The 56,288-nt window shown below is 66.4% G+C and carries 52 protein-coding genes (1 of these 52 running past the window's edge); 39 read left to right on the forward strand and 13 right to left on the reverse strand.

Annotation, left to right across the window (positions count from 1 at the left end; translation table 11 throughout):
* Window positions 1-272: 272 nt before the first annotated feature.
* From QZH52_RS14045 to QZH52_RS14100, 12 genes are all read left to right on the forward strand, one after another.
* Entirely contained in the window at window positions 273-1,331 is a 1,059-nt protein-coding gene (locus QZH52_RS14045) for a TRAP transporter substrate-binding protein (protein WP_301809976.1), read from the forward strand.
* 11 nt (window positions 1,332-1,342) lie between these two features.
* Window positions 1,343-1,990, forward strand: a complete 648-nt coding sequence (locus QZH52_RS14050) for a TRAP transporter small permease subunit (protein ID WP_301809979.1) — start codon at window positions 1,343-1,345, stop codon at window positions 1,988-1,990.
* Window positions 1,987-3,279 carry a TRAP transporter large permease gene (locus QZH52_RS14055; RefSeq protein ID WP_301809981.1) on the forward strand — a complete coding sequence of 431 codons (1,293 nt, stop codon included), beginning with the start codon at window positions 1,987-1,989 and terminating at the stop codon, window positions 3,277-3,279. Before QZH52_RS14050 ends, QZH52_RS14055 begins: the two co-directional genes overlap by 4 nt.
* Window positions 3,280-3,286: 7 nt before the next feature.
* On the forward strand, window positions 3,287-4,663 hold the full coding sequence (locus tag QZH52_RS14060) for an amidase (RefSeq protein WP_301809984.1): 1,377 nt from the start codon (window positions 3,287-3,289) through the stop codon (window positions 4,661-4,663).
* Entirely contained in the window at window positions 4,639-5,433 is a 795-nt protein-coding gene (locus QZH52_RS14065) for a 2-keto-4-pentenoate hydratase (RefSeq protein ID WP_301809986.1), read from the forward strand. Before QZH52_RS14060 ends, QZH52_RS14065 begins: the two co-directional genes overlap by 25 nt.
* 29 nt (window positions 5,434-5,462) lie before the next feature.
* Window positions 5,463-6,233, forward strand: coding sequence for a fumarylacetoacetate hydrolase family protein (locus tag QZH52_RS14070; RefSeq protein WP_301809989.1), 771 nt, complete (start codon window positions 5,463-5,465; stop codon window positions 6,231-6,233).
* A gap of 31 nt (window positions 6,234-6,264) precedes the next feature.
* Complete coding sequence (locus QZH52_RS14075) at window positions 6,265-7,506, forward strand: pyridoxal-phosphate-dependent aminotransferase family protein (RefSeq protein WP_301809992.1); 1,242 nt, start codon at window positions 6,265-6,267, stop codon at window positions 7,504-7,506.
* A gap of 202 nt (window positions 7,507-7,708) precedes the next feature.
* Entirely contained in the window at window positions 7,709-9,022 is a 1,314-nt protein-coding gene (locus QZH52_RS14080; protein WP_301810529.1) for an MFS transporter, read from the forward strand.
* Between the two features lie 22 nt (window positions 9,023-9,044).
* Window positions 9,045-9,764: a maleate cis-trans isomerase family protein gene (locus QZH52_RS14085; RefSeq protein WP_301809994.1), complete on the forward strand. Its 720-nt coding sequence runs from the start codon at window positions 9,045-9,047 to the stop codon at window positions 9,762-9,764.
* Window positions 9,761-11,197, forward strand: coding sequence for a dihydropyrimidinase (hydA, locus tag QZH52_RS14090; protein WP_301809997.1), 1,437 nt, complete (start codon window positions 9,761-9,763; stop codon window positions 11,195-11,197). The genes QZH52_RS14085 and hydA overlap by 4 nt, the downstream gene beginning before the upstream one ends.
* The gene (locus QZH52_RS14095; protein ID WP_301810001.1) at window positions 11,194-11,949 is read left to right on the forward strand and encodes an aspartate/glutamate racemase family protein; all 756 of its coding nucleotides are present in this window, start codon (window positions 11,194-11,196) and stop codon (window positions 11,947-11,949) included. Before hydA ends, QZH52_RS14095 begins: the two co-directional genes overlap by 4 nt.
* A gap of 58 nt (window positions 11,950-12,007) precedes the next feature.
* The gene (locus QZH52_RS14100; RefSeq protein WP_301810003.1) at window positions 12,008-12,718 is read left to right on the forward strand and encodes a GntR family transcriptional regulator; all 711 of its coding nucleotides are present in this window, start codon (window positions 12,008-12,010) and stop codon (window positions 12,716-12,718) included.
* Window positions 12,719-12,736: 18 nt separating this feature from the next.
* Here the strand turns inward: QZH52_RS14100 and QZH52_RS14105 are convergent, their stop codons facing one another.
* From QZH52_RS14105 to QZH52_RS14140, 8 genes are all read right to left on the reverse strand, one after another.
* A complete protein-coding gene (locus QZH52_RS14105; RefSeq protein ID WP_301810005.1) occupies window positions 12,737-13,558 on the reverse strand; it encodes a MipA/OmpV family protein in 822 nt (273 codons plus the stop codon).
* Between the two features lie 111 nt (window positions 13,559-13,669).
* Window positions 13,670-17,842 (reverse strand): PilC/PilY family type IV pilus protein, encoded by a 4,173-nt coding sequence (locus QZH52_RS14110; RefSeq protein ID WP_301810007.1) that lies wholly within the window; start codon window positions 17,840-17,842, stop codon window positions 13,670-13,672.
* A 19-nt stretch (window positions 17,843-17,861) separates the two neighbouring features.
* Window positions 17,862-18,473 carry a pilus assembly PilX family protein gene (locus QZH52_RS14115; protein WP_301810008.1) on the reverse strand — a complete coding sequence of 204 codons (612 nt, stop codon included), beginning with the start codon at window positions 18,471-18,473 and terminating at the stop codon, window positions 17,862-17,864.
* On the reverse strand, window positions 18,470-19,678 hold the full coding sequence (locus QZH52_RS14120) for a PilW family protein (RefSeq protein WP_366919297.1): 1,209 nt from the start codon (window positions 19,676-19,678) through the stop codon (window positions 18,470-18,472). The genes QZH52_RS14115 and QZH52_RS14120 overlap by 4 nt, the downstream gene beginning before the upstream one ends.
* The gene (pilV, locus tag QZH52_RS14125) at window positions 19,675-20,088 is read right to left on the reverse strand and encodes a type IV pilus modification protein PilV (RefSeq protein WP_301810013.1); all 414 of its coding nucleotides are present in this window, start codon (window positions 20,086-20,088) and stop codon (window positions 19,675-19,677) included. The genes QZH52_RS14120 and pilV overlap by 4 nt, the downstream gene beginning before the upstream one ends.
* Window positions 20,085-20,705 (reverse strand): pilus assembly FimT family protein, encoded by a 621-nt coding sequence (locus QZH52_RS14130; RefSeq protein WP_301810014.1) that lies wholly within the window; start codon window positions 20,703-20,705, stop codon window positions 20,085-20,087. The genes pilV and QZH52_RS14130 overlap by 4 nt, the downstream gene beginning before the upstream one ends.
* Window positions 20,699-21,157, reverse strand: a complete 459-nt coding sequence (locus QZH52_RS14135) for a type IV pilin protein (RefSeq protein ID WP_301810018.1) — start codon at window positions 21,155-21,157, stop codon at window positions 20,699-20,701. Before QZH52_RS14135 ends, QZH52_RS14130 begins: the two co-directional genes overlap by 7 nt.
* A gap of 399 nt (window positions 21,158-21,556) precedes the next feature.
* On the reverse strand, window positions 21,557-22,468 hold the full coding sequence (locus QZH52_RS14140; RefSeq protein WP_301810020.1) for a LysR family transcriptional regulator: 912 nt from the start codon (window positions 22,466-22,468) through the stop codon (window positions 21,557-21,559).
* 84 nt (window positions 22,469-22,552) lie between these two features.
* Between QZH52_RS14140 and QZH52_RS14145 the strand changes: the two genes are divergently transcribed.
* Window positions 22,553-23,536 carry a tripartite tricarboxylate transporter substrate binding protein gene (locus tag QZH52_RS14145; protein ID WP_301810023.1) on the forward strand — a complete coding sequence of 328 codons (984 nt, stop codon included), beginning with the start codon at window positions 22,553-22,555 and terminating at the stop codon, window positions 23,534-23,536.
* Window positions 23,537-23,538: 2 nt separating this feature from the next.
* Window positions 23,539-25,197 (forward strand): FAD-dependent oxidoreductase, encoded by a 1,659-nt coding sequence (locus QZH52_RS14150; protein WP_301810026.1) that lies wholly within the window; start codon window positions 23,539-23,541, stop codon window positions 25,195-25,197.
* 51 nt (window positions 25,198-25,248) lie between these two features.
* Here the strand turns inward: QZH52_RS14150 and QZH52_RS14155 are convergent, their stop codons facing one another.
* Window positions 25,249-26,487 carry an ROK family transcriptional regulator gene (locus QZH52_RS14155; RefSeq protein ID WP_301810028.1) on the reverse strand — a complete coding sequence of 413 codons (1,239 nt, stop codon included), beginning with the start codon at window positions 26,485-26,487 and terminating at the stop codon, window positions 25,249-25,251.
* Between the two features lie 226 nt (window positions 26,488-26,713).
* On the opposite strand from QZH52_RS14155, the gene QZH52_RS14160 reads away from it, so the two are divergent.
* The 17 genes from QZH52_RS14160 (at window position 26,714) to QZH52_RS14240 (ending at window position 44,880) form a co-directional block, all read left to right on the forward strand.
* Window positions 26,714-27,994: an ABC transporter substrate-binding protein gene (locus tag QZH52_RS14160; protein ID WP_301810030.1), complete on the forward strand. Its 1,281-nt coding sequence runs from the start codon at window positions 26,714-26,716 to the stop codon at window positions 27,992-27,994.
* Window positions 27,995-28,058: 64 nt separating this feature from the next.
* Window positions 28,059-29,006 (forward strand): carbohydrate ABC transporter permease, encoded by a 948-nt coding sequence (locus QZH52_RS14165; RefSeq protein WP_301810033.1) that lies wholly within the window; start codon window positions 28,059-28,061, stop codon window positions 29,004-29,006.
* 31 nt (window positions 29,007-29,037) lie between these two features.
* Complete coding sequence (locus QZH52_RS14170) at window positions 29,038-29,850, forward strand: carbohydrate ABC transporter permease (protein WP_301810036.1); 813 nt, start codon at window positions 29,038-29,040, stop codon at window positions 29,848-29,850.
* A gap of 13 nt (window positions 29,851-29,863) precedes the next feature.
* Window positions 29,864-30,925 carry an ABC transporter ATP-binding protein gene (locus QZH52_RS14175; protein WP_301810039.1) on the forward strand — a complete coding sequence of 354 codons (1,062 nt, stop codon included), beginning with the start codon at window positions 29,864-29,866 and terminating at the stop codon, window positions 30,923-30,925.
* A gap of 19 nt (window positions 30,926-30,944) precedes the next feature.
* Window positions 30,945-32,423: a glycoside hydrolase family 5 protein gene (locus tag QZH52_RS14180; RefSeq protein ID WP_301810042.1), complete on the forward strand. Its 1,479-nt coding sequence runs from the start codon at window positions 30,945-30,947 to the stop codon at window positions 32,421-32,423.
* Entirely contained in the window at window positions 32,423-33,520 is a 1,098-nt protein-coding gene (locus QZH52_RS14185) for a Gfo/Idh/MocA family protein (protein WP_301810045.1), read from the forward strand. Before QZH52_RS14180 ends, QZH52_RS14185 begins: the two co-directional genes overlap by 1 nt.
* A gap of 31 nt (window positions 33,521-33,551) precedes the next feature.
* On the forward strand, window positions 33,552-34,193 hold the full coding sequence (locus QZH52_RS14190; protein ID WP_301810046.1) for a ThuA domain-containing protein: 642 nt from the start codon (window positions 33,552-33,554) through the stop codon (window positions 34,191-34,193).
* A gap of 23 nt (window positions 34,194-34,216) precedes the next feature.
* On the forward strand, window positions 34,217-36,631 hold the full coding sequence (locus QZH52_RS14195; protein ID WP_301810049.1) for a beta-glucosidase family protein: 2,415 nt from the start codon (window positions 34,217-34,219) through the stop codon (window positions 36,629-36,631).
* An 8-nt stretch (window positions 36,632-36,639) separates the two neighbouring features.
* Window positions 36,640-37,824, forward strand: coding sequence for a fumarylacetoacetate hydrolase family protein (locus QZH52_RS14200; RefSeq protein WP_301810050.1), 1,185 nt, complete (start codon window positions 36,640-36,642; stop codon window positions 37,822-37,824).
* 30 nt (window positions 37,825-37,854) lie between these two features.
* Window positions 37,855-38,619, forward strand: coding sequence for a D-xylose 1-dehydrogenase (gene xylB, locus QZH52_RS14205; RefSeq protein ID WP_301810052.1), 765 nt, complete (start codon window positions 37,855-37,857; stop codon window positions 38,617-38,619).
* Entirely contained in the window at window positions 38,604-40,400 is a 1,797-nt protein-coding gene (locus QZH52_RS14210; RefSeq protein ID WP_436411582.1) for an IlvD/Edd family dehydratase, read from the forward strand. Before xylB ends, QZH52_RS14210 begins: the two co-directional genes overlap by 16 nt.
* 604 nt (window positions 40,401-41,004) lie before the next feature.
* Window positions 41,005-41,343: a hypothetical protein gene (locus QZH52_RS14215; RefSeq protein ID WP_301810056.1), complete on the forward strand. Its 339-nt coding sequence runs from the start codon at window positions 41,005-41,007 to the stop codon at window positions 41,341-41,343.
* Window positions 41,344-41,422: 79 nt separating this feature from the next.
* On the forward strand, window positions 41,423-41,737 hold the full coding sequence (locus tag QZH52_RS14220; protein WP_301810058.1) for an ArsR/SmtB family transcription factor: 315 nt from the start codon (window positions 41,423-41,425) through the stop codon (window positions 41,735-41,737).
* A 2-nt stretch (window positions 41,738-41,739) separates the two neighbouring features.
* Window positions 41,740-42,204: an SRPBCC family protein gene (locus QZH52_RS14225; protein ID WP_301810060.1), complete on the forward strand. Its 465-nt coding sequence runs from the start codon at window positions 41,740-41,742 to the stop codon at window positions 42,202-42,204.
* Between the two features lie 14 nt (window positions 42,205-42,218).
* On the forward strand, window positions 42,219-42,635 hold the full coding sequence (locus QZH52_RS14230; RefSeq protein WP_301810063.1) for a GFA family protein: 417 nt from the start codon (window positions 42,219-42,221) through the stop codon (window positions 42,633-42,635).
* 57 nt (window positions 42,636-42,692) lie between these two features.
* Entirely contained in the window at window positions 42,693-43,328 is a 636-nt protein-coding gene (locus QZH52_RS14235; RefSeq protein WP_301810066.1) for an FABP family protein, read from the forward strand.
* Between the two features lie 91 nt (window positions 43,329-43,419).
* Window positions 43,420-44,880: a flavin-containing monooxygenase gene (locus QZH52_RS14240; RefSeq protein ID WP_301810069.1), complete on the forward strand. Its 1,461-nt coding sequence runs from the start codon at window positions 43,420-43,422 to the stop codon at window positions 44,878-44,880.
* A gap of 13 nt (window positions 44,881-44,893) precedes the next feature.
* Here the strand turns inward: QZH52_RS14240 and QZH52_RS14245 are convergent, their stop codons facing one another.
* Window positions 44,894-45,157 carry a hypothetical protein gene (locus QZH52_RS14245; RefSeq protein WP_301810072.1) on the reverse strand — a complete coding sequence of 88 codons (264 nt, stop codon included), beginning with the start codon at window positions 45,155-45,157 and terminating at the stop codon, window positions 44,894-44,896.
* A 149-nt stretch (window positions 45,158-45,306) separates the two neighbouring features.
* On the opposite strand from QZH52_RS14245, the gene QZH52_RS14250 reads away from it, so the two are divergent.
* On the forward strand, window positions 45,307-46,626 hold the full coding sequence (locus QZH52_RS14250; protein ID WP_301810074.1) for a lytic murein transglycosylase: 1,320 nt from the start codon (window positions 45,307-45,309) through the stop codon (window positions 46,624-46,626).
* Window positions 46,627-46,633: 7 nt separating this feature from the next.
* On the opposite strand, the gene QZH52_RS14255 is transcribed toward QZH52_RS14250, so the two are convergent.
* A complete protein-coding gene (locus QZH52_RS14255) occupies window positions 46,634-48,133 on the reverse strand; it encodes a trypsin-like peptidase domain-containing protein (protein WP_301810076.1) in 1,500 nt (499 codons plus the stop codon).
* A 490-nt stretch (window positions 48,134-48,623) separates the two neighbouring features.
* On the opposite strand from QZH52_RS14255, the gene QZH52_RS14260 reads away from it, so the two are divergent.
* Window positions 48,624-49,391 carry an IclR family transcriptional regulator gene (locus QZH52_RS14260; protein WP_301810078.1) on the forward strand — a complete coding sequence of 256 codons (768 nt, stop codon included), beginning with the start codon at window positions 48,624-48,626 and terminating at the stop codon, window positions 49,389-49,391.
* Between the two features lie 98 nt (window positions 49,392-49,489).
* A complete protein-coding gene (locus tag QZH52_RS14265) occupies window positions 49,490-49,690 on the forward strand; it encodes a hypothetical protein (RefSeq protein ID WP_286520456.1) in 201 nt (66 codons plus the stop codon).
* Between the two features lie 215 nt (window positions 49,691-49,905).
* On the opposite strand, the gene QZH52_RS14270 is transcribed toward QZH52_RS14265, so the two are convergent.
* Window positions 49,906-50,550 carry a hypothetical protein gene (locus QZH52_RS14270; protein WP_301810085.1) on the reverse strand — a complete coding sequence of 215 codons (645 nt, stop codon included), beginning with the start codon at window positions 50,548-50,550 and terminating at the stop codon, window positions 49,906-49,908.
* A 133-nt stretch (window positions 50,551-50,683) separates the two neighbouring features.
* On the opposite strand from QZH52_RS14270, the gene QZH52_RS14275 reads away from it, so the two are divergent.
* Both QZH52_RS14275 and QZH52_RS14280 read left to right on the forward strand, forming a co-directional pair.
* On the forward strand, window positions 50,684-51,436 hold the full coding sequence (locus tag QZH52_RS14275; protein WP_286530977.1) for a tRNA-uridine aminocarboxypropyltransferase: 753 nt from the start codon (window positions 50,684-50,686) through the stop codon (window positions 51,434-51,436).
* A complete protein-coding gene (locus QZH52_RS14280; protein ID WP_286530978.1) occupies window positions 51,433-51,912 on the forward strand; it encodes an ASCH domain-containing protein in 480 nt (159 codons plus the stop codon). The genes QZH52_RS14275 and QZH52_RS14280 overlap by 4 nt, the downstream gene beginning before the upstream one ends.
* On the opposite strand, the gene QZH52_RS14285 is transcribed toward QZH52_RS14280, so the two are convergent.
* On the reverse strand, window positions 51,894-53,561 hold the full coding sequence (locus QZH52_RS14285) for a phosphoethanolamine transferase (protein ID WP_301810090.1): 1,668 nt from the start codon (window positions 53,559-53,561) through the stop codon (window positions 51,894-51,896). The two genes, QZH52_RS14280 and QZH52_RS14285, sit on opposite strands and share 19 nt — an antisense overlap.
* 220 nt (window positions 53,562-53,781) lie before the next feature.
* Between QZH52_RS14285 and QZH52_RS14290 the strand changes: the two genes are divergently transcribed.
* The 3 genes in view from QZH52_RS14290 to QZH52_RS14300 are tightly spaced (at most 28 nt apart) and all read left to right on the forward strand, a layout consistent with a single transcriptional unit that may run on beyond the window.
* Window positions 53,782-54,426 carry a thermostable hemolysin gene (locus QZH52_RS14290; RefSeq protein WP_436411583.1) on the forward strand — a complete coding sequence of 215 codons (645 nt, stop codon included), beginning with the start codon at window positions 53,782-53,784 and terminating at the stop codon, window positions 54,424-54,426.
* Window positions 54,423-55,871: an AMP-binding protein gene (locus QZH52_RS14295; protein ID WP_301810092.1), complete on the forward strand. Its 1,449-nt coding sequence runs from the start codon at window positions 54,423-54,425 to the stop codon at window positions 55,869-55,871. Before QZH52_RS14290 ends, QZH52_RS14295 begins: the two co-directional genes overlap by 4 nt.
* A 28-nt stretch (window positions 55,872-55,899) precedes the next feature.
* A protein-coding gene (locus QZH52_RS14300) for an iron-containing redox enzyme family protein (RefSeq protein ID WP_301810095.1) crosses the window boundary here: on the forward strand, window positions 55,900-56,288 show its 5' portion. The gene runs 316 nt beyond the window's last position; the window shows 389 of its 705 coding nt (coding positions 1-389); the start codon lies at window positions 55,900-55,902; the stop codon falls past the right edge of the window.

Raw genomic sequence — 56,288 nt, forward strand, 5'->3', positions numbered from 1 at the left:
ACGCACCCGGCTCCGTCGCGTTCCCTATCCGGCATTCGCGAAAGATTCTGAAATCCGGCCCCCGGAGAGAGCGGCTCGCCCTCTTGACAGGATCAAGCCATATCAGCCCCCGCCTTCCATCGGCGCGCAGCGCCAAGTCCTTGATCCGCAAGGAATTTCGCTGGAGTTCCCACGCAGCGGAATAGTCCGCAGCCACAGGCTTCGGCGCGATTCAATGGCGCATCGCTTCTGAAATGCCGCCTTCCCACCCTCTCACCCCTGCAGGAGCCTTCATGCTGTCTCGTCCTCGCCTCCAGTCCTTCGCCGCGGCCGCCGCCATGGTCGTGATGCTCGCCTTGCCCGCAGCGCATGCGCAAGAGAGGATCAAGCTCAAGGCCATCGGCCAGCCGCTGGCCACCGGCCTGATCCAGAAGAACAAGGAGCAACCCTTCTTCGAGAACTTCGCCGCCAGGACCGGGCTGCCGATCGATGTCGACTACAAGCCGATCGACACGCTTGGCATCAAGGACACCGAGCAGCTTCGCGTGATGAAGGCGGGACTGTTCGACATCGTGTCCCTGCGCGTTTCGCAGAACTCCCGCGACGAACCTACCATCCTGGGCCTGGACCTGGTCGGCGCGGCGCCGGACTACGCCACCGGCCGCAAGGTGGCCAAGGCCTACTTCGATACGGCGGATGCGCGACTGCAGTCGCAGTTCGGCGTCAAGCTGCTGGGTGTCTGGCCCTTCGGCCCGCAGATCCTCTTCTGCAAGAAGCCGGTCGCCAAGCTGGCCGACATCAAGGGCATGAAGGTGCGCGTGTACGACCAGAACCTGGCCAAGTTCATCGAGATGGTGGGCGGCACGCCGGTGCCAGTGTCGTTCGCCGATACGCACCAGTCGCTGTCGCTGGGCGTGGTCGACTGCGCGATCACCGGGCCGAGCTCGGCCAACTCCGCGGGTTGGCCGGAAGTGACGACGCACCAGATGGCGATCGGCTTCCAGATGGCGCTCAATGGCTACGGCATGACCATGAAGTCCTGGAACGCGCTCGCGCCCGACCAGCAGGCCAAGCTGAAGAAGTCCTTCGATGCACTGAGCGACGATGTGTGGAAGTACTCCGAAGAGCTCTTCCAGGACGCCCTGAACTGCAATGCCGGCAAGGACCCGTGCACGACCGGCAAGAAGTTCAACCTCGTCAACGTGCCGGTCACGTCGGCGGACATCGACCTGGTGCGCAGCGCGGTGACCAAGGTGTCACTGCCGGTGTGGGCCGAGGTCTGCGACAAGTCCAACGCCGCCTGCTCGAAGACCTGGCAGGCGACGGTTGCACCGGTGCTGGGGCTGAAGTGAACGGCGGCGCCATGAGCAGCGACCGGCCATCCGTTGCCGTGTCCGCCGACCGGGTCACGCCCGCCGGGCGCGTCGACTTCAAGACCCGCCTGGAAACGGTGCTGGCCACCGTCTTCGGCGTGATCTTCCTCGGCCTGGCCGTCATCGTCACCATCGAGACGCTGTCGCGAAAGCTGTTCAACATATCGCTGCAGGGCGCCGATGAACTGGGCGGCTACGCCTTGGCGGTGGGCTCGACCATCGCCTTCAGCCTGGCCCTGATCGGGCGCAACCACATCCGGGTCGACGTGTTCCACGAGAAGTTCTCGCCGCGCGTGCAGGCGCTGCTGAACTGGATCTCGATGCTCTCGCTGGCCGTGTTCGCGCTGTTCATCGCCTGGGTGGCGTTCAAGGTGATCCAGGACACGACGGCCTACCGCAGCACGGCGCAGACGCCCTGGGCGACGCCGCTGATCATTCCGCAGAGCGTCTGGTACGGCGGCCTCGTGATCTTCGCGCTGGTGGCTTGCGGACTGGCATGGCGGGCGACGCGGCTGCTCCTGCGCGGCGACATCGCGAGGCTCAACAGCGATTTCCATCCCAAGAGCGCGAAGGAAGAACTGAAGGAAGAACTGGACGACCTCAAGGTGCGCCAGGCTTCCGAAGGAGCGCCATCATGAACGTTGCACTGATCGGACTCGCATTCTTCTCCATGCTCGCCCTCATGCTGGTGGGCATGCCGATCGCCGTCTCGATGGCGGCGGTCGGGATCATCGGCGGCATCGCGGCCTACGGCGTGCCGTTCATGGACTCCATCGCTCCGGTGGTGTGGGGCGTGCAGAACGAGAGCCTGCTGACCTCCGTGCCGCTGTTCGTGCTGCTCGGCGAGCTGCTGCTGCGGTCCGGGATCGCGGACCGCATGTACATCGCGCTGTCGGCCTGGCTCGGCCGCCTGCCGGGCGGGCTGCTGCACACCAACATCGGAAGCTGCGCGCTGTTCGCCGCGACCTCCGGGTCGTCGGTCGCCACCGCGGCCACGGTGGGCACGGTGGCGCTGCCTTCGCTGCAGAAGCGAGGCTATCCGATGCGGGCATCGCTGGGCAGCCTGGCGGCCGGCGGAACCCTGGGCATCCTGATTCCGCCGAGCGTGAACATGATCGTGTACGGGTCGCTCACCAACAACTCGATCGGCAAGCTGTTCATCGCCGGCATCATCCCCGGCCTCCTTCTGACGCTGTGCTTCATGCTCTGGATCGCGGTCTCGAGCCTGGCCAGTGGCAAGGTGATGCGCGAGCCGAAGGTGCCGCTGGCCGACAGGCTGCGCTCGCTGGTGCACCTGATCCCGCCGGCGGTGGTGTTCGGCATCGTGATGGGCAGCCTCTATTTCGGGATCGCCACCGCGGCCGAGAGCGCTGCGCTCGGCGTGATCGCCGCGCTGGGCTTCGTCTGGCAGTCGGGCAAGCTGAACCGCGAGCTGCTGCGCAACTGCTTCGTCTCGACGGCCCGCGTGAGCGGCATGATCCTGCTGATCGTCGCAGCGGCCTTCATCCTGAACCTGACGGTGAGCCTGACCGGCGTGGCCGAGGCGATGACCAAGTGGGTGGCGGGCCTGGGCCTGTCGGCCACCGGCCTGATCCTCGCGCTGATCGTGTTCTACCTGATCCTGGGCATGTTCATGGACGTGCTGTCGATGCAGGTCGCGACCATCCCGATCACCTATCCGATCGCGACCGCGATCGGGGTCGACCCGATCTGGTTCGGCATCTTCATCGTGCTGATGTGCGAACTGGGCCTGATCACGCCGCCCGTGGGCATGAACCTGTTCGTCGTCCACGGCATCCGCCCGGACAAGGGCGGCATCGAGGACGCGATCTACGGCGCATTGCCGTATGCGGTGATCATGATCCTGTTCACGCTGCTGCTGATGGCCGTCCCGCAGCTGGTGACCTGGTTGCCGGCGCACATGTGAGCCGCCGATGAACAAACCGCTCTGGCAACTCACGGCGATGCAGCTCGCGGCCGGATTCCGCGACGCATCGTTCACGCCGACCGAGGCGCTGCAGGCATGCATGGCGCGCAGCGAAGAGGTCAATCCGCGTCTGAACGCGATCGTCGCGCTCGACCTCGAAGGCGCGACGCACGCGGCCGGACAAAGCACCGCGCGCTGGCGCACGGGCCGCGCGCTCGGCGCGCTGGACGGGGTGCCCGTGACCATCAAGGACAACCTGCAGGTGCGCGGCCTGCCGACCCATTGGGGCAGCCGCGCGCTGGCCGGCTTCGTCGCGGAGCGAGACGAGATCCCGGTGGCACGCTTGCGCGACGCCGGCGCAGTGATCTTCGGCAAGACCAACGTGCCCGAGTTCACGATGCAGGGCTACACCGACAACCCGGTGTTCGGCCCCACGGGCAACCCGTGGAACCCGTCGCTCACGCCGGGCGGCTCGTCGGGCGGCTCGGTGGCGCTGGTGGCCGCGGGCGGTTGCCCGATCGCGCTGGGCACCGACGGCGGCGGCTCGATCCGCAGGCCGGCATCGCACACCAACCTGGTCGGCTTCAAGCCTTCGCGCGGGCGCGTGCCGCGCGGCGACGGGCTGCCGCCGATCTTCCTCGACTTCGAGGTGGCGGGTCCGATCGCGCGCAGCGTGGCCGATGCGGCCGCGGTCATGCGGGTGATCGGGCGCGGCTCGGTCGAGGAGGGGAGCGCGCCCCGTGCGCGCATCCTCTTCATTCCGCGCTTCGGGCTACACCCGGTCGATCCGCAGATCGCTGCGCTGACCGAAGCGGCCGCGCGCCAGTTGGCGGGGATGGGGCACGACGTCACGACGGCCCAGGACTTCGACATGGCCGAGGCGGTGAACGAGCGCTGGCCGCTGCTCGCGCAGGTGGGCCTGGCGTGGCTCGTTGCGCATCCACGGGAGCTGTCGGAGCGGCCCTTCGATGCGTCGTCGTTCGGCCCGGCGATGCAGGCCAATGCCGAAACCGGCCGCAGGGCGTCCGCGGCGGACCTGTTCGACCTGCTGTTCGAGGCCGAGCGGCTGCGCAGCGGGCTGTCGCGCCTGTTCGACCGGTACGACTTCCTGCTGACGCCGGCGGCGGCGGCACTGCCATGGCCGGCGAACCAGTCGCACCCGCCGCGCATCGACGGACACGATGTCGGACCGCGAGGCCATGCGGTTTTCGCGGGCTTCGCCAACGCCGTCGGCCTGCCTGCCATCGCGCTGCCTTGCGGCTTCGCCGGTGGGATTCCGGTCGGCATGCAGCTGGTCGCGCGCGAGGGCGCGGACGACGCGCTGCTGGCGCTGGCCCACTCGATCGAGCAAGCCCATCCATGGCAGCGCTTCCCCGACCTGTGACGCCTGCCGCGGCCGCGGTGGCGCAGGTCACGCCGGAGGCGGCCGCGCAGGCCTTGGGTCGTGCGCGGCGCGACGGGCGGCGTGTGCCTTCGACGCTGCTGCAGGCGCGCGGCCGCGACGAGGCCTACGCGATCCAGGACGCGACCCTGGCTGCGATCGGCCCGATCGGCGGCTGGAAGGTCGGTGCGACCAGCCCTGGCCGGGAGCCGGTCTGCGCGCCGCTGCCGGCCGCGGGGCTGGTGCGCGGCGGATCGACGCTCGACGGCGGCGCATGGCACTTGCGCGGCGCCGAAGTCGAGGTCGCATTCCGGCTCGGGTCCGACCTGCCGCCGCGCGCCTGGCCGTACACGCGCGACGAGGTGGCGCTGGCGGTGGAGTCGGTGCTGCCGGTGATCGAGGTGGCCGAGACCCGGCTGGCCGACTGGCTCGAGGCCGAGCCCGTGGCGCACCTGGCCGACCTGCTGAGCCATGGCGGGCTGGTGGTAGGCGAGCCCGCGGCGTTCGACATCGCCTGGTTCGACCTGAAGCGGACCGAGGCCGTGATGCGCTTCGACGACCAGGTCGTCGCGCACACCATCGGCGAGCATGCGCACCCCGATGTCGGCGCGCTCCTGGCATGGCTTGCCAACCATTGCATTGCGCGAGGCGCGGGCCTCCAGGCCGGCCAGATCGTCACCACCGGCTCGTGCACCGGCATGCTGTTCGCCTCCCAAGGGACGGCGGTGCGCGCGGAAGTGCCGGGCCTCACGCCGCTGAGCATCTTCTTCTGAGCTTTTCGAAGCCGTCACAGGAAATCCATATGTCCCCATCGAAGATCGAGGTCGTCGCCCAGGCACTGACCCGCGCCCGCCGCGACAACACCCTGGCGCTCGCCGCGTCGCTGGCCGACGCGCTGTGCGACGCTGGCGATGCCTATGCGGTGCAGCAGCGGGTGGCCGAAGAACTCGGCTGGTTCGCGACCTCGCCGCCGCGTCACTGGAAGGCCGGCGGCGCATCTCGCGACGCTGAACTGACCTGCGCTCCACTTCCGCCCGAAGGCGTGTGGCCGAGTCCGGCCCGGGCCGGCGGGCGGCCGTTCCATCTTCGCGGCATCGAGGCCGAAATCGCCCTGCGGCTCGGGCGCGAGGTCGACCAGGCACTGGCATCGATGCTGGATGCGCGAAGCGCGCCGGCCCTGGTCGACGCGATGGCCGTCTCGATAGAAATCGTCGATTCGCGTTGGCGGGAGGCCCTCGATGCGCCGGCGCTTTTCAAGCTGGCCGACCTGCAGTCGCACGGTGCGCTGGTGCTCGGCGACTGGGTCCCGTTCGTTGCGCGCGACTGGGCTGCCCAGGCCTGCACAGTCCGCATCGGCTCGCAAGCGACGGTCGAGCGCCGCGGGACCCACTCGCTCGGCGACCCCGCGCACCTGCTGCCCGCGTGGCTGCGCCACGCCACCCGCAACGGTGGCCGCGTGGCGGCCGGCACGGTGGTCACCACCGGCACCTGGGTCGGCATCCTGGACGCGGCCGAGGGCGACCTCGTCAGCGCTGAATTCCCGGGCATCGGCCGTGCGTCGGTGCAGTTGTAGACCCCTGAAGAAGTCAAAGGACAGAGACACCATGATCGCTCTAGACGACCATGCCAGCGGCCGGCATTTCCTGCAGATTCCCGGGCCCAGCCCGGTGCCGGATCGCATCCTGCGCGCCATCAGCCTGCCGACCATCGACCATCGGGGGCCCGAGTTCGCGACCCTCGGCAAGAAGGTGATCGGCGGGCTGCAGCAGGTCTTCCAGACCGAGCACCCGGTGGTGATCTATCCGGCGTCGGGCACCGGCGCCTGGGAGGCCGCACTGGTCAACGTGGCCAGTCCCGGCGACAGCCTGCTGATGTACGAGACCGGCCACTTCGCCAGCCTGTGGCAGAAGATGGCGCAGCGGCTGGGCCTGGAGCCCGAGTTCCTCGCGCTGCCGGGCATCGACGAGACCGGGCTGCCGCGCAGCTGGCGCCATGGCGTGCAGGCCGACCTGATCGAGGAGCGCCTGCGCAAGGACGGCGCGCACCGCATCAAGGCCGTGTGCGTGGTGCACAACGAGACGTCCACCGGCGTCACTTCAGATATCGCCGCGGTTCGCCGTGCGATCGACGCGGCGGGCCATCCGGCCCTGTTGATGGTCGACACCATCTCCGGTCTCGCGAGTGCCGACTACCGCCATGACGCCTGGGGCGTCGATGTCACCGTCAGCGGCTCGCAGAAGGGGCTGATGCTGCCGCCGGGCATCAGCTTCAATGCGTTGTCGCCCAAGGCCATCGAGGCCGCCAGGACCGCGCGGCTGCCCAAGGCCTTCTGGGCCTGGGACGAGATCGTCGAGATGAACAAGGGCGGCTACTGGCCCTGTACGCCGAGCACGAATCTTCTCTACGGACTCAGCGAGGCGCTCGACATGGTGCTCGAGCAGGGCCTGCCCGCGGTGTTCGCGCGCCACCAGCGCTGGGGCGAAGGCGTTCGCACCGCCGTGCGCGCCTGGGGCTTGCCGACGCAATGCGCGGACGAGCGCGTGCATTCGCCGGTTCTGACCGGCGTCATCACGCCGCAGGGCGTCGACGCCGATGCGCTGCGCAGGCTGATCCACGAGCGCTTCGATCTGTCGCTCGGCGCCGGGCTGGGCAAGCTCAGGGGCCGCATGTTCCGCATCGGCCACCTGGGCGACTGCAACGACCTGACACTGATGGCGGCGCTGACCGGCGTCGAGATGGGGCTCAAGCTGGCCGGCGTTCCGCTGGCCGGCAGCGGCGTGCTGGCCGCCATGGCGTTCTTTGCTGGAACACCGCTCGTCGATGTCGCGAGTCGGCCGATCGAGTAGGTGTTTTCACTAGAGTCGACATTCATTGTCAACAACGATGTTGACATCATTTCCGGCCGGTTCTAAAGTCCGCCCCACAGCCTCGGTGGTGCATGGGACCGACCCGCCCCGACTCGCGGCTGCAAGCTCGCCAGCTTGCCGGGTGCTTCCCTGCAGGCTGGCATCCGTGCCACGCAAGGAGACAAAACCGATGCCACCCACCATGACGGCCGGCGCCACGGCGACCGCCGCAGCACCCGACACCGCCCTCCAGCCCTCCAAGGTCCGCTGGAAGATCTTCCTGATGATGTTGTTCCTCATCTCGATCAACTACATCGACCGGGCTTCGCTGTCCGTGGCCATGCCGCTGATCGCGAAGGAGTTCGACATCGGGCCGGCCGTGCAAGGCCTGCTGCTCAGTTCCTTCTTCTGGACCTATGCGCTGATGCAGATCCCGGGCGGCATGCTGGCCGACCGCTTCGGTCCGCGCGTCGTCATTGCCGGCGCGACGCTCGGCTGGGGCTTCTTCCAGGCCATCGCCGCCTTCTGCACCGGCTGGATTCCGCTGCTGCTGACGCGCCTGGGCCTGGGCGCGGCGGAAGCCCCGATCTATCCGGCGGGCGGCAAGCTCAACGGCATCTGGATGACGCAGAACGAGCGCGGCCGCGGCGCGACCCTGCTCGACGGCGGCGCGCCGCTCGGTGCCGCGCTCGGTGCGATCCTGATCTCGGGCCTGATCGCGGTGCTCGGCTCGTGGCGGCTGGCCTTCGTGATCGCCGGTGTCGGCACCGTCGTCGCCGGCCTGTTCGCCTGGAGCTACATCCGCAACCACCCGCGCGAGCATCCCGGCGTCAACGAGGCGGAAGCCAGGTACATCGAGGCCAGCCACGCCCAGGACGCCGCCAGCGAGCCGCCAGGCGCCAGCGGCCGACTGCTCGACTTCCTGCGCTTCCGTTCGGTCTGGGGCATGTTCTTCGGCTGGATGTGCTTCAACGCGCTCTTCTACGGCCTGCTCACCTGGATGCCGAACTACCTCTCCAAGGTCCACGGCTTCGACATCAAGCAGATGGGCGGGGCGGTGTTCATCATGTTCTTCTCGGGCTTCGTCGGCGAGATGTTCGGCGGCTGGCTGGCCGACAAATGGAAGGCGGCCGGCGCCTCGAATGCGAAGGTCCTGCGCACGCTGTTCGGTATCTCCTCGGTCATCGCGACCCTCGCGATCTACATGGTCTCGCAGATCACGGACCCGGTGGTGGTCGTCATCCTGCTGTCGGTCACGCTGTTCTTCCTGCGCTGGTGCGGTCTCTTCTGGTGCGTGCCGTCGATCCTCGGCCGCCGGGCGCATGTCGGCTTCCTCGGCGGCACGATGAACCTGGGCGGCAACGTCGCGGGCATCGGCGTGCCGATCGTGGTCGGCCTGATCGTGCAGGCGACCGGCTCGTACTTCATGGCGCTGATGCTCTTCGCCGCGGCCGGCGCAGGCTTGTTCGTCTGCTCCACGCTGCTGATCGACTACAGCAAGAAGCTGCCCGTCTAGTTCACTTTTCGAGATCCGCGAGATGTCCCAGCAAAAACGAATCGGCGTGTTGACGCCGTCCTCCAACACGGCGCTCGAGCCGCTGACCAGCGCGATGGTCGCCGGCGTGCCGGGCGTCTCGGCCCACTTCTCGCGCTTCCGGGTGACCGAGATCTCGATGGGCGACAAGTCGCAGAACCAGTTCGACGAGCGCACCATCCTCGACGCCGCGCAGCTGCTGGCCGATGCCAAGGTCGACGTGATCTGCTGGAGCGGCACCTCCGCCAGCTGGCTCGGCTTCGACCGCGACCGTGCGCTGTGCGCCCGCATCACCGAGCTGACCGGCATCCCGGCGACGACGTCGGTGCTGGCGCTCAACGAGCTGCTCGCGGCGCAGGGGGCGCGCACGCTCGGCCTGGTTTCGCCCTACGTCGAGGACGTGCAGCGGCGCATCGTTGCCAACTACGCGGCGCTCGACATCGAATGCGTCGCCGAACGCCACCTGGACCTGACGGTGAACTTCTCGTTCGCCGAGGTCGCGCCAGATACCTTGCGCACGATGATCCGCGAGGTCGCGCAGCGCAGGCCCGACGCCATCACGGTGATGTGCACCAACCTCCACGGCGCGCCCCTGGCCGCCGAGATGGAGCATGAGCTCGGCATCCCGATCTACGACTCGGTGGCGACCGTGGTCTGGAAGGCACTGAAGCTCGCCGACGTCGATCCGCGCGCGGTCAAGGGCTGGGGAGGGCTGTTCGCATGAGCACAAGCCAATTCGACCTGGTCGTGCGCAACGCGCGCGTGGCCACCGCCAGCGACACCTTCGACGCCGACATCGGCATCGCGGCCGGCCGTATCGTGCAGTTGGGACTGGGCTTGCCGCCGGGGCGCCGCGAGATCGACGCCGCCGGGGCCTTCGTCACGCCCGGCGGCGTCGATGCCCACTGCCATCTCGACCAGCCCATGGAAGCGCCCGTGCGCATGGCGGACGACTTCGACACCGGCACCCGCGCGGCCGCCTGCGGCGGCACGACCACGGTGATCCCGTTCGCCGCGCAGCAAAAAGGCCAGTCGTTGCGCGCCGCGGTGCGCGACTACCACGAGCGGGCCGAAGGCCGCGCGCACGTCGACCATGCCTTCCACCTGATCGTCAGCGACCCCACAGAGGAGGTGCTGAAGAACGAGCTGCCGCAGCTGATCGCCGAGGGCTACACCTCGTTCAAGATCTACATGACCTACGACGACCTCAAGCTGAACGACGGCCAGATCCTGGACGTGCTGGACGTCGCCCGCAGCCACGACGCGATGGCGATGATCCACGCCGAGAACGCCGACTGCATCGAGTGGCTGACCCGGCGGCTGGAGGCCAGCGGCCGGACCGCGCCGCGCTTTCATGCACATTCGCGGCCGATGCTGGTCGAACGCGAGGCGACCCATCGCGCGATCGCGCTGTCGGAACTCGTCGACGTGCCGATCATGATCGTCCACGTCTCGGGCAAGGAGGCTGTCGAGCAGATCCGCTGGGCGCGCTCGCACGGCCTGCACGTGTTCGCCGAGACCTGCCCGCAGTACCTCTTCCTCACGGCCGAGGACCTCGGCATCGACGACAGCTACGGTGGCGCGCGCTGCGTCTGCAGCCCGCCGCCGCGCAACAAGGACAACCAGCAGGTCATCTGGAACGGCCTGGCCGACGGCTTGTTCACGATCTTCTCGTCCGACCACGCGCCGTTCCGCTACGACGCGCCCGAAGGCAAGAAGCCGGGCGGCAAGGAGGTCGAGTTCCGTCACATCCCCAACGGCATTCCGGGCATCGAGACGCGCCTGCCGCTCTTGTTCTCGCACGGCGTGCTCGATGGGCGGATCACGATCAACCGCTTCGTCGAACTCACGTCGACGAATCCCGCCAAGGCCTACGGCCTGCACCCGCGCAAGGGCACCATCGCGATCGGCGCCGATGCCGACCTGGTGGTCTGGGGCGCGACGCCCCGGCAGGTCCGCAACGCCGACCTGCACCATGCGGTCGACTACACGCCCTACGAAGGCATCGACGTGAAGGCGTGGCCCGCCCTCACGCTGGCGCGCGGCGAGGTCGTGTGGGACGGACAGACATTCCATCCGCGCGCCGGCCGCGGAGAGTTCCTGCGCCGCGGCCGGCCCACGCTGCTGCCGCAGGCGCCACAGCGAGGCACGCCATGAAGATCCTGCTGATCAACCCCAACACCTCCCAGAGCGTCTCCGACCTGATCGAGGCCGAGGCCCGCCGCGCCGCCGCGCCGGGCACGCAGGTGAGCGTGCTCACGGCGCCCTTCGGCGTCGCCTACATCGAGACCCGCTTCGAGTCGCTGATCGGCGCCTACGCGGCCGCCACGCTGGCGGCCGAACATTGCGACCGGCACGATGCGATCGTGGTCGCGGCCTTCGGCGACCCTGGCATCGACGGCCTGCGCGAAGTGCTGGACATCCCCGTGGTCGGCCTCACCGAGGCGGCGCTGATGAGCGCCTGCCTGCTCGGCAAGCGCTTCTCGATCGTGGCGATCTCGCACCGCATCACCGCGTGGTACCGCGAATGCGTCGCCGCCAACGGCCTGAGCGACCGGTTGGCCAGCATCCGGAACCTGGACGACCCGCTGAAGGACATCGGCCGCGTGCAGGAAGACCACACCGCGCGCCTGGAGGCCCTGTGCCTGTCGGCCGTGCAGGACGACGGCGCCGACGTGATCATCATCGCCGGTGCGCCGCTGGCGGGCCTGGCGCGATCCATCCGGGAGCGCATTCCCGTGCCCGTGGTCGATGGCGTGTCGAGCGCCGTGTGCCATGCGCAGACCCTGGTTTCGCTGGGCACGCTGCCGGCGCGGCAGGGCAGCTTCGCGCCGCCGCCGATCAAGCCGAACCACGGCCTGCCGGAGGGCATCGCGCGCCTGCTCGCCCGCGACCGCACGCAGCGATGAGGCCTCGCCGATGCGGCGCTGGCACGCGGTCCGTGCGTCGTCGCTAAGATCGAAAGCCATGCCAAAGAAACTGAGTCCACCCAAGGAAGCCGGCGGCGCCGCCCGCGAGCAGAGCGTCGACGCCATTGCCGAGAAGATCTCCACGGCGATCCTCGAGCACCGGCTCGCGCCGGGTACCAAGCTCGGCGAAGACCGGCTGGCCAACATCTTCGGCACCAGCCGCGCCAAGGTGCGCGAGGTGCTGGCCCGCCTGGCGCACGAACAGATCGTCGAGCTGGTGCCGCAGCGCGGCGCGCATGTCGCCAAGCCCACCATCGAGCAGGCGCGCGATGTCTTCGAGGCGCGCCGCCTGATCGAGCCCGGCGTGCTGCGCCGGCTGGTCGGCACCATCGACGACTTCAAGATGCAGCGGCTGCGCCGGCACCTCGAGCTGGAAGCCGACGCGCGCCAGCGCAACGACGCGCGCGCGGTGGTCCGGTTGTCGGGCGAGTTCCATTTGCTGCTGGCCGAGCTCGCCGGCAATTCGGCGCTGGCACGCACGATGCGCGAGCTGTCGACGCTGACCTGCCTGATCATCTCGCTGTACGACGCGCCCACCGCGACCAGCTGCCGCGCCGACGAGCACGAGGAGATCGTGGAAGCGATCAAGCGCAACGATGCGAAGCGGGCCGAAACACTGATGCTTCATCACCTGGATCACATCCAGGAAAGCCTCAAGCTCGATGCGGGCAGCGACGAGGCCGATCTGGAGAGCATCCTCGGCACATAGCGCCCACTCGGCCTGCCGTCAAAACCTGTAGGAAGCGAAGACGCCGTAGGTCGTTTGCGTTCTGTCTTCGGTGATCGGGCTGTTTTCGGCGTCGCCTTGCAGCCAGGCGACGGAGACGCTCGCGCCAAGGCCCCACTGGGCGGTCAATTGGTACTGGGCGCCGACCGAGAAGCGCACCGTATTGAGGCCGCCTCCCGCCCGGTACGGCGCCACGCCGGCGATCAGGCTCTGCGGGGCGCTGATGCCGTAGAAGGTCTGGGTGTACTTGCCGTTGGCCCAGGTGACACCGGGCCCGGCCGTCAGGACCAGCCTGTCGTTGACCAGGTACCTGCCTTCGAGGTCGAGGGCGATCCGGGTGCCTTGGTCGTTGCCCCCGATGTCGGAAAGCAGGAAGCCCCGGACCGTCAGCCAGTCGTAGGTATAGGAGGCGAACACGCTGCCGAGTGCGGTCTCGGGGATGTCGCCCCAGCCGCGGAGGATCGGCGCGTCGGACTCCTTGCGCGGCTTGGTCAGTTCGCCGCCCAAGGCGATCCCGAAGCGCCAGGCGTCATCCTGGATGATGTTGAAGCCGACACCGAATGGAAAGCCCGCCCCCGGCGTGCCGCCGATGAAGTAGCGTCCATAGTTTGCGGTGACCAGCGGCACAGCCACCGTCTGCGTGTCGCCGCTGCCGGGATACCTGGGGCGGTTGAAGACGCCGAGCCCCGCCGAAAACCGCCAGCTGTCATCGGCCGCCTGATCCAGCCGGGCCTGGGCCATCGCGTCGTGCGCAGTCAGCAAGGCGGCGACCGTTGTACTCAGAAAAATGAAGTGAGCGCCAATTTTTTGGCCGTGAAGCATCGAGCGTTTCTGAAGCATGACGAAGAAGTGTGAACCCTACCGGGGCAAAGCGTAGGGCGCATTTCGGTTTTTGTCACGCAGCGCGAAGAACGATCGGCGGGCCTGCCCTTTTCAATCCACCGCCGGCACTTCCCGCCAGTTCAACAACCTCACCGCGGTTCCCGCCCCCGTCTGCACCCCGACCCGGCGAAGCTCTCCTTGAACGTCACCCGATATCAGTCTCACGCGCCCATCGACGCCGAGGAACTTCAAGTCGGTGATGGCCGCCGAATTGCTCACGTAGGAAAGCGTTCCTTCCGGCGTCAACGCCGACTTGCCCGAGCCGAAGTTGACTGCGTAGATCCGGCTCTGCCCCGACGGGCTGCAGGCGTTGCCGGTCGTCAGCAGCGACGAGAACGCCACGATGCCGCTGTAGGCCGTCGGATTCGACACCGCGCGCCAGGCGACGCTGTTGGTGGTGCCGAGGTCGACGTACCAACCGACCTTGTTGTTGAAATCCAGCGCCGTCGCGCTGATCAGGTCCTCGACGCCGATGCCGGTCAGGTTCGCGCGGGTCAGCGGATATGACGCGCCGGCAGGCAACCCGCTCGTGGTGCCGAAGGTCGTGGCGGTACCGTCGATGATGGCGTAGAAGGTCTGGCTTCCGCTGGTGTTGATATCGATCGTGTCCAGCAGCTGTCCAGTCCCGAACATCACATAGCGCTTGCGCGATTTCGGGTCGACTTCGACCAGCGGCTGCGACGTGATGGGCTGGGCGTTGCCGCCGCTCGCCGCGTCGGTCACCGTCGCCAGCATCAGCGGCGCCGGGTAGCCGCCGGTTGCGGCGCTGACATCGAAGCGCCACAACTGACCGTTCAGGTCGCCGGCATAGATCGCGTCGGCCGTGCCGTCGGTGAAATCCTTGATGTACGCCGTGGCCTGGGCCAGGCCTGGGGCGGCAGTTGCCGTCGCCACCTTCTCGAGCAGCGTGCCGTTGCGCGGGTCGACGAAATAGATGTAGCCGGCCGTGCTGGCGTTGCCGTCGACATAACCTGAAGTGAACACCACCACCCAGCCATATTTCGGCGTCTTGATCACCAGCGGTGCGCCGAAGCTGTAGCCCATGGTGCTGTTGTCGGTGAACTCCCAAAGCACCTTGTCCTTGACGATGGCCTCGGTCGTCATGCCCGCGGGATTGGTCACGTCGATGGCATAGAAGCTCTTGCCGCCCTTGCCCAGGCCGCCGATGACCACCGTGCGCCAGTCTGAGTTCGTTGCGTTGGTGGTCGACTTGACGCCGGCCGCATAGTTGAAGTCGATGTCGAAGGCCAGCGGCGTCGCGTCGACGTAGTAGCGATGCTCGTAGTTCGGGTTGCCGATCTGGGCCAGTCCGTCGACCGTGGGCGTCGCCGGATTGCTGGGCCCGTTGAACAGTGCGCTCGGTACATAGGCGAACTGTTCCTTGCCCGCTTCCGAGCCACTCAGTGCGCCGTTGAAGGCGTGCATCATCCCGTCGTTGGCACCCACGTAGACCATGGTCGGGCGGGTCGCCCAGGTCGTCTTGAAGGTCGTGTATCCAGGGTTGATCGATTCGGAGTACCGCATGGAGGGAGGTGCCACAGGCGTGACCTTTGCATTCACGATATCGCCGAGCAGCGCGAGGCGCTGCCGATAGGGCCGCGACGTGGCGGCCGCCGTCTTCTCGTTGCTCCGATCGCCGCGCAGGTAGTTGAGGTAGTTGGCGCTGTCGTCGGTTGCCGCAGGTGTGTCCCACGGCGTGTTCAGTGCCGCCTTCAGTCCGGCCGGAAGGCTCCCCGCCCGGAATGGAACGCCGACCCCGGCAGCGCTGTCCCAGGTGGCGATGCGGCGGCCGGTATCCCATCCGATTCCGGCCAGCTGCGATTCATAGGTCGTGGCGCTGCTCCAGACCGTGGTCGACGACGGCGTGCCGTCGCTGGCAAAGGTGATGTTGCTGGCCGTCAGCACGCCGCTCCAGCCGTTGGAGTCGTATTGCGAGGCGTACGACGCCGCGCCCGACGACGACACCTGGACGGCGGAGAGCGAGAAGGACGTGGTGTAGGCCTTGATGGCATTGGCAATGCTGGCGAACGCTCGGGTCAGGCCGTCGAGCATCTGGTCGGGCCGTCCAGCGGTGAAGTAGTTGTCGGGCCGATTCTGGACGGTGTTGTTTCGCACGTCGGTGAGCGTCTCGCCGCTCGTGGACCACCAGGTCAGGGGAATGTTGTCGACGAAGTTGTAGGGGTCGAAGTCGCCCGGGACCTTGAGGCCGCCGAACTTCGCTGCCAGGTAGAACTGGTTGTTGGCCTGGAACGACTGCTCCAGCACGTCGACCCAGTAGGTCTGGACCGTCTGCTTGCCGACGGTCTTTGCGACCCCGGCAACGTCGGGTCGGATGTCGGTCGTGTTCGCGTCGTAGGCGAGACCGGCGATATAGGCGGAATTGTTGCGTCCGCTGTAGTCGTCGGTGCTGCCGATGCTGCCCAGTCCCTGGAGCGCCCCGACCTTGTTGGTGGCAGTCACAGCATTCACCGGGTCGGTTGCGAATTCGGCGGGGATGGCCGGCTCGCGCGTCCTGTAGTCGGTATTGCCAGGCACGTTCTTGTCGACGTGGGTGTAGATGTCACCGATGCCAAGCACGAAGTTGCGCTGGCACGAGTACTGGATCGGATCGTCCCAGTTGGTGATCACCGGGAAGCCGTCGAGCATCCGGGCCTTGGAGCCCGTGTCGTTCGTTCCAAGATTGCTCCACAGTGGCACGTTGCCCAGGTTCTTGTAGTAGCGAAGCACCGAGTAGTACATCTCGCTGACCGGGTCATAGTCCTTGTAGTCGCCGGGAATCAGCTGCCCGAACTTGTTCAGGTAGTTGATGACGCCGCTGTCCTGGATCGTGATGCCGGTCGCGGCGGTCGTGTTGCTCGCATCCGTCGGGTTGGGATTGCGCACGAACTGGCCCGTGGTCGAGCTCCACTCCTTGGCACCGTTGTCCGTGTCGGGCAGGCCGGGCACCGGCTGGTTGGGCCCGACGAACTTCTGGCTGGCGCGCATCACCCCGCCGTCGCGCTGGTCGCTGCTGTCGTTCAGGTAGCCGAAGGCGCTGAACCGCATGCGTTGCGCGTATTTCTGGATCAAGCCTTCGGGCTTGTAGTTGTTTCCATACTTCTGGCAGTTCGATTCGAGGGTCAGGCCGGCCACCGGTGCACAGACCTTCACGCGCATCGTGTAGTCGACGGACGTACTGGCCGTGGTGAAAGTCGTGAAACTGGTGCTCGAGGGCCTTTGCCACTGGAACTGAAGCTGGGCACCACCGTTGCCCTGGTAGAACTCCAGCTTGACATTGAAACTCTGTCCCGCGGTCATCGTCACGGCTTGGCTGGTGTCCGTCGTCGTGCCGTGATCGGTCCAGTTGTCGATCAAGAGTACATCGTCGATCCAGAGCCGCACGCCGTCGTCCGAGAGCGTGCGGAAGTAGTAGGTTCCGGCCTCCGGCGCACTGAACGAGCCGGTATAGCGGGCGGAAAAATAGCTGCCTGTGACGCCAGGTGCCGGGCTCGCGCCATTCCAGATGTGGTTGGCGTCGTCGTTGACCACCGTTGCGGTCGCGCCGCCGACGAAGCCCTTGTACTGGCCGCTCGTGCCTTGGTAGTAGTCGCCCTTGAGCGGCCGGCCCCCGGTCAGGGTCTCGCGGGTGACCCGCATCTTGAACCCCATGTTCTGGGCCTTGATGAGAACCGAGCTTGTCGTCGGGTCCGGCGTCGCGCCGGCTATTTCGGCGGTTGGAAGGTAGCGGTCGTCGAACAAGCCGCGGTTGCCGTGCCAGCCCTGTTCTAGGATGGTGAGGTCGACATCGTCGACCACGCGCCGGCCACCGGTCATGGCCCAGCGGAAAGGATCGATGGTCGTGGTTCCGGCCCAGTTCAGGAAATTGCCGCTCCAGTAGCCCGAGCACTTGTGCGCGGTCGCCATGGCGACCGGATTGAAGTAGCTCTTGTTGCCGGTGTTGGTGTCGTTGGGCGTGCTGTCGGCCACATACGCATAGCACTTGTTGGGATCGAAGTAGCCGAGGAAGGTGGCGGCGCTGGAATAGTTGTCGGTATGGGCCGTGCGCGAGGCGGTCGGCCATTCGACCGACAGCGCCAGGGCCAGATTGCCGGGAACGTTGGATGTCGCGAACACTGGCTGGTTGGCCAGGCTGGCCGCACCGATGAGGCCATGGGCGCCAAGCAGCATGGCCGCCAGGCCGGCGGCGCGGGCAGCGCCTGTCCAGCTCGATGAGGGTTTTTTCATGATGAGCCTGTCGGCTTTCTTATAAGTCGGGCTTGGTGAACGACGACTGCAGGAAGACCTGCGTGTTGCGCGGGCCGTCGACCCGGATGGTCAACCGGTAGATCAAGGACGCGGGCGGCGGCAGGTCGTCCTTCGCGCGTTGGCTGCTGCCTCCCAGGACCTGCGTCGTCAGGGGGGCATAGACGCATCCCTTGGCGCCCAGCGAGGCCGGCGTGCCGACGTCGTTGCACATGCGGTCGATGATGTAGCGGATCGTCACGGCGTCGGCGTCGTTGCCGATCTTCTTGCTCGCCTTCGCGTCATATGCCGTGTCGCTGAGCAGGGCGGTAGGAATGCCCTTGCCGTTGACCGGCAGTGCCGTCGCGCTGTAGTTCTCGGATTTCATGTCCGCCGTGTCGGCCGATCCAGCCAGCGCGCCGGTCTTGAACAAGGTCATCACCTGCGCCGCGGCCAGTTCGCCGCGGTTGACCAGATCCCGCTTGAACGCGAGGTTGCCGGCGCTGAACAACGACGAGTTCATCGAGCGCACCACGGCGACGCCGCCAGCCAGCAGCACGACCAGGATGATCAGGCAGAACAGCAGCACCACGCCGCGCTCTCGCCGGCGCCATGGGGATGGGCGGGTCGTCATGTGGTCGGCAGCAACAGTATGTTGCGCAAGGGAATGGTGAATTCGACAACCCGGTGGCGATAGTTCTGGTTCTCGTCGCTGATGACGACGGACTTGTGCAGCGATTCCGCCAGGTCACCGAACAGGGTGAACCCAGCGGGCGCGACCTTCTGGCCGCCTGGGTCGGCCTTCTCCTGCTGGCTGCTTCGCATGACCAGGGCAATTCGCACTGCCGCGATGCTTCGGGCGGTGAGCGGCGTCGTCATCACGGTATCGATGTAGTAGGGGTCACCCGGCGTCTTCGACGGCGCAACCCATCCCGTGAAGGCGCCGGTGGTCGGATTGACCATGCCGTAGAGCGCGTTCATCTGCACCACACCCTCGACGATCGCCTGTGGATCGTCGCTGCCGTTGCTCTTCAAGAGGTCGTAGCTGAAGAGGGTACGGTTGGCGCCGACGGCGAACAGCTGAAACTGCAGGTCATTGGCGGCGATGTTGCCGAGTGGCGTGAAGTACGCGGCACCGCTGTCGGCCATCGTTCCCAACGCAGAGTTGCCGGCCTTGAAGTACGTGCCGCCCAGCAGGAGCACGTCATTGTTGACCGTGGCAAGGACGCTGTTCGCGCCGTTGACCTGCTCGAGAAAGCAGTCGTTCGACCCGGCCTGGCTCACCAGCGCCATGTCTCCGTTCGCCAGGCCGATCGTGTTATCCAGGCGAAGCGTATCGATGTCGGTGTTGATGGAGCGGATGGCGCGCGGTACGGCCCCCGCGGCGCCGTTCCCGCCCATTACCGCGATCACGTCGGACGAGCCGTCGATGCCTTGCCCTGCGCCGATGAGGACCGGTGAAACCCGAAGATTCGCACTGCCGGCAGCTCCGCCGAGAAACCCTTGAAAGGGCACTGGAAACGCGGTGGGACGCGGCAGGATGGCCGTATTGGCGCGGCTCGCATTGAGCTTGCAGCCGAAGATGCCGAGGTCCCACGACTGTGTGAAACCCGAGCCTGCGCTGCGCGTCGCGCGGTCGAGCAGGTAGGCACCGTAGGCGCCCGACTGCCCCATGTCGTTGGTCGACGTGGTCGTGCGCTTCTGCGCCTCGCCGAAGATGACGGCGCTGGTGACGGCCAGCGTCACGACCAGGCCGATCACGACGGCGACCATCAGTTCGATCAAGGTCGTGCCTCGCTGCAGCTGCAGGCTGCGGGCTTCGTGGATGTTCGACCTCATGGGATGATCACCTTGGTCACGAGTTGACTGTCCCCTGTCTCGGTCCGGTTCGGCGCCCTCCAGGTGATGAGGACGTTGGCTGAGTGGTCCGTTGCGTCAGCCGTGACCGTTCCCACTCCCCCTGTCAGGCCGCTGCCGGTTGCGTTGGCCACCTTCAGTTGCCAAGTGGCGAGCGTGGCTTCCGGCACCGAGAGGGAGTTGTTCAGCCACATGGTCGTCGCGATCTCGTTGGCCAGCATCGCCGCCCGATTGCGGTCCTCGGCGTCGGTCGAATAGCTGATGGCGCGGGCCTGCAAGCCGATGAGGCCCAAGATGCCGAAGGAGAAAAGAAGGATGGCGACCAGCACCTCGAGGAGGGCAACGCCATTCTGGCGGTCGGATCCGGGAAGAGGTGGGCGTGGAAGGGTCATGGGCATCCGTCCGGGTGATCACTCGACAGGCTCTTGGCCGGGTCGCAGAGGCGCACCTGGCCACCCAGGGCAACCGTCACGCGCAGCGGACGGTCGACCCCCGCCACTGCATCGGCATAGGAAATGTCGTAGGACTGCAATGGCGGCGTGTTCGTCGGCAGCGTGCACAGGCCCGCATTCGTGCCTGGATCGTCATTCGCGACCAGTCGCCCGATGGAGTTGAAGCAAATCGACTTCGGACCAGTGATGGTGATGGAAGACTCCAGCTCGGCGACGATTCCTGCTTCGACGAATTCGCTCACTTCGGTCGTGCTGACTCGCTTGACCGTTTTTGCCGCCCAGTTCTTTCCGTTCGTCTTCGCGGTGTAGGTGGTGTCGGTCGGCTTGTCGTCCGTCAGCGAGAACACGACTTGATGACTTCTGCGCAAGGCCTCGGCCTGCGCCAGCCGGATGCCGTCCTGCAAAGAGTCGCTGGCTGCTCGCAATCGGCTGTTGCGAAGCCAGGTACTCATGATGGGCATCGCAAGGCCCATCAGGATGGCCATGACCACCATCGTCACCAGCATCTCGATCAGAGTGAAGCCGGCGGCGCGAGGCGCCGAACGGGGCCTCAGCACGCCTGGCCTTTTTTCAGGATCCAGGCGGTGGTGCAGGTCATCCAGCCGGAACCGACGGGCACTTGCGTGGTGGTGCGCACGTTGGCTTGGTCAATCGTGAAGACAAAGCCGCTGGTCGCGCCGCTGCCGGTGGCGGTCAACGTGTACGCCGTCGCCGTGGGGTCCGGGCAACTCAGCGTGAAACTGCCCACCTTGCGCTTGGCTTCATCCACTTGGCAAGGGGTGGTGTACAGGCCCGCCGTCAGGTAGGTCCGGTTGTCCTGGAAGTGGCGCTCCATGTCCGCGCGCATTGCCGCCAGTCCCTGGGTGGCATCGACCACCTGGCCGCGACGGATGTATTCCGAATAGGCCGGGATCGCAACGGCTGCAAGGATGCCGATGATCGTGACGGTGATCATGAGTTCGATCAGCGTAAAGCCAGCCAATTGGCGACGGCGCGGGAACAGATGCACGGGCGATGTCCTTAATACGTTTTTATTAACCGTTGCGAGTCACAAATTGTGACAAATTTTGATTCTCATTGATTCTCAGTGTCTACCGTTCATCGGGGGAGTCTCCTTTTCGGCATCAGAGGCTTGAAATCCGTGAGGTTTTTCATCGTTTGGGCGGAGCTGTCGCTCGTGACATGGGTGCAGTAGCCGCACGTATGCGCACCGTCGCTCGGCCCGGGCAAAAAGGCTGGCATCCTTGCCCAGCTTCTCGAAGGCGCACGTCGGACGGGACCCCGATGTTGACGCGGCGCTCTCCTACCCCGCGGCAGGTGCGCTCCAATGGAAAGAGAAGCGAATCCGTCGCGCTTGGCGCGCGAACGACCGCTTCCTTCTGGGAAGGGCTCGCGCGACGGCCGCCGTCTAGGCGGAGCCCAACTCGGATCGGATCACGACGGCGAGCGCTTCCGCCGACGGCGACAACGACCGGCCGCGCTTGGTGACCAGGGAGAGGTCTCGGGAAACCAAGGGCTCGTGGAGGCGCTTCACGATGAGGTCCTTGTGACGTGAGGCGCGCGCGTACGCTGTCGGCATGATCGAGGGCCCGGCGCCTGCCTCGGTCATCCACAAGGCAGTCGAGAAGAACGTGACTTCGTTCGCGACATCGAGCATGACACCCGCGTGCGCCGCCGCGCCATCGATCATCTGTCGAATTCCGTATCCTGGCCTGACGGTGATGACGGGCACGCCGTCGAGGTTCGACCATCGCAGACGGGTCCGAGCCGCGAGAGGATCGTCCTTGCGGCAGACGAGGGCCAAGGTGTCGCCCATGATTCGCTCGGTGTCGACATCGGCCGCCGCGCGTTCCGGAGCCCCGAGCCCGAGGTCCACGTGCTCGCCCACGATGCGAGAGACGAACTGGTCCGGAGCGCAGTCGTCCACCACGACGCGGATCTCGGGATGCAATTTGCCGAAGCGCCGCACCACGGCCGGAAGCAGGATCTCTCCGAGGGTCGGCGTGATGGCGAGCGACACCCGGCCGCGCCGAAGCTGCCCCAGGTCTCGAAGGCCAGCCCCCAGCGAGTCGACATCACGGAGAACCCGTTCGGCCACCGAAATCGCCTCCATCGCCGCTTGTGTCGAGCGGAGCGATCGGGTCGTTCGATCGAACAGTCGCGTGCCCAAGCCTTCCTCGAGCTGGCGGATCAGCACGCTCACCGCGGACTGGGTGAGCGAAAGCTGTTCGGCCGCGGCACTGAGCTTTCCCAGATGGAACACGGCGCGAAAGGCCCGCAGCTGCCGGATGCTCGGGCTGAACTTGCTCGGTTGATTCATACGATTTCATCATATCTGATTCGTTTAATTTCGATTTACTTAAGAATGCCGGAGGTGTGCAATCCAGTTCGAAGGAGACACCTGATGAGAACGAAGATTCGAATGCTCGTGGCGGCGGCATTGGCCGCCGGGATCGCGGTGGCCGCCCTGGCCCAACCGGCCGCCGAGAAGTACCCGCGGCAACCCATCCGGATGGTGGTGACCTTTCCGCCCGGTGGCAGTTCCGATGCTGTCGTGCGCATGCTGCTGCCGCGCCTGAACGAGTCGCTCGGCCAGCCCGTGATCGTCGACAACCGGCCGGGCGCGGGCGGAAACATCGGGACGAGCGTGATCGCGAAAGCGCCGCCCGATGGCTACACGATGGGCGTCGTGGCGGCCGGGGCCTTGTCCGCCAACAGCAGCCTGTATGCCCAGATGCCCTTCGACGTCCAGAAGGACCTTCGGCCGGTCAGCATGCTGGCTTCCATTCCGTTCGTGCTGGTCGGCAACCCCGCGGTTCCCGCGAAGACGTTGAAGGACCTCATTGCCAGGGCCAAGGTACATCCCGGACAACTCTCGGTCGCGCATGGCGGCAACGGTACCGCCATGCATCTGTCGATTGCGCTCTTCAGCCAGATGGCCGGCGTCAAGCTGGTGGAGGTGCCCTACAAGGGATCGGGCCCGGCCGCCCTCGACGCCATCGGTGGGCAGGTCGATCTGGCGATGGTCGACCTGCCTTCGGCGCTGCAGCAGATCAGGGCCGGCAAGCTCACCGCCTACGCCGTGACCACTCCGAAGCGCTTGTCGCAACTGCCTGAGGTACCGACGATGTCGGAGGCCGGCGTGCCCGGATACGACTCGACCGGTTGGTTCGGTGTCGTCGCGCCCGCCGCCACGCCGACCGGCGCCGTGGCCCGCATGAACGTTGCGCTCACCGAGGCCCTGTCCGATCCGGTGGTCCAGGCCAACATTCGCAACCTGGGCGTCGAGCCAACGCCGGGCTCGCCAGAGGAACTGGCCTCTTTCATCACTTCGGAAACCGCGAAGTGGGCGAAGGTGATCAAGCAAAGCAACATCAAGATCGATTGAAGATGAAGAACATCGACACGGACGTACTGATCGTCGGCGCCGGGCCGGTAGGCCTCACCCTGGCCATGGACCTGGTATCGCGAGGGGTCAAAGTCACCATCGTGGAGATTCGCGATTACGCGGAGCCGCCCAACGTCAAGTGCAACCACGTCGCCGCACGGACGATGGAGCGCTTTCGCCGACTCGGGGTCGCACACAAGTTGAGAGCCACGGGATTGCCGGAGGACTATCCCAACGACGTCGTCTTCCGGACCAGCATGACCGGCACCGAGCTCTCCCGCATCCCCATTCCGGGGCGCGGCGAGCGATATACATCGACGGACGGGCCGGATACCTGGTGGCCGACGCCCGAGCCCCCGCACCGGATCAACCAGATCTACCTCGAGCCCGTCCTGCTCGAGCACACGGCCGCCTTGGAAGGCGTCACTTTGCTCAATCGAACGCGACTCACCTCCTTCACGCAAGGACCCGAGGCCATCGAGGCCACGGCGCTCGATCTCGACAGCGAGTCCTTCAGGCAGATTCGCTGCCGCTACCTTGTCGGCTGCGACGGCGGCAGTTCGTCGGTTCGCAAGGCGATCGGGTCCAAGCTCGAAGGAACGGCGGTCGTGCAGCGGGTCCAGTCGACCTACATTCGGGCGCCCCGTCTTCGCAGCCTGTTGCCCGGCAAGCCTTCATGGTGCTACTACTCGGTCAATCCGCGCCGTTGTGGAACGGTCTTCGCGATCGATGGCAGCCAGACCTGGCTGGTGCACAACCATCTGAATCCCGACGAACCGGACTTCGAGTCCGTGGATCGAGACTGGTCGGTCCGGCAGATCCTGGGGGTCGATGCGGATTTCGAGTACGAGGTCATCAGCAAGGAGGATTGGGTCGGCCGGCGCCTTGTCGCTGATCGGTTCCGAGATCGAAACGTCTTCATCGCCGGAGACGCGTCGCACCTCTGGGTTCCCTACGCGGGGTACGGAATGAACGCGGGCATAGCCGACGCGCTTAACCTCTCCTGGCTCCTTGCCGCCAGACTCCAGGGTTGGGGCGAAGAGTCGATCCTCGACGCCTACGAGGCAGAGCGCCAGCCGATCACCGCGCAGGTCTCGCACTTCGCGATGAACCATGCGGCGAAGATGATCAAGGCGAGAAGCGCGGTGCCGGCGAACATCGAAGAGCCGACCCCCGAGGGTGCGGCCGCGCGTGACCGGATCGGCCGGGAGGCCTACGAGCTGAACGTGGAACAGTACTGCTGCGCGGGACTGAACTTCGGCTACTACTACACGGGTTCACCGATCATCGTCGGAGACGGGGAGAGCCCTCCGGAATACAGCATGGGCGGCTTCACGTCTTCGACGGTGCCAGGCTGCCGTGCGCCTCATTTCTGGCTGTCCGACGGCAGATCGCTGTATGACGCATTCGGCGCGGGCTATACGCTCCTGCGCTTCGACGCCAGCCTCGACATCGAAGGCTTGCAAGCTGCAGCAGCCTCACGACGGGTTCCGCTCCGGGTCCTGGACCTTGGCGGAGAGAAAGTGCCGGAGGCCTACAAGCACAAGCTGGTCCTGTGCCGCGACGACCAGCATGTGGCCTGGCGATCCAACGTCGTGCCTGCAGACCCGATCGCACTGGTGGACATGCTGCGCGGAGTCAAGGCTGACCGGAAGCCTTGATTCGCAATTAATTCGCCTGTCGAACAAATCAAGGCAATCTCGGCGGCCCCTTCAAGCAGACGCCGGCGCCGCCACGTACTGCGACTGAAGGGCTTGCTGGTGAGGGTTGAGGATCGCGTGCAGGACGTACGCTGCGCCACCGACGGCGGTCGCCAGGTCGGAGTACCGTGCTGCCTTCACCACGGGCGGCGTCAGGCCGGCCCTCTGTGCGTACTGGGCCAGTACTTCGGTTGCCGCATCGAGGAGGGTGTCGCCGCCGAGGGTCACCGTCTCTCCGCCCAGCACGATCACCTGCGGGTTGAAGGTCGTCCAGGCATTCTGGAGCAGCACGCCAAGCACCGCGCCGGCCCGCGCGAAGGCGCTCCGGGTCGCCGGATCGCGAGCGCTCATGCGCGCACGCAGCGCGCGCCGGTCGATGACGTCGTCCTGGAAGCAGCCTGCCGCGGCTGCGATGGCCTTGAGCCCGATGTAGGCCTCGGCGCAACCGAGGCGCCCGCACGAGCAGGGCTGCCCGTCGATAACGAGGGTCGTATGGCCGATTTCGCCCGCTGAGCCGCTGGCCCCCGTGAACAGCGCGTGGTTGAGGATGATCCCTGCGCCAACACCGACGCCGCAACTCACATAGACCAGGGGATCGTCGACGGGTCGCTCGCAGAACTCGGTCTCGCCAACCGCTGCCAGGTCGGCTTCGTTGTGATAGTAGACGGGGACGTCCGCCAGACCCGCCTGTGCGAGTTCCGCGCCGAACCGGCGGCCGATCTCGACATGGCGCCAGCCGATGTTGGGCGCGTATTCAAGCATGCCCGAACGCTTGTCGACCGGACCATGCAGCCCGACCCCGATGCCCAGGAGGCGCGAGCCGCCGCGTGTCATCTTCGCGCAGAGCGCGGTGGCCATCTCGACGAGCTGGTGGCACGCTTCATCCGGATCTTTCGAGCGCAGGGCGGCCTGGCTCGACTCCAGGATTTCTCCGTCGATCGACGTCGCCACGACCTGGATGACATCGGGTCCGAGGTCGACGCCGAGCAGGACCATGTTCTTGCCGACCAGCCTCAGAGGCGTGGGCCGGCGTCCGACAGTACCGGTCACGAACGCATCCGACTCGACCAGCCACCCTTCATCGATGAGTTCCTTGATGAGCAGGCTGACCGTCGATCGCGTCAGGCCGCTGCGCTCGGACAGGCCGGCGCGCGAGATGCCGGCGTGCTCGCGCAGCAGGCGAAGCATGGCGATGCGATTGATGTTCTTGACGAGAGCCTGGTCTCCCGTGACTGGCGCTGGCGTGTGCATGGGCTCCTTCGGCGCGTTCGATCGCTTTATGGCTGCTGGTCGAACTAATGGTCTCACATTTCGATTTTTCAGATGTGTCATGGCGATCTTCGAGCCGTCGGAGGGGCGAAACACGGTGGAAAGCGTAGCGTCTAGTTCGAAATTTAGCACCATCAGCGTATTCCCTAGTGACCGCATCACCGCTCGGTGGCACATTTGTTTGGCCATCAAACAAATTGGAGACAGTATGAGAAGCATCAAGTTGGTTTCTTCTGCGGCGCTCGCCGCGGGGATGTGGCTGTCCGCTGCCGGCGCCCTCGCTGCCGACACGACCGTCCGTCTGATGCACGTGGATCAGAACCCCGACACCGGCGCCTTCTACAACGACGTCGCCCGTCGGTTCGAATCGACGCACCCTGGCGTCAAGGTCGAGATCCAGTACCTCGAGAACGAGTCGTACAAGAAGAAGCTGACGACGCTGCTGCAATCACCCGATCGGCCGAACATTCTGTACAGCTGGGGTGGCGGAACCATGCGCGACCAGATCAAGGCCGGCGTCCTCGAGGACATCTCCGCGCCGATGGACGCGAAGTGGCGCGAGAGCTTCATGCCGGCTGCGCTGCAGGCCTTTACCGTCAACGGCAAGGTCTACGGCGTGCCGCTGCAGCTGGGCCAGGTCGGGTTCTTCTACAACAAGGAATTGTTTGCAAAGGCCGGCGTCGACGCCGGGTCGATCAAGACCTGGGACGACCTGCTCGGCGCAGTGAAGAAGATCAAGGACTCGGGAACCACGCCGATCATCGTCGGCGGCGGGGACAAGTGGCCGCTGCACTTCTACTGGTCGCACCTGGCGTTGCGCCTCGGTGGCAAGGCTGCCTTCGACGCCGCCATGCAAGGCGAGGGCAAGGGCTTCGCGAGCGACACCTTCGTCCAGGCTGGCACCTTGTTCCAGCAGCTCACCGACCTGAAGCCGTTCCAGCCGGGCTACCTCGGCGCCACCTTTCCCCAGTCGTCGGGCCAGTTCGGCGACGGCAAGGGCGCCATGGTCCTCCAGCTGAACGGGATGCTCGGCTCGATGAAGGCGAACTCCGCGAACAAGCTCGGCCTTCCCGAGGACAAGCTGGGATGGTTCCCCTTCCCGGTCGTCGCGGGCGGCAAGGGCGACCCGACCGACACCCTGGGCGGCATGAACGGCTGGCTGGTCACCAAGGGCTCGCCCAAGGAGGCCGCCGAATTCCTGCGCTTCTTCTCGGAAGCGAAGAACCAGCGCGTTCCGGCTGAACGCGGGTCCTACATCCCCGTGGTCAACGGCACGCTGGACGCCATCGCCAATCCGATCCTGCGCCAGATGGCCGAGAACGTCTCGAAGTCCCACTACCACCAGATCTACTACGACCAGATGCTTGGCCCGTCGGTCGGTGCGGTCGTCAACGACGTGTCGGTCGAGCTCGCCACCGGCAAGATGAAGCCCGCAGATGCCGCCGCCGCCGTGCAGGCAGCCTGGCAGCGCGTCAACAGTACCAACTGAACGACTCGCACGATCTCGAAACAGACGCCGGCACTCGAAGCGCGCAGACAGGGAAGGGACCATCGTGACGACCATCGAACACAGCGCAGGGGCCGTGGCGCCTGCCCCGACGGGCAGGTCGCGGGCCTGGCGACGCAAGCCCTCCAGGCGAGTCGGCGGGACGACGGCAGTGGTGCTGTTCTTTCTTCCGCCGGCGATCCTGCTGTTTACGTTGTTCGTCGCCTTGCCGATGGGCGCGGCCGGCTGGTACAGCTTCTTCAACTGGAACGGCTATGGCGTTCCCACGAACTTCGTCGGATTCCGGAACTTCGTGGACCTGTTCCAGAACCCTGCGTTCCGCACAGCCCTCGGCAACAACCTGCTGATCATCGTGGGGTCGCTGGCCGTGCAGCTGCCCTTGGCGCTGGCCATGGCGGTATTGCTGGCCGACCGGGTGATCGGCACGACCTCCTTCAGGCTGATCTTCTTCCTGCCCTACATCCTGGCGGAGATCGCGGCCGGCCTGATCTGGCGTTTCGTCTACGACGGCGACTACGGCCTGCTGGCCAAGATCTGGGAGTGGTTCGGAGGGACAGCACCCTACGTGCTGTCCGAACCCGAGCTCGCGATGTACGCCATCCTTATCGTCGTGATCTGGAAGTACTTCGGATTCCACATGATCCTGTACATCGCCGGATTGCAGCAGATCGATCGCAGCCTTTACGAGGCCGCCCGCATCGACGGCGCATCGCGCTGGCAGATCTTCAGCCGCATCACGGTGCCGTTGCTGGGCTCGACGATCAGGCTGTCGGTGTTCTTCGCGATCCTCGGCTCGATCCAGCTCTTCGATCTCATCATGCCGCTGACCAAGGGCGGTCCGTCCGACAGCACGCAGACCATGGTGACCTTCCTCTACAACTACGGTGTCACGCGCATGGAGATCGGTTTCGGCAGCGCCGTCGGCGTTGTCCTGTTCCTCATCTGCGTGGTCTTCGCCTTCGGCTACAAGCGGGTCCTGATGCGCCATGACTAGTCACGATTCATCCGCGCCGAAGTCCGCGTCCATGTCGCCGGTCGTCCGCTACGCGGCGCTGTTCCTGGTCGCCGGGCTGGTGCTGATCCCGCTGGTCGCCACCGTGCTGGGCGGCTTCAAGACCCTCGGCGACCTGCGCGTCAATCCCTTCGGATTTCCGGCGCAATGGGAATGGCGCAACTACTGGGACATCCTCGGCGGGAGCCGCTACTGGCAACTGATGGGGAACTCCGCGGTGATCGCGGTGCTGACGGTCATCCTGACGGTGATGGTCTCGGCGATGGCGGCGTTCGTGTTCGTGCACATCCAGTTCTTCGGCTCGGCCTTCCTCATCAACTACCTGCTTCTCGGATTGATGTTCCCGGCGGCGACCGCGATTCTGCCGCTGTTCATCCAGATCCGGGACCTGGGCCTGCTCGACAACTACTGGGGCGTCGTCCTGCCGCAGGTCGCCTTCGGCCTGGCGTCGAGCATCCTGCTGTTCCGCAACTACTTCAAGCAATTGCCGGCGGAGCTGTTCGAGGCGGCACTCATCGACGGCTGCGGCTACTTCAGGTTCTTCTGGCACATCGTGCTGCCCCTGTCGAGACCCATCCTGGCGACGGTGGCGGTGATCGTCTTCGTGCACAGCTGGAATTCGTACCTGCTGCCCCTGGTGGTCTTCAACCGCGAGACGCTCTACACCTGGCCGCTCGGAATCATGGCGTACCAGGGCGAGTTCTCGACCGACTGGAACCTGGTGCTGGCATTCATCACGCTCACGATCCTCCCGGCCGTGATCATGTTCTTTGCGGCGCAAAAGCATATCGTCGCCGGCCTGACCTCCGGCTCTGTCAAAGGCTGAGAAGGATCCATCCATGTCTTCGGTGAGTATCAGAAGAGTCCAGAAGGACTATGGCCCGGTGCCCGTCATCCGCGGCGTCGATGTCGAAATCGACGACGGCGAGTTCGTGATTCTCGTCGGCCCCTCCGGCTGCGGCAAGTCGACGCTGCTGCGGATGATCGCCGGGCTGGAGGATATTTCGGGCGGCGAGATCCGCATCGGCGAGCGGGTGGTCAACGACCTCGCGCCGAAGGAGCGCGACATCGCGATGGTGTTCCAGAGCTACGCGCTCTATCCGCACATGACGGTCGAGCAGAACATGGCTTTCTCGCTCAAGATGGGTGGCGCCAAGAAGAGCGAGATCGACCCGAAGGTCGCGCGAGCGGCAAAGATTCTCAGCCTCGAGCCGCTGCTAGGCCGCCTGCCGAAGGAACTCTCGGGCGGCCAGCGCCAGCGCGTCGCGATGGGCCGGGCGATCGTTCGCGACCCCAAGGTGTTTCTCTTCGACGAGCCGCTGTCGAACCTCGACGCCAAGCTCCGGGTGCAGATGCGCACCGAGATCAAGGCGCTGCACCAGCGCCTCGGAACCACCATCGTCTACGTCACCCACGACCAGGTCGAGGCCATGACGATGGCTGACAAGATCGTGGTCCTGCATGACGGCGTCGTCGAGCAGGTCGGTGCCCCACTCGACCTCTACGACCGTCCGGCCAACCTCTTCGTCGCCGGCTTCATCGGCAGCCCCGCGATGAACCTGCTCAAAGGCAAGGTCGAGCGCGAAGGCTTCGTGGTCGATGGCTCGGGTGGCCTCACGCTGCCCTTTGCCAATGCACCGACCGCGACGCCGGGACTGCCAGCGGTCTATGGCATCCGGCCCGAGCACTTCACGCTCGACGACGCCGGCTTCCCGATCACGGTGGAGGTGGTCGAGCCGACCGGCTCCGAGACGCAGGTGATGGCACAGATCGGCGGACAGCCGATCTGCGCGGTCTTCCGCGAACGCATCACCGCGGGGCCCGGCGAAGTCATCCGGATCGCCGCACAGATCGAGCACGCGCATCTGTTCGATGCGGCGACCGAGCAACGAATCAACTGATGCAACAGGAGCAGAACCAATGGATTTTCTGAGCGTAAAGGCCAACCAGATCGTCGACGCCCGAGGCAAGAGCGTGCGGCTGCGGGGCACCTGTGTCGGCGGCTGGATGAACATGGAGGACTTCATCAACGGCTTCTCCGGCGCGGAGCACACGCTGCGTTTCGAGATGGCCGAGGTCCTGGGCAAGTCGAAGGCCGAATACTTCTTCGAGCGATTCCACGATCACTTCTTCAACGAGTCCGACATCGAGTACCTCAAGAGCCTCGGCACCACGGTGGTCAGGCTCCCGCTGAACTACCGCCACTTCGAGGACGACAACAAGCCCTTCGTCTACAAGGAAGCCGGCTTCCGGCGGCTGACGCAGGTGCTCCGGTGGTGCGAGAAGCACGGCCTCTACGCCATCCTCGACCTGCACGCCGTCCAGGGCTGGCAGAACGTGCATTGGCACTCGGACAACGCCAACAGGCACAGCCTGTTCTGGAACCACACGCACTACCAGGACCGGTTCGTCGCCCTGTGGAAGGAGATTGCCACGCGATACAAGGACGAGGCCGTCGTCGCGGGATTCAACCTGATGAACGAGCCCTGCGTGAACAACCAGTTCGGCGATCTGCCGTGGAACATCCACAAGAACTATCGGCCGGACTGGGACCTGATGAACACCGTCTACCGGCGGGCCGTCGACGCGGTGCGGCAGATCGATTCGCGGCACATCATCTTCCTCGAAGGCGATCGCTATTCCTACCTGTTCAGCGGCATGGAAGCGCCGTTCGCGGACAACCTCGTCTACAGCAGCCACAACTACACCATCGCGGGCTTCGGCCCGGGCCAGTATCCCGGGACGATCGATGCGGGACAGCCCCGAAGCGATGGCCCCGAGCACTGGGACCTGGCACGGCAAGAACTCGAGTTCACGAACCACGAAGGCACCGTGTTCACGAAGAAGCACGGCGCTCCCTTGTGGGTCGGCGAGTTCGGGTCGGTCTACAACGGCGGCGATGCAGAGGTGCCCGACCGCCTGCGCGCGATGGACGACCAGATCGGCATCTTCGAGCGCCATGGCGCGCACTGGACCACCTGGACCTACAAGGACGTCGGCGTGATGGGGCTTGTGACCCTCGACCCCGAGTCGGAGTACCAGCAGCGGGTCGGTGACTTCATCCGGAAGAAGGTTCAGCTGGGCGCCGATGACTGGATGGTGTGGATGCCTCCGACGGCGGTCAAGCAGGAAACCGGAAAGCTGGCGCAACAGATCTACGACGTCATCGGCGACGACAGCATCACCCAGGTCTACAACCGCAAGTGCTTCAGCTCGGCGGTGCTCTGCTTCTACACCAGCGCCCTGATGCAGCAGACCTACGCCCGCCTGTTCAAGGACTTGTCCGAATCGCAGATCGATCGGGTCCTCTCGTCGTTCTCGCTGAAGCAGTGCAAGGTGAACAACGAGCTCGCCGGCATCGTGAAGAAGTATTCCGCCTTCCCGGTGCAGGGGCACTGATGGACAAGGTCGGAATCGGCTTCATCGGCTGCGGGAACATCAGCGAGGCCTACCTGAAGGCCGCGGCGAAGTTCCCCATCCTCGACATCCGCGGCGTCGCCGACCTGAAGCCGGAGGCGGCGCAGGCGCGTGCCTCGCAGTTCGGGCTCGAGGCCGTTTCGGTCGATGCGCTCCTGCGCGACCCGGCGATCGAGATCATCGTGAACCTGACGATCCCGGCGGTGCACGTCGAGGTCGGGCTGATGGCGATCGCCGCCGGCAAGCACGTGCATTCCGAGAAGCCGTTGGGCCTCACGACAGCCCACGCAAGAACGCTGCTCGACGCCGCCGACAAGCGTGGGCTTCGGGTCGGCTGCGCGCCCGACACCTTCCTCGGTGGCGCGCACCAGACTTGTCGCAAGCTCGTCGACGAAGGCGCCATCGGCAAGCCGGTGGCGGGCACGGCGACTTTCATGTGTCCGGGTCACGAGCGCTGGCATCCGAACCCTGCCTTCTACTATGCCGAGGGCGGCGGGCCGATGCTCGACATGGGGCCGTACTACATCACGGCATTGGTGAACCTCATCGGACCGGTCGCGCGCGTTTCCGGGTCGACCTCGCGTGTGCGCAGCGAGCGCCTCATCACCAGCGAGCCGCTCAAGGGCACGAAGATCGACGTCGAGGTGGCCACCCATGTCGCCGGCACGATGGAGTTCGCGTCGGGCGCCATCGTGTCGATCGCCACCAGCTTCGACGTGCCGAAGCACCGGCATGTGCCGATCGAGCTCTACGGCACCGAGGCCAGCATGATCGTGCCCGATCCGAACTACTTCGGCGGCACGATCCAGCTCGCGCAGGCCGGGCAGGAGTGGGCCGACCAGCCCATCGGGCATGCCTACGGAGACGGCAACTACCGAAGCATCGGCGTGGCCGACATGGCGCATGCCATCCGCGCCGACCGGCCGCACCGCGCGTCCGGCGAACTGGCCCTTCATGTGCTCGAAGTGATGGAGGCATTCGAGACCTCGTCGCGACTGGGCCGACACGTGAGCATCGAGACCCGGCCGGAGCGGCCGCAGATCTTGCCGACCGCCTTCTCGGCAGGCGGCCTCGGCTGAACCCGTCAACGAATTGAACAGAGGCGACTCAATGCGCGAAGCCATGATCGTGTGGGGCGGCTGGATGGGGCACGAGCCCGACCAGGCGGCGAAGATCGTCTCGGACATGCTGACCGAGCACGGCTTCAAGGTCCGTGTCGAGACCTCGACAAAGGCATTCGCGGACCCGGCCATCGCGGACCTGAGCCTGATCGTCCCGATCATCACGATGTCGAAGATCGAGAAGGACGAACTCGCGAACCTGACCAGTGCGGTGCGCGAAGGCGTCGGCCTCGCAGGCTTCCATGGCGGGATGTGCGATGCCTTTCGCGACGCGGTCGACTACCAGTTCATGACGGGCGGCCAGTGGGTCGCCCATCCCGGCAACGTCATCGACTTCCGCGTCAACATCGCCAGGCCGGACGATCCCGTGACGGAGGGCATCGGCGACTTCGACTATCGCTCGGAGCAGTACTACATGCACGTCGACCCTTCGAACGAGGTGCTGGCGACGACGACATTCACTGGCGAGCATGCGCCGTGGATCGATGGCGGGGTGATGCCGGTGGCATGGAAGCGCCGGCACGGAAAGGGGCGGGTGTTCTACAGCGCGCTCGGCCATGTCGCCAGCGAGTTTCAGGTACCCCAGATGCGCACGCTCCTCGAGCGCGGAATGCTCTGGGCGGCACGCTGACACGACCCGGCGTCGCACCCCCAATGACTTCTTCCACGCCCCTCTACAAGGACTCCGCGCAGCCGCTGGCGGTGCGCGTTCAAGACTTGCTCGGACGCATGACGCTGGAGGAAAAGATCGCCCAGATGCACGCCTTCTGGCTGATCCTGTCCGAGAGCGGCGAACACCGAGTGCGTCCCGGAGAGGCTTTCGTCGTTGCCAGCGACGCCGATTCGGTGCTGCGGCGCCTGGCCAACGGCATCGGACAGATCACCCGGCCCTTGGGCACGCGCAGTGTCGAGGCAGGCAGCGGATTGCGCGCGCTCAACAAGTTGCAGCGCTATCTGCGAAACGAGACACGCCTGGGCATTCCCGCGATCTCGCATGAAGAGTGCCTTGCCGGCATGATGACCCGCGACGGCACGCTGTTCCCGTCTCCGCTGGCCCTCGGCGCGACCTGGAATCCCGTGCTCGTCGAGCAAGTGGCAGAGAGGATCGGCTTTGAATGCCGCGAGCTGGGGTGCCAGCAAGGACTGGCGCCCGTCCTCGACGTGTCGCGCGATGTACGTTGGGGGCGCACCGAGGAAACCTTCGGCGAGGACCCGTATCTCGTCGGCGTCATGGCGACGCGCTACGTTCGCGGCATCCAGGGCCCCCGGCGGGACGTGCTCGCGACGCTGAAGCACTACGCGGGTCATTCGTTCAGCGAAGGCGCACGCAACCATGCGCCGGTGCATGTCGGCTGGCGCGAGCTGAACGACACCTTCCTGCTTCCCTTCGAGATGGCCGTGAAGCAGGCCAACGCCGGCTCGGTGATGCCGGCCTACCACGACATCGACGGCGAGCCGGCGCATTGCTCGCACCACCTGCTGACCGAGGTGCTGCGCGAGCAATGGGGCTTCGACGGCCTGGTGGTGGCCGACTACGTGGGCGTGAGCCTGCTCTACCAGCACCACGCGGTGGCCGCGGATGCGACCGAAGCCGCGGCCCTGGCCTTCAATGCGGGGCTGGATGTCGAGCTGCCCGCGGATGATTGCGCGCAGCACCTCGCCGCGGCGATCGAGCGCGGCCTGATCACGTTGGCGACCGTCGATCGCATCGTCTCCCGGGTCCTCACGGAGAAGTTCCGGCTGGGACTGTTCGAGAAGACCTTCGAGGACGCCGCAGCGGCGCCCGCGCTGCGCACGCCCGAAGTCGTTGCGACGGCCCTCGAAGCCGCCCGCCAGGCGATGGTGGTGCTGGACAACCGGGGTGGCGTGCTGCCGCTCGATCCGGCCGCCGCTCCCCGCGTCGCCGTCATCGGCCCCACCGCCGACGATCCATTGGCCATGCTCAGCGGCTACAGCTACCCCGCGCATGTCGTGCTGCACAACCAGGTCGAAGACACCGGTCACATCGTGACGCCGCTGCAGGGCTTGCAGGCGATCTACGGTGCGGGCAATGTGCGCTACGCAAAGGGCTGTTCGATCATCGAGGTCCGGCAGAAGGGGGCGCCGGTGTTCCCGGGCGACGTGCGCGCAGAGGGCGTCAAGCCCATCTCGCCGGTATCGCTTCGCACCGATGGGATTCCCGAGGCTGTCGATGCTGCCCGCGATGCCGATGTCGCCTTCGTTTTCGTCGGCGACCTCGCAGGCCTTTTCCAGACGGGCACGATCGGGGAGGGCTCCGATGCCGATTCGCTCGACTTGCCCGGTGTGCAGCAGCAGTTGCTCGAAGCCGTGGTCGCGACCGGCACGCCGACCGTGGTCGTCCTGACCAGCGGGCGCCCCTACAACCTCGGCGGTTTGGAAGATCGCGTCGCAGCCTTCGTGATGGCCTTTGCCGGCGGCCAGCAGGGCGGCACCGCGATCGCCGAGGTCCTGTCGGGCCGCGCCGAGGCCACCGGCAGGCTGACCGTCTCGGTGCCGCACAACGTCGGCGCCATGCCCTACTACTACAACCACAAGTTCAAGAGCGGAGGCACGCCGATCGCTCTGCACTTCGGCAGCCGGTATCCCTTCGGCCATGGCCTGAGCTATACGCGCTTCGAGTACCGCAACCTGGACGTGCCCCTTTCGGCGGTCCCCATCGAAGACGGCGAGATCGTTCTGAGCTTCGACGTCGCCAATACCGGATCCCGAAAGGGCGTCGAGATCCCGCAGCTGTACGTGCGCGATCGCCTGGCCAGCGTCGTGCGGCCCGTGCGCGAATTGAAGGCTTTCGGCCGGGTGGAACTGGGCGCGGGCGACGTCGCCCGGGTGACCTTCCGCGTGCCGGTGGACATGCTGGCCTTCACCGGCATGGCCGGTGCGCGAATCATCGAGCCGGGCACCTTCGAGCTGGGGATCGGCGCATCGAGCGCCGACATCCAGCTGCGTGCGGAGATCAATGTCGGCGGCAGCACGCGCACGCTCGAACGGAACTGGCGCATGGAAAGCAGCTGCGAGATCCATCCGCTGTCCCCGGCAACCCTCCTTTAGTCCTCCCAATGCAAACCAACCTCCATTCATCCTTTCTTCCCACCGACGCTTCCGGCGCCTTGCTCGTTGGTCGGGTCTGGCGTGCAGGGCCCGCCAACGGACCTTGCGTCGTGGTGGTTCGAGCGGGTCAGGTGGTGGACATCACTGCCTCGGCGCCCACCGTGTCCGACCTTCTCGACCGGGATGACCTCCTGGATTTCATCCGCAACTGCCCAGGGGAGCCCCTGGGTGAGGTCGCCGGGTGGCTCGACAAGACCATGACGGCGTCGGGAAAGCCCGGCGCCGAGAAGCTGCTGGCGCCGTGCGACCTGCAAGCCATCAAGGCATGCGGCGTTACCTTCGCCGTCAGCTTGCTGGAGCGCGTCATCGAGGAGCAGGCCGGCGGCGACGCCACCAAGGCCGTGCAGATCCGGCACGAACTTCAACGCACCATCGGGTCGGACTTGTCGGCCATTCGCCCCGGTTCGCCCGAAGCGGAATCGCTCAAGCACGAACTCATCCGCCAGGGCACATGGTCCCAGTACATGGAAGTCGGGATCGGTCCCGATGCCGAAGTGTTCTCCAAGGCGCAGCCCATGTCCGCGGTCGGATTCGGCGATGACGTCGGGTTGCATCCGAGTTCGTCGTGGAACAACCCCGAGCCCGAGATCGTGCTGGCGGTCAACAGCCGCGCGCAGATCGTCGGCGCCACGCTGGGCAACGACGTGAATCTCCGCGACGTCGAAGGCCGAAGTGCCCTGCTGCTGGGCAAGGCCAAGGACAACAACGGCTCCTGCGCGATCGGACCGTTCCTGCGCCTGTTCGACGACGAGTTCACGCTGGACACCATCCGCGCAGCCACGGTGAGCCTGGTCATCGAAGGGCAGGACGATGGCTTCCGGCTCGAAGGATCCAGCCGCATGGCCGAGATCAGCCGCGACCCCGCCGACCTGGTGCGCCAGACCTGCGGCGCGCACCACCAGTATCCGGACGGCTTCTTCCTGTTCCTCGGCACGATGTTCTCCCCCATCCAGGACCGGGGGGACGAAGGCAAAGGGTTCACGCACCGCCTCGGCGATCGCGTGACGATCTCGACGCCGTCGCTGGGCGCCCTTGTCAATCGCGTGCAGCGTTCCGATGCCATCGCCCCCTGGACCTTCGGCGTCCGGGCGCTCTACCGGAACCTGTCCTCTCGCGGCATCGCCGCTTCCTGAGGCACGACCCGATCAACAAAAGGACCATCAATGTCTGCCATCTATCCGAGCCTCGCCGGCAAGCGAGTCGTCATCACCGGCGGGGGCTCCGGCATCGGCGCGGCCATGGTCGAGGCTTTCGCTCGACAAGGTGCCCAGGTGTTCTTTCTCGACATCGCCGACTCCGATGGCCGTGCGCTTCAAGCGAAGCTCGGAGATGCGGCGCGGCCGCCTGTCTTTCACCGCTGCGATCTGACCGAGTTGCAGGGGGTCCGGGCGACCTTCGCGGCGATCGAGGCCTCGGGCGGTCCCATCGACGTCCTCGTCAACAACGCGGCAAACGACGACCGGCATGAAATCGGTACGGTGACGACGGACTACTGGGACCAGCGGATCGCGGTCAACCTGAGGCACCAGTTCTTCTGCGCGCAGGCTGTTTCGGGCGGAATGCGCGCGGCCGGGGGCGGCGTGATCCTGAACCTCGGCTCCATCTCCTGGCATCTCGCGCTGCCAAGCTTGTCGATCTACATGACTGCCAAGGCCGGCATCGAGGGCCTCACGAAAGGGTTGGCACGCGACCTGGGCGGATTCAACATCCGCGTCAACTGCATCGTCCCGGGCGCGGTGCGGACGCCCCGCCAGATGAAGCTCTGGCAATCCCCTGAAAGCGAGGCGCAGGTCGTGGCGGCGCAGTGCCTGCCGCAGCGAATCGATCCTGCGCATGTCGCGGCGATGGCGCTCTTTCTGGCATCGGACGACGCCGCGCGTTGCTCCGGACGCGAGTACTACGTGGACGCAGGATGGCACGGCGCATGACCGAAGGCACCCGCACCGCTCGCCGGTTCCGATCGCAGGACTGGTTCGCCAACCCCGATCACATCGACATGACGGCGCTGTATCTCGAGCGCTTCATGAACTACGGCATCACGCCGGCGGAACTGCGCTCCGGCAGACCCATCATCGGGATCGCGCAATCCGGAAGCGACCTGAATCCGTGCAATCGCGTTCATCTTGAATTGGCCAAGCGCGTGCGCGACGGCATTCGCGACGCCGGGGGCATCCCGATGGAATTCCCGGTGCACCCGACCTTCGAGAACTGCCGGCGGCCGACGGCGGCCATCGACCGCAACCTGGCCTACATGGCGCTGGTCGAGATCCTGCACGGCTACCCGATCGACGCCGTCGTGCTGACCACGGGCTGCGACAAGTCGACGCCGTCCCAGGTCATGGCCGCGGCGACCGTGGACATTCCCGCGATCGTGCTGTCCGGCGGCCCGATGCTGGACGGCTGGTTCGAAGGCGAACTCGTGGGCTCCGGGGCGGCGATCTGGAAGAGCCGGAAGCTGCTGGCGGCCGGCCAGATCGATGAAGCGAAGTTCATGGACATCGCCACGGCATCGGCGCCCTCGGTGGGGCACTGCAACACCATGGGAACCGCGTCGACCATGAATGCGCTGGCGGAGGCGCTGGGGCTGTCATTGACCGGCTGTGCCGCGATTCCGGCGCCCTACCGCGAACGAGGGCAGATCGCCTACGAGACCGGTCGCCGCATCGTCGAACTGGCCTTCGAGGACAGGCGGCCTTCATCGATCCTCACGCGGGATGCGTTTCTCGACGCGATCGTCGTCAACGCCGCGATCGGCGGGTCCACCAATGCGCAGCCGCACCTCATGGCCATGGCGCGCCATGCGGGCGTGGACCTGCGTCCGAGCGACTGGACCGAGTTCGGCTTCGACGTGCCGCTGCTGCTGAACATGCAGCCGGCGGGCAAGTACCTGGGCGAGGCCTTTCATCGCGCGGGCGGCGTGCCGGCCGTGATGTGGGAACTGCAGCAGGCGGGCATGCTGCGCAGCGCGCGCCCCACTGTCACCGGCATGACCATGGAACAGAATCTCGAAGGCCGGCAAAGCGTGAATCGGGAGGTGATCCGCGAGTTCGCACATCCTCTCAAGAGCCAGGCCGGATTTCTCGTTCTCAGCGGCAATCTGTTCGACTTCGCGATCATGAAGACGAGCGTGATCTCCGCGGAATTCAGTGCGCGCTACCTGAGCCATCCGGGTGCCGAGGGGCGGTTCGAATGCCGGGCCATCGTCTTCGAGGACTCGGACGACTATCACGCACGAATCAACGACCCCGCGCTCGCCGTCGACGAGAACTGCATCCTCGTGATACGCGGCGCGGGGCCTGTGGGCTGGCCCGGCTCGGCCGAGGTCGTGAACATGCAGCCGCCGGATGCGTTGCTCAAGCGTGGCATCACGAGCCTTCCCACGTTGGGAGACGGGCGGCAGTCGGGGACGTCGGACAGTCCGTCGATTCTCAACGCGTCACCCGAGAGCGCCATCGGCGGCGGGCTGGCGTACCTGCGCACGGGTGACGTCGTCCGCATCGACCTCTCCGCCGGTCAATGCAACATGCTGGTGTCCGACGAGGAGATCGCGCGCCGCAAGCACGAAGGGACGCCGTCGATCCGGCCGAGCCAGACGCCCTGGCAGGAGATCTATCGCGCGACGGTCGGACAACTCGAGTCGGGCGCCTGCATGGAGTTGGCGATCAAGTATCGCGGCGTGGCCGACACCCCGCCTCGTCACAATCATTGAGGCGGCTTGGGGCTGTCGTCGGCGGCGCCCGCGTTCTTCGCGGCTTCGCCTTCGAAGCGGCCGATGATGTCGGTCACGAAGTGCTCCGAGAACCCGGCGACGAAGGACCAGAAGACGAGCTTGGCGTATTCCCCGAATCCGCGCCGAGGTGGCCCAGTTCGTACTGATCAGGACGACCACGGCGACCACCACGATGGCCGCCAGCGCCATGACCGCAAAGAAGAGGCGTCGCGATACGACGACGATCAGCGCACCTGTCTCGGAGAGGGTCTGGCCCTTTGAGTGGGTACTTCGGCAGGCATGGCATCTCTCTCCTTGCGTTGCGACCGCGGAACCAATAGAGCGCGAGGGAACTGCCACCGGAGCCTGGCAATTTTTACGTAGACAGTCGTTGGTGCGCTGCCTAGACTTCCTTTCGATCTCTGCCAATGAACACTCTCATCATGTCCCCGCATCTGTCGATCCCGAGTCTTCGCACCTTCGTTGCCTTCGAGCAGCGCGGTCGAATCAAGCGGGGCGGATAGCCCTCCTTTCAGTTCGACAGGCGCCCCCTCAAAGGCAACGAGTTCAGCTCGTTGCCTTTTTTCATTTCCGGACCTGGATCATGTTCAAACTCGATTCCTTGAAATGGTGGTTGGACCCCGTCTTCGCAGCAGTGGTGTGCGGCACCTGCCTGGCCGGCTGCGACCTCGCGCCCAGTGTCTTGTTCGTCGCCGATGGAAGCCCGGTCCGCCTGCTTCAATTGACCGACGCCCACGACGGTTGCCCGGCACCGCGCCGGGTCTGCTTCCTGTCGACCTGGGACGGCGAGACGACCCGTGGATGCTGGGTGCGGGAGGCGGGCAGCGTCCGGGTCTCCCTGCCTCATGAAGAGCAGAGCGTGCCGGTGGCCAACTTCCGGCCGACCGCGTACGCCGAGCTCCGCCGCGTGTCGTTGGATTAGGGCGAAGACGCCCTAGGCGAGCGGACTTGACATGCAGGTAATTACCTGCATATTATCGCCCCTCGCACTCACACGACGAATGGACGCTGACAAGGTTTTCAAGGCACTGGGCGACCCGACTCGCAGGAAGCTGCTCGACCTGCTGTACGAGAAGAACGGGCAGACGCTGGGCGAGCTCTGCGAGCACCTGGACATGGCGCGGCAATCCGCCGCGCAGCACATCGGGCTGCTCGAGGAGGCCAATCTGATCAGTACCGTGCGGCGGGGCCGGGAGAAGCTGCATTTCATCAACCCGGTGCCGCTGCACGAGGTCTACGAGCGGTGGGTGCGGAAATTCGAACGCCAGCGGCTCGGCCTGCTGCACGACCTGAAGAAGGAACTCGAAGGAGACTGACCATGAGCAAAGAGAAGACCAGCTTCGTCTACGTGACCTACATCCGTTCGACGCCCGAAAAGGTGTTCGAGGCCATCACCCGGCCGGAGATCGCGCGGCGCTACTGGGGCCACGAGAACGTGTCCGACTGGAAGCCCGGTTCGACCTGGGAGCACGTGCGCGCCAACGAGCAGCGCACGGTCAACGTGCTGGGCAAGGTGGTCGAGGTCGCGCCGCCGACGCGGCTGGTCATCACCTGGGCGAGCCCCGCGCAAGCCGACGATCCGGACAGCTACAGCCGCGTGCGCTTCGACGTCGAGGCGTACCAGGACATGGTGCGGCTGACCGTCACCCACGACGAACTCGAAGCCGGCAGCGGGATGGCCAAGGGCATCCAGCAGGGCTGGCCGATCGTGCTTTCGAGCCTCAAGTCCCTGTTGGAGACTGGGCAGGGCATCGATGTCTTCGCCAAGCCGCTGGCAGCCTGAACCGAAAGCCGACCATGACCCAGCCCTACACCGGCGGCTGCGCGTGCGGCGCGATCCGCTACGCCACCGCGCACGCGCCGATCTTCCAGAACCACTGCCAATGCCGCGACTGCCAGCGGCGCAGCGGCACCGGGCACGGCTCCTACCTGACCTTTCCGGTGCGGGCCGAGATGTCGATCACCGGCGAGGCGAGACTGTGGGAGGTCGCGGGCGACAGCGGCAACATGAAGCTCCACGCCTTCTGCCCGGTCTGCGGCACGCCGGTCTACCTGCGCTTCGCCGCCATGCCCGACCTGATCGCGGTCACCGCGGCCAGCCTGGACGAACCGGCCCGCTTCGCGCCGCAGGTGGTCACCTATGGCGTGCGCGGGCTGGCGTGGGATGCCATCGATCCTGCGCTCCAGGCTTTCGAGCGGATGCCGACAGGCTAGGCGGGCCCTGGTGCTGCCTTGCTACATTTGGCGGGCTCCACTCTTCCAACTGCCCCCATGTCCGAATTCCCATCCGATATCTACACCGAGCCTTCCGACCTGGACGGCCACACGCTCGCCAACCTCGGACCCTTGCGCCGGATGGCGGGGCTGTGGCGCGGCGAGAAGGGCGTCGACGTCAAGCCCAAGGCCCAGGGCCCGAAGACCCAGGTCTATGTCGAGCACTACGAACTGCAGCCGATCGATCCCCAGACCAACGGCCCGCAGGTTCTCTACGGACTGCGCTACCACACCTACATCCACAAGCCCGGCCTGACCAAGATGTACCACGACCAGGTCGGCTACTGGCTGTGGGAGCCCGCCACCAGCACCGTCATGCTCACGCTGGCGATTCCGCGCGGGCAGATCGCCATGGCCAGCGGCAAGGTGGCCGCCGACGCGGACCGCTTCGAACTCGTGGCCACGCACGGCAGCCTGGTGAACGGCATCGTGTCGAATCCGTTCATCGAGCATGCCTTCACCACGCTTGAGTGGCGCATCGAGGTCGCCTTCCATGCCGACGGCACCTGGTCGTACGACCAGGACACCGTGATGCAGATCCAGGGGCTGTCCGAACCCTTCCACCACACGGACCGCAACACGCTCACGAAGACCGGCGAGCCTTCGCCGAATCCCCTGGCCGTGCAAACCTGAAGACCGCGGCGGGCGACCCCGGGTAAGCGAGGCTGCCCAGGCCCGGGCGTCGACGCACAATCGTCGGCCAAGTCACAAGGAGGCCCTTGTCATGACCGACGAGTTCGTCGACGTGCTGGTGGTCGGCGCCGGCATCTCGGGCATCGGCGCCGGCTGCCACCTGCAGAAGCTTTGTCCGGAGCGCAGCTTCGCCATCGTCGAGGCCCGCCCTTCACTGGGCGGCACCTGGGACCTGTTCCGCTACCCTGGCGTGCGTTCGGATTCCGACATGCACACGCTCGGCTATTCGTTCCGGCCCTGGACCGACCCCAAGGCCATCGCCGATGGGCCGACGATCCTGAACTACCTGCGCGAGACGGCGCGCGAACACGGGATCGAGCCGAAGATCCGCTTCGGCCAGCAGGTCGTGCGGGCCGACTGGTCCTCGCCGGATGCGCAGTGGACGGTCGAGCTCCGGCGCGCCGACGGTGGCGGCAGCGCGCGCATCCGTTGCGGCTTCCTTTTCATGTGCAGCGGCTACTACGACTACGCGGCCGGCCACCAGCCCGACTTCCCGGGGCGCGAGCGCTTCGGCGGGCGGCTGGTCCATCCGCAGCACTGGCCCGCCGACCTCGACTGCGCGGGCAAGAAGATCGTCGTCATCGGCAGCGGTGCCACCGCCGTGACGCTGGTGCCTGCGCTGGCCGACAAGGCGGCGCACGTGACGATGCTGCAGCGCTCGCCGACCTGGATGGTGGCCCGTCCGTCGGTCGATCCGGTCGGCATGCGATTGCGGCGGCGCCTGCCGCTGCGGCTGGCGCTGCAGCTCACGCGCTGGAAAAACGTGCTGCTGGGCATGTACGTGTTCCGGCTCAGCCGGCGCAACCCGCAGCGCATGCGCCAGCTGCTGCTGGGCGGCGTCCGTCATGCGCTCGGTCCGGAGGCCGACATCGCGACCCATTTCACGCCGCGCTACAACCCCTGGGAACAGCGCCTGTGCCTCGTGCCGGACGGCGATTTCTTCCGGGCCATCAACGCCGGTCGGGCTTCGGTCGTGACCGACCACATCGCGTCGTTGACCGAGACCGGGATCGCGCTGCGCTCGGGCGCCACGCTCGACGCCGACATCATCGTCAGCGCCACCGGCCTCCAGCTCGCCATGCTCGGCCACGCGGCGCTGTACGTCGATGGCGAGCGGGTGGAGCCTTCGCGCACGGTCAACTACAAGGGCCTGATGTACAGCGGCGTGCCGAACATGGCCAATACCTTCGGCTACACCAATGCCTCGTGGACGCTCAAGGCCGACCTGACCGCGCAGTATGTGTGCCGGCTGCTCAACCACATGCGCAAGACCGGCGCGCGCATCTGCCGGCCCCCGGCCGACCCGGACACCGCGCTGCTGCCGTGGGTGGATTTTTCATCGGGCTACTTCGAGCGGGCCGCCGACCTGATGCCCAAGCAAGGTTCGGCCAAGCCCTGGAAGCTCAACCAGAACTACTTGAGCGACCTGGTCGCGATGCGCTTCGGCACAGTCGACGACGGGGTGCTGCAGTTCACATACGGGGCGCGCTGAGCGCAATCACGCCTCAGGCGTTCGAGCGCTCGGCCGCGCGTCGCAACTGGTCCAGCCGCGCCGCCTCCTCGGCGTCGCGCAGGCTCTTTGCCGCCCTGGCCGCCGCGTACTGCACATACAGCACCTCGATGGCTTCGGTCCAGCGCTGCAGGCTCGCCTTGTGTTCGACTTCGGCGTCGTGGTCTTTCGGATGCGTGTCCGGATGCCGTTCGGGGAACGCGGGAACGGTCACGCCTGCCCTGCGAAGGATGGCTTCTTTTTGGTCGATGGTCAGCATGTCTGTCTCCAGCAAACATTGTTCCAACCCCCGCGCGTCATAACTGGCGATGACGGCTATTTCACGGGGTCGTTCTGCTGCTCAGATGGGGGTGCGCGGGCGAATCCGCAAGGCCGCGACGGGCGCCGGCGCAGGTGAAAATGACCCGGATGCATCGACACCCTCTCCCCCTGCTGCGCCTTCGAGGCCTTGCCGCCATGGCGCTGGCCGCTGCCGTCCTGGCGGGTTGCGCTTCCGCGCCGCCGACCGCCTCGCCAGCGCCCGCCCAGCCGACACCGGCCGCCCGTCCCCCTGCGCCGGTTCCGGCGGCCCAGCCAGCGGGCGCCGGGGCGGACGAGCTGGCGCTCCAGCAGGGCTTCGTGCGCTGGGTCGCGGATTTCCGCAGCAGCGCGCGCGCTGCCGGCATCGGCGATGCGACCTTGCAGGCCGCCTTCGGCGACGTGCAGTACCTGCCGCGCGTCGTCGAGCTGGACCGCGCCCAGCCCGAGTTCACGCGCACGGTGTGGGACTACCTCGACAACACCGTGACGGCCCAGCGCGTCGCGCTCGGCAAGGACAAGCTGATGGAGGTCCGCGTCGAAGCCGACGCGGCGGCGGCGCGCTACGGCGTCCCGTCCGCAGTGGTCGTAGCGATCTGGGGCATGGAGAGCAATTTCGGCGGCAACTACGGCAGCACGCCGACCATCGATGCCCTGGCGACCCTGGGCTTCGAGGGCCGCCGCGAGGACTGGGCCCGCCGCGAACTGCTGGCGGCGCTGAAGATCCTCGAGCGCGGCGACATCGACCGCGAGCACATGATCGGCTCCTGGGCCGGCGCCATGGGGCAGACGCAATTCCTGCCGTCGAACTTCCTGGCCTACGCGGTGGACGCCGACGGCGACGGCCGGCGCGACATCTGGGGCAGCATGGCCGACGTCACGGCCTCGACCGCCAACTTCCTGGCCCGTTCGGGCTGGCAGGCAGGCCAGCCGTGGGGCGTCGAAGTCCAGCTGCCGCCCGGCTTCGATTTCGGCCGCGCCGACAGCAGCGTGCGCCAGTCCAGCGCCCAGTGGGCTGCCGAGGGCGTGCGCAGCATGGACGGCCGGCCCCTGCCGGCGTTCGTTGACGGCATGGTCCTGCTGCCCGCGGGTGCGCGCGGGCCGGCCTTCCTGGTGGGGCCGAATTTCCGCGCCATCCTGCGCTACAACAACTCGACCAGCTACGCGCTGGCGGTCGGCCTGCTGTCGCAGCGCCTGACCGACGGGCCCGGCGTGCAGGCGCCCTGGCCGCGCGACCTGGCGGCGCTGTCGCGCAGCCAGCTGCTGGAACTCCAGACCGCGCTGAACCAGCGCGGCTTCGCCAGCGGCACGCCCGACGGCATGATGGGGCCGGCCACCCGCGAAGGCATTCGCCAGTACCAGCGCAGCATCGGCCAGCCCGCCGACGGCTACCCCAGCGCGGCCTTGCTGGAGCGCCTCCGGACGCCTTAGCTGGTCCTCACGGCGCATTGAGCACCGGCACGTAGGCCAGCCGGCGGTCGCGCAGCACCAGCAGCGCGACCATCCGGCCCGGCGTGGTGGCGGCCAGCTTGATCCTGAAGTCCTCGACCCGGTCGAGCCGGGTGTCGTTGACGGCGACGATGATGTCGCCCGCGCGGATGCCCTCGCTGCGCGCCAGCCCGGTGGCCTCGCGCACCATCAGGCCACCGTCGCTGCCCAACTGGAGCCGCTGTGCCGCCGACAGCTCGCCCAGGCGCAGGCCGAGGCCATCGTTCCAGTCGGGCGGGGATCCGGCCGGCGCGGCGAACCGCGGTCCGGCATCCTCGGACAGCGTCACCGAGTTCGTCCGTTTCGCGCCGTGCCGCCAGAGTTCGATCCGGACGCGGCGGCCCGGCGGGGCGTCGGAGATCTGTTGCAGCAGGTCGGTGAAGTGCGAGATCGTGCGGCCATCGAAGGCGGTGAGTACATCGCCACGATTCAGCCCGGCGGCGCGGGCGGGCCCCTCGGCATCGACCTGCACCACCAGCGCGCCGCTCGACTCCTTCAGTCCGAAGGACTGGGCCAGCGCTGGTGTCATCTCCTGCAACTCGGCGCCCAGGTGCGCGCGCCGCACCCGACCGGTCTCCTTCAGCTGCGTCGCGATCTTCATCGCCAGGTTGATCGGCACGGCGAACGAGAGGCCCATGTAGCCGCCGCTGCCGCTGTAGATCATCGAGTTGATCCCGACCACTTCGCCGCGGCCATTGAACAGCGGGCTGCCCGAGCTGCCCGGGTTGATCGCGACGTCGGTCTGGATGAAGGGCACTTCTCCGGCGCCGCCGATGTAGCGGTCGACCGCGCTCACCACGCCCGCCGTGACGCTGCCATGGAATCCGAACGGCGCCCCGATGGCCGCGACCCAGTCGCCCGGGGCCAGACGCGACGAGTCGCCGATGGCCGCGGTCGCGAGACCCTTGGCATCGATCTTCAGCAGGCCCACGTCGGTGCGCCTGTCGGTGCCGACCACCCGCGCCTGGAAGCGGCGGCCATCGTCCAGCCGGACCTGCGCCTCGTCGATAGCGGCCAGGACATGCGCGCTGGTCAGGATCAGGCCGTCGCTGGTGAGGATCACGCCCGAGGCGAGGTCGCGGATCTGGCTGATGCGCACGTTGGCCGGCAGCGGCCGGGCCAGCCGGTCGGCGAAATCGTTCTCGGGCGCGAACTCCAGTTCGGCCCCCTCGGGCCGTGCGTCGCGCCCGATCCGCAGGGTGCTCACGTCGACCACGCTGGCGCTGCGGCTGGCGACCAGCGAGGAGAAGGCGGGCGCGAGCGGTGTGACGATGTCGGAGGCCGGGGCCGGGGCCGGGGCCGGGGCCGGGGCCGGGGCCGGGGCCGGGGCCGATGGCGGTGCAGCCGGGCGCTCGGGCGCCGACGCACAGGCGCCGATCAAGCCGATGACGCCGACCGCGACGGCGGCACGCAGCCGCCAGCCGACCGGTCGCGCCAGAACCTTGCGCATCGCTGCCTCCGCATCGTCGAAGAAACCAAATGTAGGCGCATCGCGCCGACACGGCTTTGCGCCGGATCAAGGCCCTCTCGGCAACGTCAGTCGATGGCCGGTGGCCGTTGGCCGGTGGCCGTTGGCCGGTGGCTTTCCGGCACCCTCCGAGCACGTCCTGCAAGGAACTAGGGTTTACCCTATAATCGACCAACGCACTCATCCTGGAGTCCCGAATGTTGAACGTATTGATCTGCCTGGTGGCTGTCGCTGCCGTCGTTGTTTCCGGTTATGTGACCTCGAAGAAGCTCGACGAAATCTGCTGACCCGAAGATCCCTGGTTGTCTCCTCCATCGTCCCTTCGATGGATTGGCCCCCTCGCAGCAATGCGCGGGGGCTTTTTTACGTCTCGTCTCTTCGGAACGGCGCCCGGACCACCGCGGCGTGCGTGTCACACTCGGGTGCACGGCCTCCCCTCGGGGAGCCTGTCTTGATTGCCTGGTGATTTCCTATGCCTGACCCGACCCCTGCCTCACGAGCCCTCGACAGCGCCGAATCAAGCGGCGTCGCGGTCCTGGACAAGGCCTTCTCGCTGCTCGCCGCATTTGGCCCGACGGACGCGCGTTTGACATTGACGGAACTGTCCAGACGCACGGGCCTGTACAAGAGCACGGTGCTGCGACTGCTGGCCGCGCTCGAGCACGGCGGCTTCATCCGGAAACTGTCCGACGGGCAGTACGCCATCGGGCCCCAGCCGCTGCGCCTGGCCTCGATCTACCAAGGCTCGTTCCAGGTCGGCCACGTCATCGAGCCCATCCTCGAACGGCTGAGCGCCGCCACCGGGGAGACCGCTTCCTTCTACGTGAGGCACGGCGACAAGCGCATTGCGCTGTTCCGCGTCGAACCGTCCAGGGCCGTTCGCGCATCGGTGCAGGTGGGTCAGGAATACGCCATCGCGCAAGGCGCGTCGGGCAAGGTCCTGCTCGCGTTCTCGTCGCCGGCGATGCCCGAGTACGAGGCCATTCGAGAACAGTTCTGGGCGGTCTCCCACGGTGAGCGCGACCCGGAGACCGCTTCGGCTTCGGCGCCGGTCTTCGGTCCGACCGGAGAGCTGCAGGGAGCCCTGGCCCTCTCGGGGCCAAGGGAGCGGCTGGCCCGGCCCGATGCCCTGCACGCGGCCTGTCGCCAACTGGTCGAGGCCGCCCGCGAGGCGACCAAGGCACTGGGCGGAAGCACCGCCCGGCATGCGCTGACTCTTGAACGCCTCGGTCGGTCGTGAACTATTTCACGGCCAAGATTAGTACTTAGCGACTACATATGCCGATTTGTAAGTACCTTGGTACTACTATTCAGCCATCGCACAGGCAAATGAAAAACATGAACACCTATCCCACCGCAAGCCAGGCCAACGGCGTCGCCCGCACCCTGAGCAAGCATCTGTCGTGCACCATCGTCGTCTACCGTACGCCGCAGGCGAAGTTCGTGACCGCGCGCACCAGCGACCCGGTGGCCGGCAACATCGAAGGCATCTATCGCAACGGCTACTGCACGCCGACGCTCCTGAGCAGCGTGCACTGAAAGAACTCGACTCCCTCGGCTCCACGCAGCCGAAAGGATTTATGCCTCCTTCGGGAGGCTTTTTTTTGCCTTCGCTGGCTCATGATCGGACCCACGCGGGCTCGAGGCGAAGGAGGCGCTACATGACGGCCAAGGTGCAGTGCTCCAGACGGCCTTCAGCGACCCGCCGTATTGGGATGCGCCTTTCCAGAAGAGCAGGGCGTCGACATAGGAAGCTAGCGCCGAGCCAGGGCGGCCAATCTCTTTCTGGCGCTTTGCAGCAGGCCCTCGCGTTCCACTGCCGGCTTTGCCTTGGTCTCGCCCTGGCTGACGATTTCGACCGCGGAGAGGTCAGCCAGCCGTGCCCCGAGATCGTCCCCTGGCGTGAGGGCCGCGTACTTGGCGCTCGAGATCACGTGCACGTTGAGATGCCGGCCGATGGACACGGAGAGCTTCCGGCACGCGATGGACATTTCCGATTCATCCGGCACCAGTCGGCCGTGAACCACGACCAGCTGCACTGTCGCGTCCTCGTCCTCCCCCAGCACGAAGGCGCGCAGAACTGAATCCTTGAATTTCGAACGCAGCATCGCGCGGATGGGTTCGGCGGCCGCGAAGGACTTGAGAGCGATGGACCGCAGTTCGTTGTAGAAGACGAACGACGTGTTCGCCTCGACCGTCTCGGGTTCGTCGGCTTCCGACTTGCGCCTGGTCAGGATGCCGCACTTGAGCAGGTGCTCCTGGGTCCGCTCGACTTCGTCCGCATTCAACTTGGCCTTCCTGGCGAGTTCCGCAACGGAAAACCCGTTCGTCGGTGCTGCGAAAACGACCTTCAACAACTTCTGGACTTCTGGCGCGAGGAGGAAATCTGCGGCACTCATTCTGGCTGGGGCAACTGCGACTGCATCATGACGACGACCGTTCCCCGAGCGCGGAGAGGTCGACATCGGTTTTAACATGAAGCGCGCAACGAGCGGCCTGCGGCCGAGGGGTCGCTTGCCCGAGAATCTCCGCATGCCACACGCCGTCTCCCACCTGCGCGCCGCGCGTCTCGCGCGCAGCGCCAAGCCATTTCTCGCCCGTGGTGGTTTCAAGCGCGAGCGCTGCGCGGACTGCCGGCTGGTACCCAGCCACTGCATGTGCGCGTTGCGCCCTTCACTGACGACACGCGCTGGGGTGTGCCTGCTCATGGCGGATATAGAGCCGCTCAAGCCGAGCAACACGGGCTGGCTGGTCGCCGATGTGGTGCCCGATACCTTCGCCTTCGGCTGGAAGCGCACCGAAACCGACCCCGCCCTCCTGGCCCTGCTGCGCGACCCGCAATGGCATCCGTACGTGGTGTTTCCCGGCCGATATGCAGCGCCCGAGCGGGTCGTGCGCACCGTTCAACCCCCCGACAGCCTTCGGGATGATGCCCAGAAGAAGCGACCGCTTTTCATTCTCCTGGACGGGACCTGGTCCGAGGCTCGCAAGATGTTCCGAAGAAGCCCCTACCTGGACCGCCTGCCGGTCTTGAGCCTGGAGCCCGACCAGACATCGCAGTACAAGCTGCGCAACTCGGGCCGCAACGACCATTTCTGCACCAGCGAAGTGGCCGCCCTGTGCATGAGCCTGGCGGGCGAACGCGTTGCCGAGCAAGCGCTGGAAGCCTACCTGGCGGTTTTCACCCAGCACTATCTGCATGCGAAAAACCAGCAGCCCATCGCGATGGATGGCGCCGCCCACCAGCGGTTGCGCGAGGTGTCGCTCCCGCCAGGACGAGCATGACTATTCCTTCGAACATCGCAGCCTTCTGGGACGCTTTCTCCGCCGAAGTCGGACAAGGAGATTGCTCCGAGCGATTCTTCGAGGCGTTCCACTTCGATGACAACGAGGCCTCCGCCGACGAACTTGCCGAGCTCGTGCTTGCGGGCGTCAAACGGGCCACAGCCGGGCTTCTCTGGTCATTCGAGAGCGCTTGCGCTGGGGCACCGCCCAAGCCGGGCGCCCTGAGTGTCGTCACTTGCTGGGATGGACGGCCTGTCTGTGTCATCGAGACCCTGGAGGTCGAGGTGGTGCCGTTCGAGAAAGTCTCCGCCGAATTCGCGGCACTCGAGGGCGAAGGTGATGGCTCCCTGGCGTACTGGCGCCGAGTGCACTGGGCCTACTTCGGCCGTGAATGCGCGCGTCTGGGTCGAGAACCAAGCCTGACCATGCCGGTTGCGTGCGAGCGCTTCAAGGTCATCTACCGAGCCAATGCCTGAACCGGGCTCGTTCGACGCAGTTGGTCGCCATCCAACTTCTCACCGAGACGTCGCATCACCCACCGGGTTCTATCGGCAGCGGGTGACATCGCTCCGAGATCGATGGCCACTCGCCGCTCGTCGACATAGCTGATGGCCGCTGAACCGAGCAAGGTGGGGACAAGGTCGGCATGCATCACCTTGGCGCCATGGTTGGCGCGGAGCCGTTCCCAACGCGCCGCGTTGCTGCCGCGCCATTCATCGCTCGCCCACACGACGGCCGGGACTGTCGTGTCCCAGCGCGTCGGATCTTTCAGTGCGTGTTGAAAGAGCTTTCGTTCGTCGTCCAGCAGGTTCTCGCCGTGGTCAGCCGTGAACATCACGAAGGACGAGCCTTTCGCCTGCGCTGCCTCCGAGATCACCGCATCGACAAATCGGAGGGATTCGGCGACGGCGTTGTCGTAGGCTCGGATGAAGTCCGGCAGCGTTGAATCATCCGGGAACTCAGAAAGCTTCGAGCAGTCGGCCGGGAAAGCAGCTGTCGCAGGCTCATAGCGATCGCAGTAAGAAAAGTGTGCGCCGTAGGTATGCAACACAATCAATTTCTTGGGCGCGTCCTGCGCTAGCACCTCTCTGAGTGACGGCAAAAGGCTTTCTCGATCGGTCCTCTTTATGGCCAGGAACATGTCGGTGTTGGCGTCAGGCCAGGCAATGCCTCTCTCCTGGAGGGCGAGCCAATAAGTGCGAAACCCGGCTTCCTCGAAAGCCTTCATGAAGCTTGCGTCCTTGCTGACCCGGAACGCCCCGCCAGGCATTTCGCGCGAGACGAGCAGAGGGACCGACGTGTGCGTGCTGCTGGACCCGGACATCACATCGCAATAGATGATCGCGTCCTGATGGCTGATCCCGACCTGCTTCTGCCCGCCGCACGCGCCGAGGCGGTCGGCACGCACCGTCTCCCCGATGATGAGGATGTAGGTCTCCTTCGGCGGGTGCAGTCCGGGCGAGCGCGAGGCGCCCCAACTCGCGGACGCCGATCGGGGGTTCGCGGCCGCATAGGGCGACGCCGTCGAGATGAAGTCGTCATTGCCGATCGCTGAAGCCGCGGCCACGGAAATCACATTCAGCGGCCACGCGCGCAGCACGGTATCGTGAAAGACGGCGCCGCATGTGGCTGCGGCGACGGTGATTGTCGCAAGGGCAGCCGAAGGCATCCTCCGGCGCGCCGTCGCGGTCGACCGAGTGCGAAACGACACCCAGATCGGCGTCGCGAGCAAGGCCGCGGTCAGCGCGATCCACTGGACGTGAGGCTGAATGACCGGCCACGCTTCGCTCGGGTCCGGCCGAATCAAGGCCGCCTCGAACAAGTTGACATCGCGTAGAAGATCGGCTCCCACGGCGAGAACGCCGAACAGCGCCGGGACATAGGTGAGCACCAGGAATGCGCGAAGCCCCAGGATCGCCCGAAGCAAGCCGAAGAACACTGCGGTTGCGGCAAGGAGGGAAGCCGCCCCGAGATCCCGGACATGCGCGGATGAAAAGATCACCAGGGCCGGGATCAGCAGGATGGCGCCCCAGGCACAGTCGATCAGGCTGACGATGCGGTGCCGTCTGTCTGCCTTTGGCGCGGATGCTGCGCGCGCCCCCTGTGGATCACTTTGCTGCTCCATGACCTTCCATGCCGTTGACCGCATTCTGTCCAGGATGCCTCTCGACGGACCACTCGCGGCAGAAGACATTGCGGCCGGAAGGGGATGGCCCGAGAACTGGCCCCGCCGCCTCGGCGCGTGCCGGCGCGACCCTTAATCTGCCGTTAATCCCCACCCGCAACCATCCACTCCATGAACCCGCCCGCCGTTTGCTGCGGGCGTTCCGAGGAAGTGCATGTTCATGTCTTTGTCGTCACGCGCGCACGCGGACTCCTTGCCTGGCGGGCTCCTTGCCCCGTCTGCATACACGCTCACGGCCCACGGACCCGCAGATCCGCAGCGGGGCGCGGTGGAGGATTTCATCCGCGATGTGTTTGCGCGCCGCTACGGCGCGCAAGTGCCGCACTTCGCCCCGATGCTCGTCGGGCTGCGCGAAGGCGGCGAGCTGCTCGCGGCCGCCGGCTACCGCAATGCCGCCACCGCCCCGCTTTTCCTCGAGCGCTATCTCCCCGCGCCTGTCGACACGCTGCTCACCATGCACGCCGACGTGCGGCCCGCGCGCGAGCGCATCGCCGAAGTCGGCCATCTCGCGGCTGGCCGCAGCGGCGAGGGTCGACGCCTTGTCCAGCTGCTGGCGCCTCACCTGGCCAGCGAAGGTTTCGAATGGGTGGTCGGTACCGTCACGCAGGAGTTGCGCAGGATGCTGCTGCGGCTCGGCATCGTGCCTTTGACGCTGGGTGCCGCCGATCCGGCGGCGCTGGGCGACGAAGCAGGCCATTGGGGCAGCTACTACGACCACCGGCCTGTGGTGCTGGCGGGGCAGCTCAGTCGCGCTCTGCGGCGCCACGGCGGGCTTCGGTCGAAGGCCTCGGGAGTCAGCGAATGAGGAATGACGCCGAGGCCGGCACTGTGGCGCTCGACGACGGACAGCGCCGCTGGACCTACGCCGAACTGGACAAGGAAGAGGCGCGGCTGGCGGGCCGCCTCCAGGCGCAGGGCACGCGAGTCTTCGCCACTCTGCTGGACAACTCGCCGGCCTGGGTGATCGCAGACCTGGCGGCCACCCGGGCCGGCGTGGTCCATGTTCCGCTGCCGGTGTTCTTCTCGCCCGAGCAGATCAGTCATGCCCTGGGCGCCGCCGGCGTCGACACCTTGCTCGCGCTGCCGGCCATTGCGGCCCGCTGGCCACAGGCACCAACTTCGGAGTGCACGATCGCCGGGCAACCGCTGTCGATGCTGCGTCTTTCGGCGGCCGCACCGCCGATGCCCGAGCGCACGGCCAAGATCACCTTCACCTCCGGCACGACTGGCGCGCCCAAAGGCGTGTGCCTCGATGCCGAGGCCATGCGCGAGGTGGCCCGGGGGCTGGTGCAGGCAATGGAGCCCCTCGACATTCGCCGCCACCTGTGTGCGCTGCCCTTCGCCGTGCTGCTCGAGAACATCGCAGGCCTGATGGCGCCGTTGTTGCGAGGCGCGACCTGCCTGACGCTGCCAGTTCAGAAGTTGGGCCTCAGTGGCTCGTCGAGCTTCGATGCGGCCCGCTTCCATGCGGTCGTGATGGCGCAGCGGCCTCACAGCATCATCCTGCTGCCGCAGATGCTTCGGATCTGGACCGGCTATCTCGCGCAGAGCAGTCAGCGCGCGCCGGATTCGCTCAAGCTCGTCGCCGTGGGCGGCGCGGCGGTGGGTGTCAAGCTGATCCTGGCGGCACGGGCGTTGGGCATTCCAGCCTACGAAGGCTACGGCCTTTCCGAAGGGGCCTCGGTGCAGACTCTCAATCTGCCGGGCGCCGACCGACCCGGCAGCGCCGGCCGCGCCTTGCCGCACGCTCGATTGCGCCTGGCGGCGGATGGCGAGGTCGAGGTCGGCGGGGCCTTGTTCGGCGGCTACCTGGGCGATCCCATCGCGCCGCCGCCATCATGGTGGCCCACGGGTGACCTCGGCGAGATCGATGCCGATGGCTTCCTGCATATCCGCGGACGCAAGAAGAACCTGCTGATCACCGGGTTCGGTCGCAACGTCTCGCCCGAGTGGGTCGAGACCGCGCTCCGCAGCGAAGACACCGTGGCCCAGGCCGTGGTCTTTGGCGACGGACAACCAGCGCTCAGCGCGGTGCTCTGGCCGGTCCGGCCCGACGCCGACGATGCGGAATTGCAGGCGGCGGTGGATGCCGCCAACGCCACGCTGCCCGACTACGCCCGCGTGTCGCGCTGGGCTCGCGCGCGTGCCGACTTCAATTCCGAGTCCGGCCTGGCGACGGCCAATGGCCGGCCTCAGCGCGCGGCCATCCTGCAGCGCCACATGGACGCCCTCGGCTTCCCCGCGACCTGACACCCATCCGACATCACCCGGAGTCCCCATGAGCTTCCACGCCCGACTCGTCGAACAGACCGCCGACGCCCGCATGGGGCTGCTCGCCACGCCCATCATCCAGGGCTGCCTGCGCGGCGAAGTGTCCCTGCCCAGCTACCTGGCCTTCTTGCGCGAGGCCTATCACCACGTGCGTCACACCGTACCGTTGCTGGGTGCCTGCAAGGCAGCGCTGCCGGCGCGCAACGACTGGCTGCGCGAACCTCTGGACGAGTACATCGAGGAGGAGCGAGGTCACGACGAGTGGATCCTCGACGATATCCGCGCCTGTGGCGGCGACGCCGAGGCGGTCCGGGACGGCCTGCCGGGCCACGCCACCGAGGTCATGGTCGCCTATGCCTACGACACCATCGCGCGACGCAATCCGCTCGGCTTTTT

Origin of the sequence: Variovorax ginsengisoli (genome assembly GCF_030486595.1) — a bacterium.
Classification (GTDB): Bacteria; Pseudomonadota; Gammaproteobacteria; order Burkholderiales; family Burkholderiaceae_C; genus Variovorax; species Variovorax ginsengisoli_B.

What these genes read in the sequence shown, in the direction of transcription:
- QZH52_RS14105 (WP_301810005.1), bottom strand. Translation starts at nt 13,558, where the DNA reads ATGCTTCACGGCCAAAAAATTGGCGCTCACTTCATTTTTCTGAGTACA.
- QZH52_RS14170 (WP_301810036.1), top strand. Translation starts at nt 29,038, where the DNA reads ATGTCGCCGGTCGTCCGCTACGCGGCGCTGTTCCTGGTCGCCGGGCTG.
- QZH52_RS14110 (WP_301810007.1), bottom strand. Translation starts at nt 17,842, where the DNA reads ATGAAAAAACCCTCATCGAGCTGGACAGGCGCTGCCCGCGCCGCCGGC.
- QZH52_RS14060 (WP_301809984.1), top strand. Translation starts at nt 3,287, where the DNA reads ATGAACAAACCGCTCTGGCAACTCACGGCGATGCAGCTCGCGGCCGGA.
- QZH52_RS14070 (WP_301809989.1), top strand. Translation starts at nt 5,463, where the DNA reads ATGTCCCCATCGAAGATCGAGGTCGTCGCCCAGGCACTGACCCGCGCC.
- QZH52_RS14220 (WP_301810058.1), top strand. Translation starts at nt 41,423, where the DNA reads ATGGACGCTGACAAGGTTTTCAAGGCACTGGGCGACCCGACTCGCAGG.
- QZH52_RS14280 (WP_286530978.1), top strand. Translation starts at nt 51,433, where the DNA reads ATGACTATTCCTTCGAACATCGCAGCCTTCTGGGACGCTTTCTCCGCC.
- QZH52_RS14115 (WP_301810008.1), bottom strand. Translation starts at nt 18,473, where the DNA reads ATGACGACCCGCCCATCCCCATGGCGCCGGCGAGAGCGCGGCGTGGTG.
- QZH52_RS14255 (WP_301810076.1), bottom strand. Translation starts at nt 48,133, where the DNA reads ATGCGCAAGGTTCTGGCGCGACCGGTCGGCTGGCGGCTGCGTGCCGCC.
- QZH52_RS14290 (WP_436411583.1), top strand. Translation starts at nt 53,782, where the DNA reads ATGTCTTTGTCGTCACGCGCGCACGCGGACTCCTTGCCTGGCGGGCTC.
- QZH52_RS14095 (WP_301810001.1), top strand. Translation starts at nt 11,194, where the DNA reads ATGAAGATCCTGCTGATCAACCCCAACACCTCCCAGAGCGTCTCCGAC.
- QZH52_RS14270 (WP_301810085.1), bottom strand. Translation starts at nt 50,550, where the DNA reads ATGAGTGCCGCAGATTTCCTCCTCGCGCCAGAAGTCCAGAAGTTGTTG.
- pilV (WP_301810013.1), bottom strand. Translation starts at nt 20,088, where the DNA reads ATGACCCTTCCACGCCCACCTCTTCCCGGATCCGACCGCCAGAATGGC.
- QZH52_RS14080 (WP_301810529.1), top strand. Translation starts at nt 7,709, where the DNA reads ATGACGGCCGGCGCCACGGCGACCGCCGCAGCACCCGACACCGCCCTC.
- QZH52_RS14260 (WP_301810078.1), top strand. Translation starts at nt 48,624, where the DNA reads ATGCCTGACCCGACCCCTGCCTCACGAGCCCTCGACAGCGCCGAATCA.
- QZH52_RS14185 (WP_301810045.1), top strand. Translation starts at nt 32,423, where the DNA reads ATGGACAAGGTCGGAATCGGCTTCATCGGCTGCGGGAACATCAGCGAG.
- QZH52_RS14240 (WP_301810069.1), top strand. Translation starts at nt 43,420, where the DNA reads ATGACCGACGAGTTCGTCGACGTGCTGGTGGTCGGCGCCGGCATCTCG.
- xylB (WP_301810052.1), top strand. Translation starts at nt 37,855, where the DNA reads ATGTCTGCCATCTATCCGAGCCTCGCCGGCAAGCGAGTCGTCATCACC.
- QZH52_RS14265 (WP_286520456.1), top strand. Translation starts at nt 49,490, where the DNA reads ATGAACACCTATCCCACCGCAAGCCAGGCCAACGGCGTCGCCCGCACC.
- QZH52_RS14055 (WP_301809981.1), top strand. Translation starts at nt 1,987, where the DNA reads ATGAACGTTGCACTGATCGGACTCGCATTCTTCTCCATGCTCGCCCTC.
- QZH52_RS14175 (WP_301810039.1), top strand. Translation starts at nt 29,864, where the DNA reads ATGTCTTCGGTGAGTATCAGAAGAGTCCAGAAGGACTATGGCCCGGTG.
- QZH52_RS14100 (WP_301810003.1), top strand. Translation starts at nt 12,008, where the DNA reads ATGCCAAAGAAACTGAGTCCACCCAAGGAAGCCGGCGGCGCCGCCCGC.
- QZH52_RS14190 (WP_301810046.1), top strand. Translation starts at nt 33,552, where the DNA reads ATGCGCGAAGCCATGATCGTGTGGGGCGGCTGGATGGGGCACGAGCCC.
- QZH52_RS14180 (WP_301810042.1), top strand. Translation starts at nt 30,945, where the DNA reads ATGGATTTTCTGAGCGTAAAGGCCAACCAGATCGTCGACGCCCGAGGC.
- QZH52_RS14230 (WP_301810063.1), top strand. Translation starts at nt 42,219, where the DNA reads ATGACCCAGCCCTACACCGGCGGCTGCGCGTGCGGCGCGATCCGCTAC.
- QZH52_RS14150 (WP_301810026.1), top strand. Translation starts at nt 23,539, where the DNA reads ATGAAGAACATCGACACGGACGTACTGATCGTCGGCGCCGGGCCGGTA.
- QZH52_RS14245 (WP_301810072.1), bottom strand. Translation starts at nt 45,157, where the DNA reads ATGCTGACCATCGACCAAAAAGAAGCCATCCTTCGCAGGGCAGGCGTG.
- QZH52_RS14065 (WP_301809986.1), top strand. Translation starts at nt 4,639, where the DNA reads ATGGCAGCGCTTCCCCGACCTGTGACGCCTGCCGCGGCCGCGGTGGCG.
- QZH52_RS14215 (WP_301810056.1), top strand. Translation starts at nt 41,005, where the DNA reads ATGTTCAAACTCGATTCCTTGAAATGGTGGTTGGACCCCGTCTTCGCA.
- QZH52_RS14145 (WP_301810023.1), top strand. Translation starts at nt 22,553, where the DNA reads ATGAGAACGAAGATTCGAATGCTCGTGGCGGCGGCATTGGCCGCCGGG.
- QZH52_RS14275 (WP_286530977.1), top strand. Translation starts at nt 50,684, where the DNA reads ATGCCACACGCCGTCTCCCACCTGCGCGCCGCGCGTCTCGCGCGCAGC.
- QZH52_RS14050 (WP_301809979.1), top strand. Translation starts at nt 1,343, where the DNA reads ATGAGCAGCGACCGGCCATCCGTTGCCGTGTCCGCCGACCGGGTCACG.
- QZH52_RS14085 (WP_301809994.1), top strand. Translation starts at nt 9,045, where the DNA reads ATGTCCCAGCAAAAACGAATCGGCGTGTTGACGCCGTCCTCCAACACG.
- QZH52_RS14250 (WP_301810074.1), top strand. Translation starts at nt 45,307, where the DNA reads ATGCATCGACACCCTCTCCCCCTGCTGCGCCTTCGAGGCCTTGCCGCC.
- QZH52_RS14200 (WP_301810050.1), top strand. Translation starts at nt 36,640, where the DNA reads ATGCAAACCAACCTCCATTCATCCTTTCTTCCCACCGACGCTTCCGGC.
- QZH52_RS14160 (WP_301810030.1), top strand. Translation starts at nt 26,714, where the DNA reads ATGAGAAGCATCAAGTTGGTTTCTTCTGCGGCGCTCGCCGCGGGGATG.
- QZH52_RS14075 (WP_301809992.1), top strand. Translation starts at nt 6,265, where the DNA reads ATGATCGCTCTAGACGACCATGCCAGCGGCCGGCATTTCCTGCAGATT.
- hydA (WP_301809997.1), top strand. Translation starts at nt 9,761, where the DNA reads ATGAGCACAAGCCAATTCGACCTGGTCGTGCGCAACGCGCGCGTGGCC.
- QZH52_RS14195 (WP_301810049.1), top strand. Translation starts at nt 34,217, where the DNA reads ATGACTTCTTCCACGCCCCTCTACAAGGACTCCGCGCAGCCGCTGGCG.
- QZH52_RS14235 (WP_301810066.1), top strand. Translation starts at nt 42,693, where the DNA reads ATGTCCGAATTCCCATCCGATATCTACACCGAGCCTTCCGACCTGGAC.
- QZH52_RS14120 (WP_366919297.1), bottom strand. Translation starts at nt 19,678, where the DNA reads ATGAGGTCGAACATCCACGAAGCCCGCAGCCTGCAGCTGCAGCGAGGC.
- QZH52_RS14295 (WP_301810092.1), top strand. Translation starts at nt 54,423, where the DNA reads ATGAGGAATGACGCCGAGGCCGGCACTGTGGCGCTCGACGACGGACAG.
- QZH52_RS14285 (WP_301810090.1), bottom strand. Translation starts at nt 53,561, where the DNA reads ATGGAGCAGCAAAGTGATCCACAGGGGGCGCGCGCAGCATCCGCGCCA.
- QZH52_RS14225 (WP_301810060.1), top strand. Translation starts at nt 41,740, where the DNA reads ATGAGCAAAGAGAAGACCAGCTTCGTCTACGTGACCTACATCCGTTCG.
- QZH52_RS14140 (WP_301810020.1), bottom strand. Translation starts at nt 22,468, where the DNA reads ATGAATCAACCGAGCAAGTTCAGCCCGAGCATCCGGCAGCTGCGGGCC.
- QZH52_RS14210 (WP_436411582.1), top strand. Translation starts at nt 38,604, where the DNA reads ATGGCACGGCGCATGACCGAAGGCACCCGCACCGCTCGCCGGTTCCGA.
- QZH52_RS14155 (WP_301810028.1), bottom strand. Translation starts at nt 26,487, where the DNA reads ATGCACACGCCAGCGCCAGTCACGGGAGACCAGGCTCTCGTCAAGAAC.
- QZH52_RS14045 (WP_301809976.1), top strand. Translation starts at nt 273, where the DNA reads ATGCTGTCTCGTCCTCGCCTCCAGTCCTTCGCCGCGGCCGCCGCCATG.